Source organism: Methanobrevibacter sp. (assembly GCF_036307625.1).
GTDB lineage: Archaea > Methanobacteriota > Methanobacteria > Methanobacteriales > Methanobacteriaceae > Methanocatella.
In genome coordinates this window covers 1-44,448 of sequence record NZ_JAXJXF010000099.1, presented here as the reverse complement: position 1 = coordinate 44,448, position 44,448 = coordinate 1, and the positions used below count along the sequence as shown (strand labels likewise).

Sequence of the window (44,448 nt, the reverse complement as noted above, 5' to 3'; positions counted from 1 at the left end):
ATGGTACTGTTGTTGTTGAGTTGCCTGAAGATGCTACTGGTAATGTGACTGTTAGTGTTGATGGTAAGTCTTATACTGCTGAGGTTGTTAATGGTACTGCTGTTGTTAGGGTTGGAAACTTGACTGCTGGTCCTAAGACTGTTGTTGTTGAGTATTCCGGTGATGGCAATTACACTTCTGGATATGCTGTCGGTAACTTCACAGTCGAACAGTCCAAAGTAGACCCTGATGTTACTGTAGTTAATCAAGGAAACGGCACAATTGTCGTTGTTGTTCCTAAAGACGCTACTGGAAATGTCACAGTCAAGGTTGGGGACAATACATATAATGCTGCTGTCGTCAATGGTACTGCTACATTAACATTGGACAGCCTAACTCCTGGCGAAAACAGTATTGAAGTAATTTATGGTGGAGATGACAAATACTCCAACGCAACATTCAGTTCCATTGTAACAGGACCTAAATATGATGCTCCGATTGAAATCATAACAGTTCCTGGAGGTGTCGGCGAGGATACTGTCATTACCGTAAAAGTTCCTGAAAATGCAACCGGAAATGCAACAGTCGAAATTGACGGCGTAAAATACACATCAGAAATCATAAACGGAAGTGCAACATTCAGAATCAATAACCTGACTGCAGGCACCAAAACAATTGCTGTCGGATACGATGGTGATGATAACTATGCTGGAAAACACACAGTAACCAATGTGACTGTATCCAAAGTAAAATCAACTGTAAGTGCAACAGTCACTGACATTAATGTTGGCGAAAACGTAACTCTGACAGTATTTGTTCCTGAAGATGCTACTGGTCAAGTACTGATTGATATTGATGGCGTAGGATATTATGTGAATGTGACAAAAGGTATGGGAACTATTCAAATACCTCGCATGCCGAACGGAATCTATCCTGTAAATGTTACATACGTCGGTGACGACAAATACTTGTCAAGCAACAATTGTACAGAATTTGATGTAAATAAGATTCCGTCATATGTGATTCCTAAAGCAACCAATATTATGGTTGGTGAAAACGAAATCATTGTGTTTGATGTTCCGTCAGATGCAACAGGAAATCTCACAGTTGTAATTAATGGTGAGAAGTTCACATTTGACATTGATGAAATTTTGGGCGTTCCATTTTATGATGTCGGCAAATTCTCTGTAGCTGTAAGTGACGGCAAAGGAGTACTGGTGCTTTCAGGTCTTCCAATGGGAATCTATGATGTGGCCGTAACATATAACGGTAATTACAAATACCTTAAATCATCAAATTCAACCAGATTCACAGTAACCGAAAAGGAATCTGAAGTCAATGTTGTTGACCTTGGAAACGGAACAATTAAAGTATTTGTATCAGACAATGCAACAGGAAACGTAACAGTCAAAGTCGCAAACCAGACATACGTTGCAGATGTCATCGACGGAGTTGCAGTAATCAACCTGGACAATGTGCCTGCCGGAGATCATGATGTTGAAGTGATCTACTCTGGTGATAATAAGTATGCTCCTAAAACAGTTGATTCTAAAGTAAGCATTCCTAAAAAACAAACTCCGATAAGTGTTGATACACAGGATATCTTCGTTGGAAACAAAGAACATATTGTCGTAACTGTTTCTAAAGATGCAACAGGTATTGTATCCATTGAAATCGATGCTATACAATATGATGCTACAATAAAAGATGGAAAAGCAGTATTTGATGTAAGTGGACTGACTGCAGGCAGCAAAACTGTGGCAGTAACTTACTGGGGAGATGCAAATCATGATGCAACCTTCACTACTGGACAATTTGAAGTTATAAAACGTACTTCAACTGTTGATGCGGTTTCAAAGGATATTACTGTTGGAAAAGATGAAACTATAAAGATAACATTTCCTAAGGATGCAACAGGCCGTGTAACAGTTACTATTGATGGTGTGGACTATTCAGGTGAAATCATCAACGGTAAGGTTAACATAGTCATTCCAAATCTTCCTGCCGGAAAATATGAGGCCATCATAACCTATGAGGGTGATGACAAATACCTCTCAAGCACTACCAAAACAAAATTTGAGGTAAGAAAAAATTCAGCACCTGTTTCCGCTAATGATGACTATATTAAAATTGGTGATGATGGAACTGTTGTTGTAAATCTTCCAAGTGATGCAACAGGAACCGTAACAATAATCGTCAATGGTCATAAATACACAATGCCTGTCATTGACGGTAAAGCGGAGTTTAAGATTCCTGGATTGAAAAAAGGTGATCATGATGTGATTATCCTTTACTCAGGTGACGATAAATATGCCGCTAATGAAACTGTAACTAAAATTGTTGTATTTGATGATAATAATGAAACTCATAATGAAACTCATGAAAGTGCAGCTCGGGGTTTCAAGGATAAAAATGGCATATCCCTATCAGCTTATCCGACCGCAAATCCGATTTTAGTGCTTATGATTATGATTTTGGCTATGGGTACAATACAATTGAGAAGGTTTAAAAAATAACTTTTCTTAATTTTTTTTATCCTTTTTAAGCTATATTCAATTGTAACCTTTAATTAATCTTTACGAATACTTTTTTTATTTTTAATATTCCTTTCAGTATTTCCAATGAAATTCTATTTCTATCATTTATTTTAATCAAAACTTAATGTAAATTGCCGGAAAAATTCCTCCTGTTTCGTCAAAATTCAAAATTTTTTTCGATAATTTGGTTTCCTGGTTTACTATTTAATAAACTAGTTTACTATTTAATTTACTAGTTTACTAATTGATTAACTGATTAACTATTTGGTGTCTGAGTTAACTAGTTAGTTTCCTCTTTAACTATTAAAAAGTCATTATACTCTTTAATTTTTAAAAAAAGTTCAAAGTTAATCCTTAATTAATGAGAATGTTAATATATAATAATCAATATAAATACTATATTATTTAAAAAAATTTGGTGTTTTCAATGAGATATGGAAAGGTCATGTTGATTGTTTGCATAAGCATGATTGCCTTATTTGGTGTCTCTTGTGTTTTTGCAAATGATGCAATGAATGAAACGATAAGTGTAAATGATTTAGACGTTCGAGAGTTAAGGACAATTGACAACGGAATTAATAATACAAATCAGATAGTCGGTGATTCATTGTCTGCTTCTGTGGTTTATTTTGATGCTTCTGCAAATAGTGATGGTGATGGTTCACAGTCAAATCCGTATAAGTATTATAAATCAGACAGGGTAGATTACGGTACTACCGCTTATTTTGCAAACGGAGTTTATGACATTACCGAAGCAAATAATATATATTCGTCTTCAGCATACAAGACCACATTTATAGGTCAAAGTATTGAAAACACTATTTTTAAATCTAACTTGCCAAATAAATTTGATTTCACTGTCACTGATGATTCATATTTCGTTTTAAGCAATTTGACAATGGTCGGAGTTCACATTAACAATCAGGCTAATTTAATTGCTAACAATGTCATGTTTAAAAATAGCACAGGCTTTGATTCAAATTACGCACCAAGTTTGTCTTATGCATATGTCTCTAAAATATTTGACGCTACCTGTGGTGGAGTAATTATCTGTGACACTCCTTCAAATAAATTTACTACTTTAAACTTAACTGATTGTTATTTTAATGATAATTCCGCTTCATCTGGTGGAGTTATAGCAACATACAATACAATTGCAAATATTCAAAATTGTGTTTTTTACAATTCCTCTGCGAGTCGCTTTGGAGGGGTTATTTATGGTATAAAATCCAGTTTAAATATTAAAACCTCTTCATTTGAGCTTAATCGTGCTAAATATGCGGGTGCAATATATGCAAATTCCAGTACAGTTAATTTAAAGGATTCTTATTTTAGTTTGTCTCAGGCATACAGTTTCGGTGGAGTAATTGCTTCTTTTTCAAGCCAATTAGATATCAATCATGTTGATTTCAAGGATTACGCTTCTTTAGATGATGCGGGTGGTTCAATTTATTCTATTGGAGGAACCTTGGATGTTGTTGATTCCTCATTTAAAAACGGTTCTTCTGATTTTGGTGGTTCAATCTGTACTTTAAAATGTGATTCTAAAATTGCTAATTCTGAATTCACTGACAATGAAGCGGTTTATTACGGCGGTTCAATCTACAATATGTATGGTAAAATTGTTCTCACAGGAAACGGCTTCAAAAACACTCATGCAAGAATCGGCGGAAGCATATTCAACAGATTCTCAAATTCATTCACTTTGAAAAGTAATCGCTTTACAGATTCAACAGCCAACACAGGAGACATCACATTCATCGATGGAGATAATGCTAATGTTGTGGAAAAGAACAATAATTATGATACTTCAAAAGTATTAATAAAATATGGCAATATTTACGATATCGACCACTATGAATCAGTTCCGCTAATAAATTATTCTGCTAAATTACCTGAATCCATGCCTTCATTTTATGATTCTAGAAAATATGGATATGTCACTCCTGCCAAAGACCAAATTCAGGGAGGTAACTGTTGGGCATTTTCAGGTATTGCAACACTGGAAGCATGTCTTAAAAAAGCAACAGGAATTGAATATGATTTTTCTGAAGAAAACGTCAAAAACTTAATGTCTGAGTATTCATTATTTGATTTGGACACAGGTGTGAACAGTGGTGGAAACTTATACATGTTTATAGCTTACCTTGCCGGATGGTTTGGTCCGACATATGATGAAAATGATGTTTATGATGATTATTCTGCATTGTCTGTAATATATGATTCATTAATCCATGTTCAAAACGTTTACATTTTGCCCGAAAGGGAAAGCTTCGTTGACAATGACCATATTAAAAAGGCAGTATTGCAATATGGTGCTGTTTCAATCGGTATAGATTTATCAGAAAATCAAGGTCACGCAGTCACTATTGTTGGTTGGGATGATGAATTCGTCAGCAACGACTTTTTAGGTAACAAGGCAGTTGGTGCTTGGATAATTAAAAACAGTTGGGGTCCAAATTGGGAATCTGATGGTTTTGGATACTTATCTTACTTGCAGCCTATTGGTTATGGGTATACATTTATCTTCAACGATGATAGGAAATATAGTGATGTATATCAGTATGATTTTGCAGGAAAAAGCGGTTACCATAATATTAAAGGTAAAGAGGCTCATATAAAAAATAAATTTACCGCTAAAAAAGATGAAATCCTATCTGCATTTTCAACTTATTTTGATGCGCCTTCAAATTTCACAGTTTCAGTATATCAAAATGGAAATTTAGTTACAAGCCAAAATGGATTCCATGAAAGAGGGTATTATACAATACCATTTGAAAAGGAGGTTTCCTTGAAAAAAGGGGATTCATTTGAAATTGCAGTCAAATTTTTCAATGATGGTCCAATAGTTTATATTCCGCTCTGTGATGCCGATGGAATAAATAAGATGAGTACTAAGGGTATTTCATTTTACAGTGGTGATGGTAAAACTTGGACAGATTTACAAGACTCATATTCTGCTGTAGCATGTATAAAAGCATTTACTCGTTCAATCACTTTAACTGATGTGTCAATTGATGTTGATGAAACTGGGGGATCTTCATTTGACAATGTTAATGTTGGTGATTTAATTAATATTCAATTGGATCTTCCTGAATATTATGTTGAGGATGGAATTCAGCGTTCATTGGATGGGCTGGTGACATTTACAATCAATGGCCAAAATTATTTCGCAACAGTTAACAATGGAAAAGCTTGTTTGAACTTTACATTTGATAAAGAAGGAAAATACGATGTCAAAGCTCAATTTAAATCCAGCAGAGTTATTTCAAATATCATTGAATTCACTGTTAATGTGGTTAAATCTCCTCAGTCTGATTTAGTTATTTATGCCAATGATGTATCTAAATTCTATGGTGGCCCTGAAAATTATGTTGTCACATTATATAATGGGGATAATGCTTTAAGTGGGGCTAATGTTAATATTTCATTGAATGGAAAATTTTACGGTTACAAGAGAACAGACAGTAATGGACAAATTGTTCTTGATTTTTCAGAGTTGCCTGTTGGAGTTTATGACGTATCTGCACAATATGGTGGAAAAGTTCGTTCATCCAAATTCATTGTTTTATCAACAATTATTGCTAATGATGCAGTTTATGACTTTTTAGATTCTTATATTTCAGCGTCCTTTGTAAATACTGATGGGGAAATGCTTGTAGACCAGAAAATTTCATTCAGCGTTACTCTTTATGGAAGAAATTCTAATCCTGTACTATTTAATGCTACAACAGACAAATTGGGTATAGCTAATTCTAAAGTCAATTTAGTTGCTGATAAATATTTAATTTCTGTTATTAACCCTGTTAATGGTGAGGAAAAACAATTTACATTGGAAATATCTCAAATAGATTCTAAAACTTCAATTACAGTTTCCCAATCCAAATCAAATGTAACTATAATTAATGCAACTTTAAACTCTGCTTATGCCTCAGGTCATGTTAATTTCATTGTTTCAGACAAAGTCTATAAGGTAAACGTTCAACGTGTATATGATGAAGGTGCTGGAACTATTGCTCGTGCTAGTTTAACCCTTCAAAATTTAGCTGTAGGGGATTATAGCGTATCTGCTGTTTATTCTGGTGATAATAATTTCAGAGTTTCATCAAGTAGTAGGGATTTTTCAGTTACTGAAAAGCCATATAGGTTAACTTCTGAAAATTATTGGAGTTATTATGGTCGTTCAGGAACTATTGCTCAGTTAAAGGATGATGATGGTAATCCTGTAAAAGGAGAAACTGTAACTGCAACAATATTGAATACAACTTATACTGGCACAACTGATGAAGATGGGCTTGCCACTTTCAGATTCAATTTAGATGCCGGCACTTATACTGTGTTATTCAGGCAGGGCGGTCAATCACTTTTAAAACAGGTCTTTATCTATTCAACAATTGGTGAAGTTACCTCCGCCAGCGAATATTTAAATTCAAAAATAGGTGCATACTTTATTGATTCAGATGGTGGAAAACCTGGCAGTTCGGATGTTACATATCTTGTTGGTAAGCAAGTTAAATTTATAGCAAATGGAACAGAATACCTTGCAACTACTGATGGTAAGGGATATGCAAGTGCAAACGTTGATTTGCCTGTTGGAACTCATACGATTACTGTCGTTAATTTAGAAAATGGTGAGAAAAAACAATCAAAAGTAACAATATATAAAGCCACTCCTACTGTTACACTTACACCAACTAAACGGGGCAATTTTATGGTTTTCACTGCTAGTTTAACACAAACTTCGGCGATTGGTAATGTTGTATTCACATTGAATTCAAATAAATACACTAGCCCTATTATCGATGGAAAGGCAGTACTTGCGCTAAATAGTATTGATGAGGGATCTTATTCCATATATGCAAATTATATTGGTGACAGCAATTTCAACAATATTGTTTCATCAACCATTCGGTTTAATTATACTTATACAAATTATACGTTGTCTGCTCCAAAAGTATCAAAATACTATGGCGGTCCTGAAAAATTCACAGTAACATTAACTGACTTCAATAAACCTGTAGTCAATGTGATTATCAATGTCTTCATTGGCGATAAGGTATATGGTTTGAAAACCGATAGCAAAGGAGTAGCTTCATTCGATGGGGAATTGGCTTCCGGAACTCATGTTGTGCGCTGTGAATATGATGAGGAAACTGTATTTTCCGAAATTGCCGTTAAGCCAACAATTAATGACGGAGGAGATGTTTCATATTCAAAAATAACTGCAGAATTCAGGAATGGTTATGGTGATTTGATTAAAAATACAGGCGTCACATTCAAAATAGGCTCTAGTGAATTCAAGAAAACAACAAATGATTTCGGTGTTGCAACTCTAGAAGTTAATCTTGATAAAGGAAACTACACTGTAGCAATTGTCAATACAATCACCGGCGAAATTAAATATTCCACTTTGATTACTACAAAATCAACTCCAAATCTTAGTTTGACAGCGGTTAAAGAAAACGGTTTTGATGTTTTAAATGCAGTTTTACCGAAAACCGCAACCGGTGAGGTCAATTTTGTTTTGGATAATGGTGATATATATTCAGTTCCAATCACTAATGGTGTTTCCCGTCTTGAAGGTCTTGATCCTGGAGAATATAATGTTGTTGTGACTTATGATGGTAATGATGAGTTCAATCCGGTTTCAAAATCCATCAAATTCAGTGTTTCTGATGAGGCATCTTCAAAAGGAATTCTGATTTCTTCAAATGTAAAAACTACCTATGGTACAAGTAAAAATATTGTCGTAACATTGAAGGATTCAAAAGGCAACATTTTGGCTGGAAGAAAAGTGGTCGTTAACCTAAACAAGAAAAATGATGTTAGAGTTATGCCTACTGACGGTAAGGCAATAGTTACAGTTCCATCATCCTTGCCTGCAAAGACTTATACCGCAACAATAACATATGCTGGTGAAACAGATATTTCAGTAAGTCCTATTAAGATTAAGGTTGTAGTAAATAAGGCAGCTCCAAAATTGGCTGCATCAAAAAAGACCTTTAAAGTGAAAGATAAGACCAAGAAATATGTTGTGACTTTAAAGACGAATAAGAATAAGCCTTATAAAAAACAAAAAATCACTATTAAAGTCAATGGCAAAACATATTCCGCTAAAACCAATTCTAAAGGTCAGGCAATATTCAAACTCACTAAATTGACCAAAAAAGGAACTTTCAAAGCCGCAGTTAAATACGCTGGAAGCTCCAACTTCAAGGCAGTGGGCAAAACTGTAAAAATTACTGTTAGGTAAGTGATATATTTCACTTATTTCTATTATTTTTATTAAAATTTTGAGAAAATTGGCAGACATGTATCTATTGTGAGTTATTTTTCATATTTTTAAAATACATTATCGATTTATTTTAAATTACGCTTAATGATTTTGATGGTTTTGGTTTTATAATCTATTTAATTAATCATTGTTTCATTTTTTTGTGCTGAAAAATTATTGGAGATTTTCGTTTTATGGCTTGGTCTATGTGTCATAAACAGGAAAAAATGTAATTTTTTCTATCTAAATGTTTTTATATAATTTTAAACAAATATTTATAAAAAGTTTATGTGGTAATTATGGTTGAGGGGTATATGATAAATTGGGTGTATGTATTTCTCCTGTTTATTTTGGGGTTCATTACATATTACAGAAAGTCACTGGATTTATTCGGTACTGCAGTCATGATTATCATGGGCGTTGTTATTATTTTTTCAGCAGGAGCCAACTGGCTGGTGCTGATTGTTCTGTTTTTAATAATGTCTCTTCTTGCAACAAAATACTCTAAAAAATATAAGATGTCTTTAGGTGAGTTTGAGGGAAGAAGAACTTCCAAAAATGTTATTTCTAATGGGGTTGTGGCCTGTTTTATGGCGGCATTCGGAGGATATTACTCTCCGCTTGTAGGTGGTTTCATTGGTGCAATCGCAACAGCAACCGCTGACACATTAGCTTCCGAAATTGGGGTATTGGACCAACACCCACGTTTGATTACAACCTTTCAAAAGGTAGATCCGGGTACAAATGGTGCAGTTTCTCCTTTGGGTACTGGAATTGCAATTGTAGGTGCTGCAATAATTGGTATTGCTTCATTCTTGTTAGCAATTGTGCCAAATCCATGGTCTGCAATTTTAGTTGCAATTGTTTCAGGAACTGTTGGTTGTTTCTTTGACAGCATATTGGGTGCGCTTTTTGAAAATCAGGGCTGGCTGACCAATGAGCATGTTAATTTGTTTGCAACAATTGTAGGGGCTCTTGTTGGAATATGTTTGATGAACATGATTTAATTTCTAAAATTGTTTTTTTCACAAATCAATTTCTACTTTTTTAAAGTTAAAATTAAATAAATTATTTTAACTATTAATCATAAAAATTATATTAGTATATTTTATTAGGTGATATTTATGAAAGGTCTTATTTTAATTATGGATGGTATGGGTGACCGTCCAATTAAAGAATTAGGAAATAAAACTCCTCTTGAAGCTGCAAATACTCCAAATATGGATAAGATGGCTGAAGAAGGAATTACTGGAATCATGGACTCAATAGCTCCAGGAATTATTCCGGGAAGTGACACTGCACACTTGTCTATTTTAGGTTATGATCCTTATGAGGTATATACTGGCAGAGGTCCGTTTGAGGCAAATGGTGTTGGTGTTGATGTCCTGCCTGGAGACATTGCATTCAGATGCAATTTCTCAACTGTCGATGAGGATTTGATTGTTACCGATAGGCGTGCTGGAAGAATCAAGAGTGGAACTAAAGACATTGTTAATGTGTTGAATACCATGGTTTTGGAGGACTATCCTGATGTAAAAATCATTTTCAAGGAATCAACCGGCCACAGGGCAGTTCTGGTCTTGAGGGGTGAAGGACTTTCAGGTAAGGTAAGTGATGCAGACCCTAAAGTTGAAGGTAATAAGCCTAAGCAAGTAAAAGCTTTGGATGATACGCCTGAAGCTGCAAAAACTGCAGACATCTTAAACAAACTGGTTGTAAAAACTTATGAAATGGTTAAGGATCATCCGGTCAACTTAAAAAGAATCGAAGAAGGATTGCCTCCAGCAAACATTGTAATTCCTCGTGGTGCAGGAGAAGTGCCTGTTGTAGATTCATTAAATGAAAAATATGAAGTAAACTCAGCATGTATTGCAGAAACAGGTCTTATTATGGGTATTGGACGATTTGCCGGAATGGACATTATTGAAATGGAAGATGTCACTGGCGGAATCGATACCAACTTGGACAATATTCGAGATACCATAATCGATCAGGTAAAAAATTCCGACCATGACTTTTTCCTCATAAACATTGACGGCGCTGACGAAGCGGGCCATGATGGTCAAATAAAGGAGAAAAAGGAATTCATCGAAAAGGTCGATGAGGTTGTAATGAGTGAACTCATAAAGCTTGAAGATGTTTATATTTACCTGACAGCTGACCATTCAACTCCAATTTCCGTTAAAAATCACTCAGGAGATCCTGTACCTGTCTTGATAAGGGGTCCTGAAGTCAGAACTGATGATGTATGTGAATTCTCAGAACGTGCATGCGCAAAAGGAGGACTTAACAGAATCAGAGGTGCTGACGTGATGAATATCATGATGGATTTAATGAACTATGCTCATAAATTCGGAGCTTAGGTGATATGATGGTGGCTAAAAAACTCTTCGGAACTTCTGGAATTCGTGGAAAAATAGGCTCTGAAGTAACTTGTGAACTTGCACTGAATGTCGGTAAATCTTTAGCTTATTATCTTGGTAACGAAGGTCGTGTTGTACTCGGATATGACACAAGAAATACCAATCAGATGTTGGACCAGGCAATCTGTGCGGGATTGCTTGAAAGCGGAGTCGATGTAATTAAAATTGGTATGGTTCCAACTCCATTGGTTGGTTATGCTACTGAAAAATTAGATGCTGATGCTGGAATAATGCTTACAGCATCCCATAATCCTTCCCAGTATAATGGAATCAAGTTATGGAATAAAAACGGAATGGCTTATACTTCAGAGCAGGAAGAAAAAATCGAAAAAATTTATGCAAATAAGCAATATTGCTCTGTAAGCTGGGATAAAGTAGGTAATCTAAGTTTCAATGAAGAAATTAAAGGTCAATATATTGATGATTTGGTAGCGATGGTGGACATTGAGAAAGGCTTGAAAGTTGTTGTTGACTGTGCATCCGGTGCCGGAAGCGAAATATCACCTTTAGTATTTAGAAAAGCAGGATGTGAAGTGACAACCCTTAATTCACAGCCGGACGGATTTTTCCCAGGAAGAAACCCTGAACCAAATGCCGAAAACCTGCAGACATTAATGAAAACCGTTGTTGCTATTGGAGCGGACCTTGGAATAGCTCATGATGGTGATGCAGATAGGATGATTACAGTTGATGAAAACGGTGAAATATCTCCTTTCGATTCTCTTTTAGCATTGATTTCAAAGGAATTTGATGGAGATGTCGTAACAACCGTCGATGCAGGACTATGTATGGATGAATCCGTAAAAGGTGAAGTATTCAGAACTCCTGTTGGTGACGTGAATGTGGCTGAAGTGATTATTGAAAAGGATGCTGCATTCGGTGGGGAGCCTTCAGGAACATGGCTGCACCCTGACTTTTGTATGTGTCCAGACGGAATTTTGTCAGGTTTGAGAATGGCTGAATTGGTATCTAAAAAGGGCAAATTGTCTGATCTTTTGGCCGAAATTCCATCTTATCCGAACATTCGTGAAAAGATAACCTGCTCAAAGGAAGCTAAAATTAATGTCATGGAAAATATGGAAGAGCTGCTTAAGGATGCCTTTGATGACATTGCTGATGTGAATTCACTTGATGGTGTCAGATTAACTTTTGCTGATGACAGTTGGGTATTGGTAAGGCCTTCCGGAACAGAAGACTATATTAGAATAACTTTGGAATCTCGTGATGCTCAAAGGGCAGATGAGATTAAGGAAATTTGTGTAAAAATAATTAATGAAAATTTATAGATGATTTTTTTCATCTAACTCTTTTTTTCTTCTTCTTTCAGTGATTTTTCAAGCTCCTCAGTTGAGGATTTCGGTGAGATTTTTTCTAAAATGGATGATCCGTAATGAGGTAAAATCACAAGACCTATGATTGTTGGCATCCAAAATGAAATTACCCTTTCAATAACTGTCACAGGAGCTGTTATTGCAGTTGTAATTCCTGAAGTTGAGTATAGATAAATCATTGTTCCGTCAACCGCTCCAAGACCTCCTGGAAGCAGAGGTATCATTCCAATAAGAGAGGCTACGATGAATACTTCTCCAATGAGGCCATAGCTGGCTACGGCTCCAAAGGCTAAAAATACGAAATATACTCTTGAAATCTCTACAAACCAAACCAAAAAGGACAACGGAATTGTTGTGAATAGTATTTTTTTATTGGACATTAAGTTGGTCATAGTATTTTGAAAACCAACAATATTTTCATGAATAGCTTCTTCCAAACCATCGGAATCTTTTTTAAATCGTTGGACTATTTTTAAAATCAATCTTTCAATTTTGCTTCCGAAATTCAAGTTAATGCACATATAAATGAGAATGACCAGTATTGCGACGATTGCTACTGCCGCTATAATCATGATGACAATCATCCAGCGAGGAATATTTGGCTGGAAACTTAATGAAAGTACTGTAATGACGGTTAAAACTATGAATGGGAATGTATCCAAAACTCTGTCTGCCACTACTGTAGCGAAAGTTTCTTTTATGGTATGATCGTGCTCTTTTGCAAGGATATATGCCCTTACAGGTTCTCCTCCCCCACGGCCTGATGGGGTTATGTTGTTGATTGCAAGCCCTACCATTGTGATTGGGAGCAATTTTTTAAAACCAATGTCTATGTTGGCCTGCTTGTTGAGAAGTTGCCAACGTAGGTTGTACAAAAGAAAAGTAATTAATTGAAGAGCGATAGCTACCACTATGTATCTTAAATCAGCGGTTTTTAAAGCATCAAATATCTTGTCGACTCCAATTATTGCAAGCATTGCTAAAAAAATAAGAATACTTATAGATAGAAATATCAATGTTCTTTTGTCCATTGTTATTAATTTTATTTTCATGTTAAAAATATGTTTGGTAGTTAATATATTCTGATAATGTGTTGAGACATATGATATTTTTGACATGAATCATGAAAAATAGTTTATTGAATTTCAAAGAAATGTTTAAAAAAAAGTATTGTAAAATAAAAATTGTAGAAGAAATTTTATTCTTCTTCTACGATAAATGCGTCCACTCCAAGAGCTGCGCATTCTGGGCAAACCCAGTCATCTGGCATGTCTGCAGGAGTTTTTCCAGCAGGAATGTTGTATGCAGGGTCACCTTTTTCTGTATCAAATCTGTATTCGCAGTGTAAACATACATATACGGTCATTTTTACAATCTCCTTTTAAGTTTCACTATTAATGATTTAGTATAATAGCTAATTATATTTTGACTCTATTTTAACTCATATTTAAAATTACTTATTTTTTTAGGAAAGTTAATTAATAAGTAATGAGTTAAACATATATCATTATAAGATAATTTTATAAAGGGGATAGAAAATGAAAGCAATAATTTTAAGTGCTGGTGAAGGGTCTAGAATGAGGCCGTTAACACTTACTAAGCCTAAGACCATGTTACCAGTCGCTGGAAAGCCAATTATCCAGTATAATATCGAATCATTAAGAAACAATGGAATTACGGACATTTTATTAATTGTACGTTATAAGGAAGAAATGGTTCGAGACTACTTTGGTGACGGCAGTGATTTCGGCGTTAACATTACTTATAAAACTCAAAAAGATTTCCTGGGAACTGCTAATGCAATTTCCTATGGTGAGGATTTCATTGAAGATAGCATGATTGTTTTAAATGGAGATATCATTTTGGATGATGAGATTATCAATGAAATCATCAAGAAATATAACTATATGAGTCCTGACACTCTGATGGTTTTGACTGAAGTGGAGGACCCTTCAGCTTTCGGTGTTGTTGAGATTGATGACGGCAATGTTAAAAACATTGTTGAAAAACCTAAAAAGGGTGAAGCACCAAGCAACCTCGTAAACACTGGTATTTACATTTTTAACAAGGACATATTTGATAAGATTAAAAAGACAGAACTCTCCGAAAGGGGGGAGTATGAGATTACAGACTCATTGTCAATGCAGATTGAAGACGGCAAAAAGGTAATCGGCCATAAGACAAACAAAGATTGGATTGACGTAGGCCGTCCTTGGGAACTGATTGAAGTAAATGAAGAATTGATTGGCCAATTGAAAACAGAAATAAAGGGCACTGTCGAAGAGGGAGCCCGTATTCATGGTGAAATCTTTTTGGATGAAGGAAGTATCATCCGTTCCGGAGTATACATTGAAGGAAACGTGTACATTGGCAAAAACTGTGACATAGGTCCTAATTCTTATATTCGTGGCAATTCCTACTTTGGGGATAATGTTCATGTTGGAAATGCCGTTGAAATCAAGAATTCAATTGTCATGGAAAACACCAATGTCAGCCACTTGAGTTATGTTGGGGATTCTGTAATTGGATCCAATTGTAATATAGCGGCGGGAACCAACATCGCTAACCTCCGTTTCGACAACAGGTCAGTTAAAACAAAAATAAAAAATCAGATGATTGACAGCGGAAGGCGTAAATTAGGTTCCATTATTGGGGATTCTGTAAAGACAGGTATTAATTCCAGTTTCTCCCCGGGTGTAAAGGTGGGACATAATTCCACTATCGGTTCAGGGGTTTTGTTATATGATGATGTACCCTCCGATACACGTGTATTGGTAAAACAAAATCATATCATACAAGATAAAAATAGTAAAAAATAGATGGCGATATTATGGAAAATAAAAAAGACTCTATTGTAATATGCCCTGGCGCACAAGTATTGGGTGATGTTGAATTAGGTGAAGATGTATCCGTATGGCATGGTGCCGTAATTAGGGGAGATACAGATTCAATAACTATAGATGATAATTCCAATGTCCAGGATAATTGTGTTGTCCATTGTACCAAAGGATTTCCGGTGGAAATTGGTAAAAACGTTTCTATTGGGCATGGTGCAGTTGTACATGGTTGTAAATTGGAAGACAATGTATTGATTGGAATGAATGCTACCGTTTTGAATGGTGCACACATAGGAAAAAATTCTATTGTGGGTGCAGGTGCTGTTGTAAGTGAAGGAAAGGACTTTCCCGAAGGCAGCCTGATTTTAGGCGTTCCAGCAAAAGTTGTCAAACAATTAAATGAAAGTCAAGTTAAACTCATTCAGGATAATGCTGACAATTATGTAAAACTTTCTAAACAATATAAGGAAGATTAAAATATGAAACCAAGACAAATTGTGGATGAAATGGATTCTTATGTTCCTGGAAGATCCCAGGATGAAATTGCAGAAGAATTCAATTTGAATAAGGATGAAATTATTAAATTGGGATCCAATGAAAATCCATGGGGTCCCTCTCCACTGGCTATGGAAGCTATTGAACGGGAAATCCAGTCAATCAACAGATATCCTGAATCTCAATTGAAAGAGCTTGTAGCCGAAGTTGCAAAATACAGTGATGTAGATGAATCTCAAGTTATTATGGGTGGGGACGGTGCTGATGAAATCATAGACGTTCTGGCAAAAACATTCATTGATGAAGGGGATGAATTCATTGTTCCTTTGCCGTCCTACATGTACTATGAGTATCTGTTGCAACAGTATGGGGCTCATCCTGTCTATGCAAGATGGGATTTGGACAAAAATGAACTGGATGTCGATTCAATTTTTGAATGCATCAGCGATAAAACCAAGATGATTTTCCTGTGCAGCCCTAACAATCCTACCGGAACTTTGATTGAAAAGGATGTCCTGGCAGATATCGCATCCAAAAATCCAGATATTCTGATTGTTGTTGATGAGGCCTACTTTGAATATTCCGAAGTTACCAACAAGGATTTGATTAATGAATATGATAATATTTTCATCATCCGTACAATGTCTAAAGTTTTAGGTCTTGCCGGAATGAGAATAGGATATGGTCTGGCATGTGCTGAAATAATAGAATATATGCACAGAATCAAACCGGTATTTTCACTTACAAGATTGTCCTTTGTTGCAGCTCTTAATACCTTTAAAGATAAACGCTACATTGCCGAATCAATCGAAAAGGGAATTGAATCAAGACAATATCTATATGATGAATTATCAAAAATCGATTCACTTAATGTATTTCCGTCCAAATCCAATTTCATGCTAATTGGCGTTAAAGACACTGGTTTTACCGCATCAGAATTAGCTTTGGAACTTATGAAACGTGGAATAATTGTGAGAGATTGTACTTCGTTTAAGGGATTGGATGAATACTGGATTAGAATCAGTATATGTACTCTTGAGGATGATGAGAAATTTATTAATATAATCAAAGAGGTCCTAAACTAAATGTATATTGGTGGAACTGTCATATCTTCGGTGGAATTTCATGGAAATATGTCTCTGGTTATTTTCATGTCAAAATGCCCGCTTGCATGCAGATATTGTCATAATGTGGAACTGTTGGAAGATAATACCGAATGGTCTTTGGATAAGATAAAATTCGAAATTGATTCCTCAGCTGACTTTTTAGATGCTGTTGTCGTTTCGGGAGGGGAACCTCTGGTTCAAACCGATGGAGTTATTGAAATATTTAAGCATGTTCGTGAAATCGGTCTTAAAACAAAACTGGACACCAGTGGAATTTATCCGGATAAAATACAGGAACTTCTTGACCTTAATCTTATTGATTATGTTTCACTTGATGTAAAAACTACTTTTTCCAAATACAGAAAGATTACCGGTGCAAATGTAGGATTCAATGTTAAAAAATCAATGGAACTGATTAACAGTGATCCGAATGTTCATTTGGAGCTGAGAACAACATATGTTCCAACATTGCATACTAAAAAGGATATTTATAATCTTGTTGATGAAATTGAAGGTGATGTTTACACCATTCAGCAATTCAGAAATAAAAATGTTCTTGACCCAGCTTTGGAAAGTGTTGAGGTTCCAAATCCTCATGACCTGAGAAAATTGGCTGAGGAGATAAAACCTTATTTTGACGGTCAGGTAAAAGTGAAAAGCGCAGAATTCGGAGAGCAAATAATTTAAATCATGATGGGGGTGTCATAAATGCCAATTTTATCTTTTTCAAGTAATGATATTGATGTCATTACTGGTAAGAAAACCAGAACCATTCGTAAAACTTGGAAGACTCCTCTTAAAAAAGGTGACAGATTATACTGCTACTGGAATTTGGTTTCCAAAGAGAAAATGAAAATTTTTGAAGCTATTGTTACTGATGTGGAAGACATACCATTTAGTGAAATCGAAGGCAATGATGATTTGGCCATACAGGAAGGCTTTAAGGATGCTAAGGATATGCTTAGGGAATTTAAAAAAATGTATGGTGGCCGTATTGACAAGTCAGAGAAATTCCAGATAATCTATTTTGAAAAGCTTCACATTGACGATTGGAAGGGTGACAAGATAGATGAAAAGGCAATGATAATGAAACGGGCTGATATTCTTTTTGACAGCGGTAAATTCGATAAGTCCACAATGTGTTATGATGCTGCCCTAAGGCTTGACCCTGATGACGTATACCTTCTCAACAAGCAGGGTGATAATCTATCAAGATTGGGAAGGTTTATCGATGCAATTGAATGCTATGACAAGGCATTGGAACTTGAACCCGACAATGAATATATTTTAAATAACAAGGCTATTGCACTTCTAAACTCAGGAAATATTAACGAAGCCTATAAGGCAAGCACTATAGCTTACAATTTTGCTCCAAGCAATCCCATAGTCCTTTACTGGAGAGGATTTATTTTAGAGATGCTTGGAAGATATGATCAGGCATTACGAGTTTATGATAAGCTGATTGTCATTGACGGTGAAAATCCGGAAGTTTGGAACTCTCGGGGAAACCTTCTGACAGATATGGGCAGACTGGAAGAGGCTATTGAATCATTTGACAAGGCTGTTGAAGTATGTCTGGATGATTCTGAAATGGATGCTTCAGCAATCAACAGGATGGGCAATGCTTTCATTGATCTTGGAAAATTTGATGAAGCATTGGACTGTTTTAACAAAGCTATTTCTCTTGAAAAATATAATATTGACTTTTTGCTCAATAAAGGTGTTGTTTTGATGGAATTGGGCAAATTTGAAGAGGCTGTTGATAGTTTCAATCAGGTATTGCTTAGAAATCCTGACAATGAGGATGCATTTTTCTTAAAAGAAGAGTGTTTGGAAAACTTTTGATTATTTGTGTTTCATGATGTAGATTGCCGTCATGGATTTTGTTGATTGAATTATTTTCTTTTTTTATTTTAAAATATAATGTAATTAAAATTAGGTTTTGGTATTGATTAGGTATTTTACATTATCAAGTATTTCATTTATTGAAAAGAAAAATTGGTGATGGTGGGGTTCAATTATTTTTTGTATTTTTTAATTAAACCTATTCCCCATTCGGTCATTTCATCTGCTTTTTCCTGTGAGTCAGACTCGGCAAAGCATCTGAATATTGGTTCTGTACCTGATGGTCTAATGATTACCCAACCATCTTCTTTAAGGATTTTAACGCCGTCTGTCAAGTCAAGTTCGAAATCGGTTGTGGTTTTAATCTCTTCAGCAATGCCTGCCATCACTTCTTGTTTTTGATCGTCACTGCATTCGATTTTCATTTTGCTTGAATAATAAACCGGAAGTTCGGACACTAATGTGGACAGTGTCTTTTTCTCTTTAGCTATTGTTTCTAGAATTTTAGCAACTGTCATTACAGCATCTCTTCCGTAAACGAAATCAGGGAAAATCAAACCTCCGTTTTCTTCTCCACCGAACAATCCATTTTCATCTTTAAGTTTACGTGCTACAAGCAGGTCTCCAACGGCAGTAGCAATTACCTTTCCGTTAAATTCATCTGCAACATCATAAATAGCCTGTGAGGTTGCAACGGTTGTGACGATGGTTCCGCCATTGTTCTCCTTAAGCATCTGTTTTTCAACGAGAGTGAAAGTCTTATCTCCTAAAACGAAGTTTCCATTTTCATCGATACAGATGGTTCTGTCAGCATCTCCGTCGTGTGCAAGACCTATGTCTGCATTAAGTTCTTTAACAACACTTATCAATTCCTGTAAGTTTTCTTCAATCGGTTCTGGGTCACGGCCTGGGAAAAATCCATCTGCTTGACAGTTGAGTGTTGTCACATCACAGCCGAGCTTTCTTATAAGGTACGGTGCAGTATATGATCCGGCTCCGGACCCGCAGTCTACAACCACTTTTAAATTGGCATCTTTGATTGCCTGAGCGTCAACTTTGGAAATTGCCTCATCGATATATTCGTCAATGATTTTGTCATTTTGATAAATCTGTCCGATTTCAGACCAGTGAGCTCTTTTAGGCTCTTCATCAAAGTACAATTTTTCAATTGCAATATCCATTTCATCAGGAATTCCTATACCGAATTCATCTAAAAATTTAAGTCCGTTATATTTAGGTGGATTGTGTGAAGCGGTAACCATTACTCCACCGTCATAATATTTGCGCACAGCGTATTGAACGGCCGGTGTTGGCAAGATTCCTAAATCTACAACGTCACATCCGGAAGATAAAAGTCCAGCTTTAACGGCTTCCATTAGCATGGGACTGGAAGTTCTTGTATCTCCACCAACGGCTACAGTTCCTTGAATTTGAGTTCCATAACAAGCAGCAAGTCTTGATGCAAACTCAGGAGTTAAAACATCATTTGCAGTTCTTCTAACTCCAAATGTTCCAAATAATCGTTTTTTATCAGACATTATATTAAATCCTTTAAGTTTATTCATTATTATCTTTGGATTTTGACAAATAAATATATATTCATTTTCTAGTTATTTTCAGGCTGTCTCCCGAGGACAGTATCATCTCCATTTGGGAATTGTATTCGGTTATTTTTCCAACGGCTTCCACTTTCTTATCTTTAAAATCCTTAATGTCCATGTTGTTTGACTGAATTTCGGCTGCCTGACTTTCAAAGATGATTAGTTGCATTTGGCCTGTCCCGTCATTGACGGTTAAAAAATAGCTGCTTTTGGATTTTGACTGAGCAACATCCTGAACAACACAATCGATTTTCACCTCTTCATCTATCATTCCACGGTTAATGTCCTTAATCTGGATTTCCTTAACTTCAATTGTTGGTGTAAATATGATTAAACCTATTATTCCAATAAGTGAAGTTATTAAAGCTATTCTCAATAATTTGTCATCTGTAATTTCCATAGCTTTCTATTATTATTTTAAAGTAAAAATAGCTGATAGGATTTCAAATTGAAAAATTTATTTAGTAAATTAAAAATATACTATGAATATGTTTGAAAATTTAACCAAGACGGAATTGTATGCGGTACTGACAGGGATTTTTACTGCAAGTTTGATAATTTCAAATATAATTGCAGGCAAAACTTTTGTTTTTTTCCAAGTTGCATTGCCTTGCGGTGTTGTCATATTTCCAGTTATTTATATTGTAAATGACATTTTGGCAGAAGTTTACGGTTATAAAAAAGCCAGAAATGTGATTATTCTGGGTTTTTTCATGAATCTTGTTGCAGTAGTATGCTATACTGTTACAATGCTGCTTCCGGCACCTGCGTTTTTTGAAAATTCACAGGCTTTCAGCATTGTTTTGGGAAGCACTCCAAGATTGCTTCTGGCCAGCTTTTCAGCTTATCTGCTGGGTTCATTAGTCAATGCCAAGCTGATGGTGTATCTGAAAAGTTGGGATGAGAACAAGCTCTTTTTCAGATGTATTGCATCAACATTTTTTGGTGAAGGGTTGGATGCAGTGGTGTTTATCCTCATAGGATTTTTTGGAACAATGCCTATGGAAGCGCTTCTTTTGATGATTGTGGCACAGGCACTCTTTAAGACAGTATATGAAATTATTGTCTATCCTGTTACAAGAATTGTAATCTTTAAAGTGAAAGAGCTGCCTGAAGTTTAGTTTCCTGTATTGTACATTGAAAGCAGTCTTTCAACTGTATCGGCATCCATGGGACTTTTGTCCTTTCTTATGTTTTTAACAACCGGAAATCTTAAGGAATAACCTGTTTCGTATTCTGGAGACTCGACGATTTCTGAAAATGCAATTTCCAGAACTATTTTCGGTTCCACTTTTATTTCCCTTCCCTTTGTTGAAATCTCAATTTCTTTCATTTTTTCGGTCAGGTATTCAAGTGTGGCATCGTCAAGGCCTGTTGCGGCATAGGCAACTGTCTTGAAGTCATCGTTTTCATCCCTTAGCGCTACAAGGTATGATCCGACAAAATCTCCCCGCTTTCCGATTCCATATGTTCCTCCGACAATGACCATGTCCAGGGTTTCAGGCTCTGCCTTGTATTTAAGCATCTTCTTGCCTCTGAGTCCGGGAATGTATGGTGCTTCAGCATCCTTGATCATTATTCCCTCATGGCCTTCGTTGATGGATGTTTCGAATAGTCCCTGTATTTCATCAATGTTGTCTGGAGTTCCGACAATCATTGTGCTCAGGTTCATTTCATCGATTGAAGTATCCACAATGTTTTCTAAGATTTCTCTTCTTGCCTTCAGAGGTTCGTCAATCATCGGAACTTTATAGTACATCACGTCAAACAGGAATACCTTTAGGGGAACATTTTCCATAGCCTCTTCCACGTTGTGCTTTCTTCTAACTCTGTGAAGGACATTCTGGAAAGGCAGCGGCTTTCCATTGCGTGTAGCTATCACTTCCCCTTCCACAATGTAGTTTTCATGTGGGAGGTTTTCATCGAACAGTTCGACAATTTCTGGAAGTGCATGTGTGATGTTTTCAAGTCTTCGGGTGAATATCTTTATTTCGGAATCATTTCTGTGCACCTGCAGTCTTATTCCGTCATATTTTGTATCGCAGATTGCTTCACCCATTTCAGGTATGATTTCATCAAGGGGAGGTGCCAGCTGTGCAAGCATAGGCTTGACCGGGGTTCCTGGAGTCAGGTTAAGCTTTTCCAAACCTTCGCTTCCCTCTTCCTTGGCTGTCCTTGCAACCACTGAAAAATCGTTTGTAAGCATCTGTGCCCTTTCAACAATTGCCTTGTCGATGTCGAATGCCTGAGCTATTGCATCCCTGACCACACCATCTCCTACGCCTATTCTCAATTCTTCAGTAATTGTACGGGTGAGATATTTGGCCTCGGTTGCACTTGCCTGACTTAGAAGCTCAAGGATTATTGCAATTTTACGGTTGGTTGACCTGGAACCGCTTATCTGGGATAATTTTCGCAGGCTATTGAAAACAAAATCGATTGTCAGAGGCTGTGAGAAGAATGTCATTTGGGATTTTTTTGCATAAAGCTTGATGCATGCAAGTCCAATGTCTCCTTCATCACGAACAGCATCTTCCACAGCTGCCTGTGTTGTTCCAACAGCTTCAGCCACGGCTCTTTCAACTAGCTTTCCGCCAATTCCAATTTCTTCAGAGCTCCATGCAGGGAATACAACTCCTAAAATTAAAAGCCCTACCTTCTCAATGGTGTCTGAATCCAGTTTTTTCAGGTATTCTGATATGATTTCAGTTTTTTCGAGTCTTTTTGTAGTCGCTTCCAAACTTGAGTAAACGTCTACCAATTCTTGATATTTCATTAGAAATCGCCTTTAGCTATTTTTACTGCACAATATTCACCGCACATTGCACACATTTCATTGTCGTCAAGTTCACATTTGTCCCTGTATTTTCTAGGTTTTGACTTATCCAGCGCCAAGTCAAATTGGGCTTCCCAGTCGAATTCCTTACGGGCTTTTGCCATTGCACGCTCTCTTTGCCATGCAGAGTCAAGTCCTTTTGCAACGTCTGCTGCTTCTGCAGCAATTTTTGATGCAATGACTCCCTCCTTTACATCCTCTAAACTTGGAAGGGACAAATGCTCTGCAGGGGTCACATAGCATAGGAAGTTTGCCCCGGCGGAAGCTGCAATTGCCCCTCCGATTGCTCCGGTAATGTGATCATAGCCTGGGGCTATGTCTGTTACAAGGGGTCCTAAAACATAAAATGGTGCTCCGTGACATATTGTCTTTTGGATTTCCATATTTGCCTTGATTTGGTTCAATGGCATATGTCCCGGCCCTTCAACCATCACCTGGACGTTTGCGTCCTGGGCTCTTTTGACAAGACCTCCCAAGTTTACAAGTTCTTGAATTTGAGGGATATCGCTTGCATCTGATAGGCATCCTGGTCTTAAACCGTCACCCAAGGATAGTGTAATGTCGTATTCGTAAGATAATTCAAGTAAATAATCGTAATTTTCATATAATGGGTTTTCAAGGGCGTTGTGATTGATCCATGAGGCCATGAATGTCCCTCCACGGCTGACAATTCCCATCATTCTGTTTGCAGCTTTCAGCTTTTGGACAAGGTCTTTTGTAATTCCGCAGTGGAGGGTCATGAAGTCCACGCCCTCTTTTGCCTGATTTTCAATTGCCTTAAAGATGTCGTCAGGGTCCATGTCTATAATCTCCTTGTCCTTGCCCAGTGTCACAACACCTGCCTCATAAATCGGAACTGTTCCGATACATATGTCTACAGCATCCATGATTTTTCTTCTGAATAATTTTAAATCAGAGCCTGTTGACAAATCCATCAATGCGTCAGCACCGTACTCCTGTGCCAGTTTTGCCTTGTTGATTTCAAGTTCAATATCATCAATCTTTGATGATGAGCCGATGTTTGCATTGATTTTGGTTTTTAGGCCTTCTCCAATTCCGCATGCTTTGGAATGTCCATTAACGTTTTTAGGAATTACGACTAATCCCTTGTCAATTAATTTAGCTAGTTTATTAACATCTATATTTTCCTGTTTTGCAACAAACTCCATTTCTGGAGTGATATTGCCTTTTTGAGCTTCACTTTTTTGAGTCAAATTTATCCCTCATTGTTGACTAATCATAAGTAATTCTGTTTTTTCAAGTATATAGATTTATATAGCAATGTGCAAAATTATTAATTAGTTGGTGGTTATATGGTTAAGGATAGACATGTAATTGAAACATTAGGCAAAGTGAAAGTTGTTATTGAAGACGGTGAAATTACAAGTGTAGGTTCATCTGAAATGAAGTATTGCCCTATGTTTCATGCAATGCATGGAGTAGAAGAATTGAATGAGGAATTCATACGCAAAAACATTAATTTCAGAATTGAAGACTTCGGTATGTGCACTCCAAATCGTGTAATTGAAATGGATGATGCGGTAACCGTAGGAATTTCAGAAATACTAAAGACAAATATCGAAAAGGGAAATATAGACTGTGTTGTTGGAGCATGTGACGGCGCCGGAACACTTTTGATGACCAATCCTCGTGTTGTTCAGGGTGTTGGAGGAAGAGTGTCAGGTCTTATAAGCACAACTCCAATTGATGAGGTCATTGAAAACCTGGAGGAAAAGGACTGTGTTATCTTGAACCCACAAACCGCTGAGCTCAATCAGCTTGAAGGCTTGAAATTGGCTTTGGATAAGGGATATAAAAATATTGCAATTACAATACTGCCATCCCCTATGGTTGAAGAAATCAGAAATTATCCTGTTGATGATGACGTTAACGTTTATATCTTTGTTGCCCACACAACAGGGGTTGAACCTCAGGAAGTAAAGATGCTTTTTGACAATGCGGATATCGTAACAGCATGTGCATCTAAAGCCATTTCAGAATATGCTGATAAATATGAACCTTATTACTATGGGGTCAAGGTTCCTATTTTCTGCGCAAGTGAGGATGGGCGTAAATTGCTTGATGTCCGTCTTAAAAAGATTGGAAAGCCTTTGTCAACTAATGATTATCCTAGGGACAAAAGTGACGCTCCATACAAATTGATTTAGGATGTAAAATATGAAAGTAATATATTTTGATACCGAAACAACAGGTTTGGATTGTGCCTGCTGTAAAATTATAGAACTTGCAATGCTCACTGTTGTTGATGGTGAAATTGTTGAAACCTATGATGAATTCATCAACATCGGCTGTGAACTGCCTCCAAAAATTACTAAAATCACGGGAATCACTGATGAGATGTTAATTGATGAGGGTGTTAGTGAAGAACGCATAGCAAGGGATTTAAAAGAGAGGTTAACTCCAGATACTATTATGATTGCTCACAATTGCCAATTTGATTTGTCATTTGTCTATTCTTTGCTTAATAGATATTATCCTGATGAAGCTTATGATATTGTTTCAAGTTTGGATTGGATTGATACGGTATCTGTTTTAAAAGATCGTAAGGATTATCCTCATAAATTAGTAGATGCTGTGGAGTTTTATGGTATTGAAAAGGTTAATTTTCACAGAGCTATTGATGATACTAAAGCATTATATCATGTTACTCAGGCAATGAGAAAAGACCGTGATGATTTAAAAGAATATCTTAATGTTTTTGGTTATAATCCAAAATGGGGTATTAGTGGCATTGAATTCAAATTTATACGCTATGAGGCTCAACCTTACCATAATATGGGTGAAAAATTGCCTTATAGTGAAATTTTACCAAACAAAATAAGTAAAAATTAAAGCGGAGGTTAAGGGAGGATTCCATACCCTCCCCAAATTATTGTAGAGAATTCAATCAATGTAATCGAGGTTGTGTGGGAAGGGTCTGTTCTTCCCACTAAATATGGTTAGAAAGTTTTTCAATATTATATTTTGGAGGAAAAAGGAAGAAACCTGTTGTTTCTTCCTTACATATACTGAACTAACTGTTCGTCTTCTTTATTTCCAGGCTTCACTTTTTCACTTGCTTCTTTAAAGTATTTGTTTGAGATTTCGGTGGTTTCTAAGTTATCTCTCAATGCAAGCATTGCCGCTTCACGACATACTGACTCGATATCTGCCCCGACATATCCTTCGGTGTGTTTTGCTAATTTTTTAAGATCAACGTCGTCTGCTAGAGGCATATCTTTTGTGTGCACTTTAAAGATTGCAAGTCTTGCTTCTTCATCAGGTTCTTTTACTTGTATGTGTCTGTCGAATCTTCCAGGTCTCATTAAACCAGCATCCAAAATGTCTGGTCTGTTGGTTGCAGCAATAATTGCCACGTCCTCTAATTCTTCCAAACCATCCATTTCAGTCAACAGTTGATTAACGACTCTTTTTGTGACACCACTATCTCCATCGTTGCCGCTGCGGGTACTAGCTATTGCATCGATTTCATCGAAAAAGATCACGGTAGGGGATGCCTGTTTTGCTTTCCTGAATACTTCACGTACTCCTTTTTCGGATTCACCAACCCATTTTGATAAAAGTTCAGGTCCTTTCACTGAAATGAAGTTAGCTTCACTTTCACTTGCTACCGCTTTTGCCAATAGGGTTTTACCGGTTCCAGGAATTCCATAAAGCAATGTTCCTTTAGGAGGTCTTATTCCTAAGCGTTGGAATGTTTCAGGATGTTTCAATGGCCATTCGACCGCTTCTTTCAATTCTTGTTTCACGTCTTCAAGTCCACCTACATCGTCCCATTTGATGTCTGGGATTTGTACAAGAACCTCTCTTAAGGCTGAAGGTTGGATTTCTTTTTGAGCGTTTTTGAAGTCATCTCCGGTAACGACAATCTTTTTCATTACCTCTTCAGGGATCTCTTCATCATTTTGTATTTCAGGTAGGATTCTTCTTACTACTCTCATAGCAGCTTCTTTACATAATGATTCAAGATCAGCTCCTACAAATCCGTGTGTTGTGCTTGAGATTTTATCCAAATCAACGTCTTCAGCAAGAGGCATGTTTCTTGTGTGGATTTCTAATACTTCTTTTCTTTCTTCAGTATCAGGCACTCCAATTTCAATTTCACGGTCAAACCTTCCAGGTCTTCTGAGTGCAGGATCAAGGGAGTCAGGCCTGTTGGTTGCACCGATAACGACTACTTGTCCTCTGGATTTAAGTCCATCCATCAAAGTTAGAAGTTGAGCAACGGTTCTTCTTTCGGCTTCACCATTGGTTTCTTCTCTTTTTGGAGCGATTGCATCGAGTTCATCTATAAATATGATTGAAGGTGAATTTTCTTCTGCTTCTTCGAAGTATTCCCTTAGGTTTTCTTCAGATCCGCCAACATATTTGCTCATAATTTCGGGCCCATTTATTGCAATGAAATGAGCGTCACTTTCACTGGCTACAGCTTTTGCCAGTAATGTTTTACCGGTTCCTGGAGGACCATGCATCAATACACCTTTTGGAGGTGCAATACCTAATTTTTCAAAGAGTTCTGGTCTTTTAAGAGGAATTTCAATCATTTCTCTTACTTTTTTAACCTCTTCTTTGAGCCCGCCAACGTCTTCATAGCTTACGTCAACAAGGTTTCCGACACCTTCGATTTTGCTCACGTCAACAGGGGTCTCATGTAGTTGCACTTCGGTATTTGGACCAACAATGACAATGTCTTTTGGACTTGTAGAGACTACTGCAAATTTGATTTCTTTCATTGCAGGGGTAAAGTCCATCAGTTCATCAAATAAGCTGTTAAAGCCCATTCCCATACTTGGTCTTGATGACCTGATTTGTGATCCTATAATGTCTCCTTGAACCATTACTTTTCCGGCAAATAACCCTCGCACATCTCCTTGTACGCGAATGTTGTTTTCGATTGGTGCTAAAACAACCTTTTTAGCTTCAGTAGCTTGAGTCTTTTTGATTGTTACTTCTCCGCCGATTGTAGCTCCTGAGTTTTTACGTACTAACCCATCAATTCTTATAACTCCAAGACCGATATCGGTTTGTGAAGGAAGAGCAATAGCCGCAGTTCGTTTATCACCAATAATTTCGATTAAATCTCTTTCATGAATGCCTAAATCATCCATGACGTTTGGATCAAGTCTTGCCACGCCTTGACCAACATCTTTTTGTGAAATTGCTTCTGCAACTTTTAGTGTAATTTCGTTTGCCATTTTATCATCTCCTTTTATGGCTGTAATGTAAATAATTTTAATGTGTCAAAATCTTTTTGTTACTTTTTGTAACTTTATTGACAAACATATCTGTATATGTTTTACTATATAAAGGTTTCGGTTTTGTGAAAATTCATAAATTAATTTTAAGGGGAGTATATTAATTATACAAATGTATATATTTGGGATATTTAAAAAAATAGGATACATGTTTTTATTTATAAAAAATAAGTAATATTGTGGTGTTATGTATTGATTGAAAATTTAATTACTTTTTGACAGTTTAATATTTGTTCGTATTTGTTAAAACAAATCATCTTATTGTTCCACCAAAACCCGTGAACAATTTTTTGACATTTTCAAGGTCTTCATTTGACAGTGCGGTAACTTCAAAGGTTAGGCTGATTGAATTATCAGCTATCTGCGGACCGTCATAGGCATCTTTTAGTTTGATGTCAACTATGTTGTCCATGTTCAGCACTGTCTTTTGAATGGTTTCAACATGAGCTGTTTTTGGGAATATGCAGCTGATTGACATGGTTTTTTTATCCAGATTATCGAGTTTCCACTGGTAAAGCTCTTTATCAAGCAATATTCTGATGTTGGCTATGCGCAACTTTTTGGTCTTTGTTCCGTTTTTCAACACAGCAGTCTTGCCGTCCACACTTTCCAGAATTCCAGTATGGATTTTTCCGGAGTAAATGTGTTTCAATCCAACTTCCTTGCCAATGGATTCAGACAGTATTGTGTATTCATAATTCAGGGCACCTATTGCCTTGTCACTTCTACCCAAAGCGTTTTTAATGTCTCCCATATGTTTTGTTGCAGTTATTGCAATGTCCATGAATTTCTCATCATCTTTATTGTTGATGGCATCTCGCAGTTCAATTACTGCATCTGCAAATGTATTCCTGACTTTAGGGCCGTTGCTGTTCATGGATTGGATGTAATATGTCAGATATGGATTTTGTGAAACGATACGTGCAATCATATCAATCATCAGATTATAGATTGGACTTTCATAATCTTCAGTTTCGGACAAATCCACTTTCAGCTTTTCGATTGCTGAAGCGGTTGAAATAAATGAAAAATGAGTTAAAACCTGCACGATACTCATCATGAAATCGTGTTTTTCGGCAGTGGTTTCAATCACTCTCATATTCTTGCCTTCAAGGTATCTGTAAACTTTATCATACCATTTGCCCTTTCTAGTTGGTGTCAATACTATGACCTGATTGTCGAGCCTTGTGGTTCTTGGACCGAAAATTGGGTGTGTTGGAATATATTCTATGGTGTCTGGCAGGACATCCTCCATTGTTTTGGAAGGTCCTTCCTTAACCGAAGTCACATCGACCATGACTGACCCTTCTTTCATATATGGGGCAACTTCACGGATGACGTTACAGGTATGCTGTATTGGAACTGAGATGACTAGAATATCGCTGATATTGGCCAAACCAGCATTGGATTCAATGTAATTTACATTTGCTTCATCGGCAATAGCTCTGCCTTTATTGTGATCTCTTCCAGTTATATATACATTAAATTCGTCTCTAAAGTAGTAGATGAGGGTTTTACCTAAACCGTCAGTTCCACCTATTATTCCAACATTCATAAAGAATATTTTGTTTTGGGATATATAATTATTTTTTTGTAAAAAATTTTTTTAATTGATATGTGATTTCAGATGGATATGTTAACATTTTATATTGGGGTTAATTTCATTAACAAGTAACAATATATTATCTTTGAAAGCATGAAAATTATAAATCAAGATACTAAAGAGGGAATTATTGAAGTTGTTCCGGAAACGTTGGATGATTTATGGCATTTGTCGCATATTGTTGAAGTCGGTGACAATGCATCCTCCAAAACAACACGCCGTATACAGGACAATACTGGTGATAAGTTAAGAAGTGATAGGGGAGTTAAAAAAACTTTTTATTTGGGACTTGACATTGAAAATATCAGTTTTCATCTCTTTACTGGAAAATTGAGATTGACTGGAGTTATTACAAGGGGTCCTGAAGATTTGATACCTCTCGGATCTCACCACACTCTTGAGGTGAAGCTCAATGTTCCTCTCACCATTAAAAAGGAAAGATGGCCAAAATGGGCTATCAAAAGACTCAATCAGGCTATTGATGCTTCCAAAAAATTATCTGCAATAATTGTAGTTCTTGAAGATGATACTGCAACATTGGGACTGATGAGACAGTTTGGCATAGAGTACTATGGTCCTATTAAGGGGCATGTTTCAGGCAAGAGAATACTTGACAAGAACAGGCAAAAGAACATCACTCAGTTTTATGAAAAGGTTATTGAATCAATTGTCAAATTTGATTCAATACAGAACATTGTACTGGCAGGACCAGGTTTTGTCAAAAACGATTTTTACGATTACATTAAAGAAAAGCATAAGGATTTGGCTCAAATTTCAATTATCGAAAGCACAGGTGCTGGAGGAAGAGTGGGCATAAGTGAAGTTTTAAAGAAAGGCACTGTTGAAAAGTTAACCTCCGAAAACAGAGTGGCTCTGGAAATGATGGCTATAAATAATCTGCTTTCAGAAATAGCTAAAAATTCATCCAAAATAGCTTACGGATTGAATGAAACTAAAAACGCCATTAACTTGGGTGCCGTTAGTGAACTTCTGGTATTGGATACTAAAGTCGCCAGTGAGAATATGGGCGATTTAATGGACATGGTTGAAAACATGAAAGGAGAAGTCATGGTTATCAGTAGTGAGCATGATGGTGGAAAGCAATTGGAAAGTTTGGGCGGCATGGCTGCAATTTTAAGGTATGAAATTGCGTAAATAAGGTTTAAAAATCTGGTATTAAATTTTATATAGAATAAACTATTATAACTTATAATGTATAATAATTTTTTTAATAGTGATGCCTATGATGTATACGTCAGTGATTTTTGCGATGGTTTTTGTTTTTATTCTGTCGGCGGTTGGAACTGCTGTGCTGAATATAATTTTTAATTTTTTAGGAAAACAAGGCTTTTTGGGCAATTTGTATCCTAATGTTCGTGGTGGAATTCCTAGAGGAATTGGTTTAGTTCCATTCATTATTCTGTCTTTTTACATGTTGCCGAAATTCAATAATCTTGTTTTAATCATAGGTATTTTTGCTTTTATTGACGATATTCTGGGAAGAAAAAAATTTGTTCCATTGGGCATTGAATGGGGTCAGCTGTCCAGAGGCATAGGCATAATTTTAGTCATGATTGTTGGAATCATGGAAGGATTGGGCGTTTCTGCAATCCTTATAGCATTGATGGTTCAGCCTCTTAATATTTCAGATATGCAGCCAGGATCAACTTGTATTGTAACTATCATAATGTGTATTGTATCCATGATTATCATGGTATTAATAGGTTCTGCACCTGTCAGTGAATTATTGGCCATTTACACACCGTTATTAGTATTGGTTGTATGTTTAGGATATTGTCCTTTGGACTTTTCCGGAAAAATCATGTTGGGCGAAGTCGGAAACCACACATTCGGTGTAGCACTGGGTGTTGCATTTTACATCGTTGGCGGATTATGGTGGTTATTGCTCTTATTCCTAGTCACTACCGCTTTAATAGCATTTGTAAGACGAAATACATTGAAAGTATTCTTTAGACAAAGGCTTGGATTGGTAAATCCTACCTTTGGAGACTATTTCATGGATGTTTTGACCGGCGGAGGTTTGGGCGATTTGATAAGGAAATTGGTTTTAAAAGAAAAGCAATATCCGGTTACCAGTCCCCTATTGGTTTCATTAGGTTTCAGAAGGTTATTGTATAATCCTTATGCCAGACGCTCTCCAGATTATCCTAATGATGACATTAAACCAAGAATAAACTTGCGGAGATAAATTATGAAGGCATTATTTATTGTCACTGGTAGAGGATTGGGCGGAGATGCAATGGTTGCTCTTAATACAATGAGAGCTCTTGAAAAAAGAGGAGTAACCTGTGAAATTGCTTTGGATGCATCTGCTCACGGAACATTATTTGAAAACAATGGATATGTGTGGCATAAAATTTCTGTTCCTCATGCTGGAGGCCATTCTGCAACAAAACTGTCTGCTGCAAAAGGTGGAGCCAAATTGCTTGCTGCAACATTCAAGGCCAGAAATCTTATTAAAAAGTTAAAAGTTGATTTTGTTGTTGGAGTTTTGGGCGGAGGAGCTATTGTGGCATCACTGGGTGGTAAATTTGCTCGCAAACCAACATTCTCTTTGATATCAACACCTCTTGACTCAAAATTTTGTCCAAAATTTAATCAGTGTTATATATTGCCAGAATTAGACATGTTCAGGTGGGACAATCTTCCTGCAAACATGGAAAAGGCATTTTATCCATTATCTAAGGAAGTGGATGAAGGGGATGCTAAAGTAGCATTTGAAAAACTGAAAGAATTCCCAAATTTTGATGAAAACAAAAAAACTATTCTCTTTTCTTCAGGATCCTCAATTTTTAAGGGAACCATTGATGCAATAAATCTAACTTTGGATGAGTATGGCGACAAATATAATCTGGTTTTGGTAGGATTGCCTCTTCACGATGAATATTATGATTTAATTGACGAGGAAAAGGTTATCTATGTAGGTTATATTAATTGGATTAATGATTTATTCAGATATGCTGATTTGTCCGTTTTGACTGATGACGGAGTTTCTCTTGAGGAGGCGTTAGTTGCAAAAACTCCTATAATTGCATTAACCAAGGTTAAATGGGGAAGATATCAGAACATGGCTGGTGTTTTTAAGGGAGCAATTATTGAATCTGAAGTTTCAGATGTCTGTAAAAGTATTGAAGAGGCATTTGAAAATATGGATTCCTTAAAAGAAAATGCCGTTAAATATGGTAAGCTTTGTTCCGATGCCGCCGATGATTTGGCGGACAGAATATTAAAAAAAGTAGAATAGTGGTATTATAACCACATATATTTTATTACTCTAAAATTAGCATCTGTTGTTGGATGAACTTCCAGGAAATCCTCATAGTCATCTAGATCGTAGTCCTCTCTCATTAAATATGAGAGGTATGCAATATCACTTGGTGCTGATGGGGATACTGAGTTGATTTTGTTGATTTTATTGTTCTTTTTGTCAAATTCAACTTCGGTGTATCCGGTATCTCCAGTCAGGATATTCCAAAAGGCACCTGGTCCTGCAATTCCGGGTATTTTAATTGTGGCCTTGTCATCTTCGCTGCATTCACTTTTTTCATTTTCAACAAAACCCACTTCCATGTTCAAACTTAAGGTTTGAGGAATGCAATGGTAGCTTACTTTATTCGCATAGTTGGCCATATTCCTTGCAGCTGTGATGCCCTCCATTCTTGCTACTGGTGTTAACTTGTATCCTCCAGTAACATCACCTGCAGCATATACATTATCCGCACTGGTCTGCATCATTTCATTAACTTTGATTGATTTGTCATCATTTAACTCTACAAATCCTTCGGCTATTTCACTGTTTGGAGTTCTGCCTGTTGCAAAAAATGCAATACCCTCCAGTTCATCGTCATTTTCTGTGATGACTTTATTTTCGAAAACTTCTTTCACATTGGTATTTTCACAAACATTAACTTCGGGAATAACATTCTTCAAAACATATTCTTTTGTTGTTTGATTAATCTCTTTTAAGAATTCGCTTCTTGCAAGAACATTGACTTCACTTCCAAGAGTTGAATAAATATTTGCTATTTCGCAGGCAATTATTCCTCCACCGATGATATTTAATTTTTCAGGAACATCATCCAGTTTTAAAATGTCTTTGTTGGTTAATCCGTATTCACTGCCTTTAATATCTGGAATGAAAGGACGTGCTCCTGTTGCAATTAACAGGTTGTCATATTCGAAGCTTTCATTATTCACTTTAATTTCATTTCCATCAATACTTGCTTCGCCGAAAATAACCTTGTTTCCCACACTTTCGTTTTCCATCTGCTCTATCTTTCTGAGAGTTTCTTGGGTTTTGGTAATTTTTTCAACTATTTTTTCATAAGAGATTTCAATTTGACTTTTTAAAAATCCGTGATTGTTAAATCTTTTATTTGTATCTATGAATTTTGTAATGTCTGTCAATGCACAGATAACCATACATCCTTCATTCAAGCAAGTTCCAGCTATATGGTTCTTTTCAATTAAAGTAACTTCTTCTCCAAGTTTTCCAAGCTGCATGGAAGCTAATCTTCCTGCAGGACCGGAACCAATAACGATATTTTTCATTAAATCACCCGTTTAGATAGTTTTATATAATACTAACTTTTAATAATAATAATATATTAAAATTTTGGAGATGGAATTATGTGTATTGCAGCACCGGCTCTTGTTGTCGAAATTAATAAGAAAGATAATGTTTTATTTGCTGACTTTGGTGGAGCAAGACAACCTGCTAAAATGGATCTTTTGCCTGATGTTGAAGTAGGGGAATATGTTTTAATCCACGCTGGTTTTGCTATTGAAAAATTAAGTGAAGAAGCTGCTAAAGAATCTTTAGAAGCTTGGGAAGAATTATTGGAAATTCTTGAAGAAGAAGATGAAGAAATGGAAAAAGCAAGAATGGCTGATTTAGAAAATCAGTAAATTGACACTCTTGTTACTCCTTTTATTTTTAAAAATTCATTTATTAAATCTCCATTCACTGGTTTTTCAGTTATGATGGTTAATGACGGAGCTTCTTGAAGTTCTGTGTCTTCTGCATAGGCTTGCCTTATGCCGATTCCTTTTTTTGTTATCAGATTTGTTGTTGCTGCTAGTATTCCTTCGTTTTCAGATCCTACTTCTATTTCAACAACTCCCAATTCCAGATTTTTTGCAATATTTTTTAAAAGGGTTCCAGCAGGGATGATGTTGCTGAATAGGTTGTATAAATCTTCATCGGTTTTAATAATTTCTATGGTTGATTTAATAACTCTTCTATCTACATCTGCAGCTGTTGCCAATGCTTTGTCGCTTATTTTTAAATTTCCACAATAGATTTTACCGTCTTCATTTAAAGACAGTCCAAGTTCAATCATTTTTTCAGCAACTCTTATTCTTGCAGGGTATTTTTTGAATTTATCATTGATTTTTTCCCACATAAATATCATTATTCCAACTTTTTGTACATTTATGTTATATTATGTTGATGTTATATAAAATTAGCTATGTTGAAAAATGTGAGAAAATTAAAGAAAAAGTTGTCATGTAAATGAAAAAATCTTAAAAATTAGTTAGAAGTAGGCTAGATGGGATTCGAACCCATGACCTCCCGGTTATCAGCCGAGCGCGCTAACCAAGCTGTGCCACTAGCCTATAAAAATTGTGTAATGACAGTTAACTGTCAACACTTATACTTATATTAATAGCTATATATAATCTTTTCGGTTTTTTAAGATTATATATAGAATTATATAAGATTTAAAAAAATTATCTGTTAATCATTTCGTTAATGGAGTCTGCCATAGCATGTCCTTCAACGATAATTTTTGCTTTTTCAATGCCTTCAACGTTTTCAGCTCTTATTTTGGCATCAGCTGCAATACGAGTGATACTCATACAGCCAGGATTGGTTGGTTTGAGTGTAATTTCTGCTTGATCACCGTCTACGGTAATATTTTGTACAATTCCCATTTCTACAATACTGATTCCCATATGTGGGTCATTAATTACAGAAACAGCGTCTTTAATATCATTCACTAAATCTTCTGACATATAATTTAGTCTCCTATAATTTGTATTTATAATTATTAATTATGATGTTTATATATGTTTTGTTTATATTCATTTAGATGAATTAAAATCTATTTAACTCGATGTTTGATTTTCACACCGATACCATTTTTGCATTCTTCCATTTCACGACCTGTCATTACGGCTTTGCCAACACCGACCACATCATCATCTTTAACCACAACAACCTCGTCGTTTGGAATGATTTTATGGTCTGCTTTTTGAATTCCTGGTGCAAATACTGTATTGGTTTCCAAATCAAAATCAATATTCACGATATTTATGCCCAAATCTTTTAATATTTCTCCACCCGGTAAATTCAATCTGTACAATCCATGATCTTTGTTAAGCAATGCCAATTGTTTTCCATTGGAAAGAATTCTTTTGTGATACATTCCTTTGGTCTTAACATTATCGGGAATAAAATCATAAGCAGCTTCGCCGAATTGATACATTGCAATGGAGCGAAGTTCATGCAAAGTCTTTTCTCTCCTGTTCACTCTTTGATGTTTTTTAAGTTCCATCCTTAATTTATAAAGTGAATCAGGTGAAGTTGGCCTTTCGTCTACACATACATTTACAAAATCATCCAAGTACTGCTCGCAGGATTCCAGATATCCTCCGGCCAAATTTGCAATCACTGTTTTTCCTTCACAATATCTCTTGATTAATTTTCCGCTTTCATCAATTTCATCTTGTGACCAGGAACCTGTGGTGCTTACGTCATAGGACTGGATTGGAAATGTATTTTCAAGTTCCCTTGGACATATTCCAAATGGTGATGTGACAATGAGTTCCTGAAAGGACCTTGTGATTTTCCTGAATTTTTGGTGTGATTTTGAATTAGAATAAGGTTTTTTCATACTGCATGGCAATAAAACAACTGTGTCACCAAGAGGTTTCATCATTTCCATTCTTTGTCTCCATCTTACCGCTTCCGGGCGGTATAGGGACTCTTCACTTGAACATATTACTTTCATATTCATTCCTCAAAGTGTTTTATTAATTCTTCATCTAATTTGAGTAGTCTTTCAATGTTGTCGTCACTGTCTTTGATTCTTCTTTTCCATTTTGCGATTACAAAATCAATGTCGACTTCCTCGCTGCCGCTGACCAAATTATCTGCATGGGCAACGATTTTTTCCTCAAGGGTTTCAGGCAAATATGATTTGACCGGAAGTCCAAGATCTGCCGCTTCATTTTCAGTTATTCCGGCACCGATATGTCTTTCAATGATATTTAAAACATCCTCGTCATAACCATATTTTTTTGCAATTTTAACTCCTTCAACTGCGTGGTTTATGCCGTGGGTTTTGGATCTTCCAATGTCATGCAATAAAGCACCCTTGCGGATAAGGTCATAATCTACATTGTCAAAATTAGCAGCTATTTTCATAGCTTTTTTATAAACGGCTTGTGAATGTTCAATAACATTTTCAGGAGTGTTTTCCTGTTTAAGTAATTTAATTTCCATTTTATCTTTATTTTTTGACTTTATCATTAAAGGAATTAAAATTACTTTCTACCATTTTAATGTCTTCTTTGATTTGCTTAATGTTTGCTTCGTTGTCTTGGAATTCTAATTCTTCGCCACATGCTGGGCATAAGAATTCATAATCTGAAGCATTGTCAAAATCAAGTCGTACATGTCCTTGAGGACATATGAAGAACATGTTATTCTCTTCACGTTCTAGTTCATCATTAAGCATTTGTAAATATTTTTCTGAATCTTTAATGATTCTTGAAATTACTTCTTCAGTTTCAAATTTCCATGAATATGTGAACCATTGAGTTTCAGGGTCTTTACTTCTTTTATAACTAGCCAATCCCATATCATAAAGTCTGTAAAGTATTTTTCTAACGATATTTAATTTAATTCCAGTTTCTTTAGCTATTTCTTCATCGGTTTCTATGCCGTCGTTTAGTGCTTTAACAATCGGTAAATTGCTTTCGTCTTCAACAACATTGGTTAATAAGGTCTTTACTAATGGATCGTCTATCATTTAATTTCCCCTAAATCTCATTATCATATTTCATCTGAACTGAAAATCTAAAAATTAAACTAAAAATTATGATAACTTATAAAAATTAATGTTTAGTTATATCTTTTTTATTATAAAAATATAACTAATTTTCAATGTCAATATTTTGAAATCTAATAATCTTGTAAAACTTCCAATAAGTTTTCAGTAATATAATCAACTTCTTCATCAGTTAATTTTGAATAAATCGGTAAACTTATTTCGTTTTTAAATAGATTATGTGCATTAGGATAGTCTTTTATGTCAAATCCCAAGTTTTTGTATGCTGTTAATAATGGAAGTGGTTTATAATGGACATTGGTGCTTATTCCTCTTTCTTCCATTTTAATGATGATTTCATTTCTTTGTTCCGGGGTGATATCTTTTATTCTTGCAAGATACAGGTGTCCGGATGATTTGCTTGATTTGGTTTTATGCTGTGGAATGATGACTTTTGAATCTTTAAATGCAGCATCATACTTGTCTATGATTTCATGTCTTCTGGCAAGCATGGAGTCATATCTTTCTATTTGCCCAAGGCCTATTCCTGCCTGAATGTCAGTCATATTGCATTTATATGCTGGAAGCAAAATGTCATATTCCCAGGATCCCTTTTGGGTTTTTTCCAAAGCATCCTTGGTTTGTCCATGCAATGAAAGAATCTGATACTGTTTGTATATTTTTTCATTATCCAATCCTTCATGGTTTTTCCAGGTAACTGCTCCTCCTTCTGCTGTTGTTAAATTTTTAACGGCATGGAATGAGAAACATGTAAAGTCTGCTATACTTCCTGCTTTTTTACCATCTTTTATTGCTCCAAAACCATGTGCGCAGTCTGCTACAACAATGATTCTATTAAATGCTTCTTGAAGTTCATTGTCTGCTTTGAATAGTTCTTTTTTGTTTTCGATTATTTCGAATATCCTGTCATAGTCACACAATATTCCGGCAATGTCAACGGGGATGATGACTTTTGTCTTGTCTGTAATCGCTTCGGCCATCAAATCATAATCCATTTCTTGTCTATCTTTTTGACTGTCAACCATTACTGGTGTTGCTCCAACATGGCAGACAACGCTGCATGTTGCGGTATATGTGTATGCAGGGACGATTACTTCATCGCCTTTTCCAATGCCCAATAATCTTAAGGTCATCTCAAGGGCGGTTGTTGCAGCACTCAAACCGACGGTTTTTTCAGTGTTGCAGTATTCACTTATTTTCCTTTCAAATTCTTTTGTTTTCGGACCGGTTGTAATCCAGCCTGATTTCAATGCGGCTACAACTTCTTCAATTTCTTTATCTGATATGTCTGGTGGTGAAAATGGTATATTCATGCTTTCTCTCCGTTAAATTCTTCAGGACTTGTATAAGTAGGAACACATTCCTTCAATGTGTCTTTAATTTGGGTTTTATCTGTAATGTCATCGTCTATTAAAACTCTCAGTGAATCTAATTTTTCCTCAATGTCATTCATTGTGAAATTCATAGGCTCTGTAATAAATATCTTTTCGTGGCTGGTCTTTTGAAGGTTTTCTTCATCCATCAACAGCTCTTCATAAATTTTTTCTCCAGGTCTCAATCCTGTAATTTCAATGTCGATATCTTCGCCCAGTTTGAGGCCGGATAATTCAATAAGGCTTTTTGCCAAGTCATAAATTTTAACAGGCTCTCCCATATTCAATACGAAGATTTCTCCTCCTTTTGCATAGGTGATTGACTGTAAAACCAGTGCCACAGCTTCAGGAATAGTCATGAAAAATCTTGTAATGTCCTTGTGGGTTACGGTCACAGGGCCTCCTTCCTGTATCTGTTTTTTAAATAACGGTACGACAGAACCATTACTTCCCAATACATTTCCAAAACGAACGGCAACGTATTCGGTCTCGCTTTCCTTGTCTTTTGCTTGGATAATCATTTCACACATTCTTTTGGTAGCACCCATAACGTTTGTCGGATTAACTGCTTTATCTGTGGAAATCAGGATAAATCGTTTAGTTTTATATTTGTCACAGGCATTAACAAGATTGTATGTTCCAAATACATTGTTTTTAACAGCTTCTGAAGGATTGTTCTCCATTAATGGCACGTGCTTGTGTGCTGCAGCATGGAAAACAACTTCTGGTGAAAATTCCTCAAATAAATCAAACATTCTCTGTTCGTCACGGATATTTGCAATAATGGCTTTTATGTCGCTGTTAGGATATTTTGATTTCAGTTCCAGCTCGATGTCGTATAGGCTGTTTTCATAAATGTCCAACATTAACAATTGTTTTGGATCGTGAAGCATAATCTGCCTGCAGAGTTCTTCACCAATTGATCCCCCTCCACCTGTCACCAGAACGACCTTATCTTGAATTAAACTTTTAATGTTGTTGTTGTCAAGTTCAACAGGGTCTCTTCCAAGCAAATCTTCAATTTCAACATCTCTTAAGCTATTGAATAAGTTCTCTTTGGTGATTATTTCTGTTAGGCTTGGAAGCACTTTGATTTCAGCACCTGTTTTACTGCATTTTTCAAGAATTTCCTTTTTGTTTTTATTGTCAATGTTGACTATTGTAAAGAAAATTGAATCAATGTCATATTTATTACAAATTCTTTCAATATCGTTTCTGTTACCTATAATTCTTACTCCAGCAACAGAATATCCTCTACGTTTTTTGTTATCATCAATAATTCCTATAATTTCATATCTTCCTTTTAAGGTAGTATTAATTGTTTTAATAATGTCGTTGGCGGAATATCCTCCTCCGATTATTAACAATTTCTTTTTCTTTTCAGGGGAGTAATCTGTTCCGTTATCTCCCATTTCTGATAATAAAATATATTTTATGCTTAAACGTATTGCAATTATTATAATACCAATTATTATCCCAACTGCTAAATTATATTTGATTGAAGGGTTTTTCATATTCAATAGAAGCTCTTCAATTACAGATACTATGAGGATTGAAATGATTGAAAGGAGTATGTAAATTATGTAGTCTTGATTGTTTTCATATCTGACAATGTTTGAGTATCTTTTTGTAATTCTAAATACGATTTGAAAAATAATGATTGCCAATATTATGCTTATTACAAGTTCATTTCTTGTTACTGCACTTGTAGGATTCATTAGAAATGAATCAGTAATCAATACTGATGCGAAATAATATCCTAAAATGATTGCAATACAATCTGATAATGGCAGTAAGAAATTCCTATATTTACCAAGTGTATCAATTTCCATCAAGACCAATCCTCTACATTTTACTCTTAAATTATAATTATCAGTTTAAGCATTTCTATTTATATAAACTCATAAATATAAAATTTTGTCTTGATGTGTTATTTTGCTGAAATTCGGTTTTTTTACCAAATTTATTTTTTCAATGGTGATGTTTCAATGGACTCATTTGCGTCTGATGATGACGGCTGGAGTATGGGTTATTGAATCAAGTGCTTCGACTGTGACCTCACTCATTTCAGTTCCTAAAACTGATTTGACGCTATGTATGGTTTTCATTTCTGTTGAAAGTGATTTTTGATAATCTTCGGCAATATTTGCAAATTTCAAACCGTCTTCAACACTAATGTCTTCACTGCATCCCAGTGGTGTTGATCCCATGTTTTCGGATAATTGTCCTTTGAAGTAACCGAAAAATCCCTTGTCTGCTTCAATTCCTTCTATCGCTATTGGGAGACCTGTAAAGTACTTTCCGTTTTTCATATATGTTGCATCAGTATCGATTATTATCACACATACTTCTTTCCCGATTTCCTTTTTAATTTCTTTTGCAACTTTTTGCGGATTTTCAGGAAGTAATGAAACATAAGTTCCCGGAGCGTTACTCAGGTCTATTCCTGCTTCGGATGCCGGTTTTAAAGCATGTTTTAGTCCATATAATTGGAGAACTACTTCCTTGTGAGCTTTTGTTTCTTCAGGTAATCTTCTAAGGTTTTTGATGGTTCTTTTTTTAATTCCAAGGGCGGGTCCCAAAACATATCCCCATAAATATTTGCTCCACACGGTTGTTAGGAATTTGGCAGTTAGTGATGGGGTGTATTTTGATTCATCAATTAGTCTATTTTGTGATACTGAAATTGGAGTTTCTGCTATTACCAAATAATCGCCGTCTTGCATCAATTCTTTTGCAGGATTTATTATTGAGTTTAGATTTTCGTTTGGTTTAATATATCCGGTTTCAATTGGAATTACAATATAATCTCCATTAATAACATGTTTTATATTTTTCAATTCATCACTTGTCATAAAAATCTTTTTAAAATTAGTTGTTTAATATAATAATATAGTAAGTTATTAAATTTATATATTTTAGAGGATGTGTAATTATGGCAAGAAAATTCATAACTTATTTTGATAATGAGGGAACTGATTATACCGATGAATTGATTTCAGCTGTTAAAGATAAACTGGACATGGCTGATCATATTAAACATGTGGTTATTGCTTCAGCATCAGGCAAATCTGCATTGAAACTTGCAGATGCTGTTGGGGATAAAGTAAAAATTATTAATGTCACCCACCACTGCGGTTTCAGTGGTCCTAATGAATCTGATATCTCTGAAGAAATGATTAAAGAATTGGAATCAGAAGGTATTACAACTTACTTTGGATTGCATGCATTTAGTGGCGCTGCAAGAGGAGTCACTAATAAATATGGTGGTTTTTCCCCATTAGATATTGTTGCAGATACTTTCAGGATGTTTTCTCATGGAATAAAAGTAGCTGCTGAAATTTCAATTATGGCCACAGATGCAGGTTTGATTCCGGTAGGTGAAGAGATTATAGCTATCGGCGGAAGGGGCCATGGTGTGGATAGTGCAGTTATTTTGACTCCGGCAAATGCAAAAAACCTATTTGATTTAAAGTTTCATGAAATTATTGCCATGCCGAGGGATTAACTTAATATATTATTAGTGCATAATATATTTTTTTCATATTATTTCTAAAAAGTAGTTGCATTTAAATATTAGTTACAATAGAAATATTTAACAATTAATTTTAATAGCAGAGTATGTGGGGTTAATTTGTGAAATTTATAGATGATGCAATCAAGGAATCTGAACAGAGAATGGAAGAGAAAACACCAGAAAAGCTCTCTTCTGATATTGATGATGAGCTTATAACTATAATGGATGGTGTTAAAACTAAAATATTTGTTGTTGGTGCTGGTGGAGCAGGAAACAACACTATTTCAAGATTAAATGAGATGGGTATTGAAGGAGCAACAACTATTGCAGTAAATACTGATGCTCAAGATTTATTTTATTGTCAATCTGGTAAAAAAATATTATTGGGTAGACAAACTTCAAAAGGATTAGGTGCAGGTGGAGAACCATCTGTCGGTGAAGAATGTGCCGAAGAAAGTGAAGATGAAATCAGAGAAGAATTAGTGGGTGCAGATATGGTATTTGTTACCTGCGGTCTTGGTGGCGGAACAGGTACTGGTTCAGCCCCAATCATTTCAAAATTATCTAAAAAATTAGGCGCATTAACTGTTGCTGTTGCAACATTACCATTTTCTGCTGAAGGAATTAAAAGAAGAGAAAATGCAGAACAAGGTTTAGAAAAACTCCAAGAGTCTGCAGATACTGTTATTGTTATACCTAATGATAAATTATTAGAAGTTGCACCTAACTTGCCTTTAAATAAAGCTTTCATGGTATCTGATGAAATTTTAGGAAGAGCAGTTAAAGGAATTACTGAACTAATCACTAAAAGAGGTCTTGTAAGTTTAGACTTCGCAGACATCAGAAGTATTATGGGTGGCTCAGGAATGGCAATGATTGGTATGGGTGAATCCGATTCTGGTGACAGAGCTTTAGAATCTGTACATGAAGCATTAAGCAGCCCATTACTTGATATTGATATTTCAAATGCTACTGGTGCATTGGTTAACATTTCAGGTAGTTCTGACTTGACTTTACATGAAGCTGAAAAAATTGTTCAAGTTGTTGCCGACAAATTGGATCCTGAAGCTAACATTATTTGGGGTACTCAAATTGACGAAAGCCTTCAAAATATTGTTAGGACCACTGTGGTCGTTTCAGGCATTAAAACCAATTATGATTCTGATGATGATTCAGATAATACTTATGTTGAAGACAATTCAGAATCTGAAGTATCTAACGATCAATTAGATGATTTCATTGATGGAATCTTCTAATTTTATTTTCTTATTTTTTTCCAATAATGCAAACATTTATTAATGTTTAAAATATAAATT

Annotated in this window: 36 protein-coding genes and 1 tRNA gene; 19 read left to right on the top strand and 18 right to left on the bottom strand. The window is 35.8% G+C overall.

The features are described from left to right. From UIB65_RS06330 to glmM (UIB65_RS06310), 5 genes are all read left to right on the top strand, one after another. A partial coding sequence (locus UIB65_RS06330; RefSeq protein ID WP_330040333.1) for an Ig-like domain-containing protein occupies positions 1–2,495 on the top strand: 2,495 nt, incomplete at its 5' end. A 448-nt stretch (positions 2,496–2,943) separates the two neighbouring features. Next, positions 2,944–8,769, top strand: coding sequence for an Ig-like domain repeat protein (locus tag UIB65_RS06325; RefSeq protein WP_330040332.1), 5,826 nt, complete (start codon positions 2,944–2,946; stop codon positions 8,767–8,769). A gap of 320 nt (positions 8,770–9,089) precedes the next feature. After that, a complete protein-coding gene (locus tag UIB65_RS06320) occupies positions 9,090–9,797 on the top strand; it encodes a TIGR00297 family protein (protein ID WP_330040330.1) in 708 nt (235 codons plus the stop codon). 117 nt (positions 9,798–9,914) lie between these two features. Next, positions 9,915–11,153 (top strand): 2,3-bisphosphoglycerate-independent phosphoglycerate mutase, encoded by a 1,239-nt coding sequence (locus tag UIB65_RS06315; RefSeq protein WP_330040329.1) that lies wholly within the window; start codon positions 9,915–9,917, stop codon positions 11,151–11,153. An 8-nt stretch (positions 11,154–11,161) separates the two neighbouring features. Beyond that, on the top strand, positions 11,162–12,499 hold the full coding sequence (gene glmM / locus UIB65_RS06310) for a phosphoglucosamine mutase (protein ID WP_330040327.1): 1,338 nt from the start codon (positions 11,162–11,164) through the stop codon (positions 12,497–12,499). Between the two features lie 14 nt (positions 12,500–12,513). Here glmM (UIB65_RS06310) and UIB65_RS06305 read toward each other — a convergent pair whose 3' ends face one another. Beyond that, positions 12,514–13,596, bottom strand: a complete 1,083-nt coding sequence (locus UIB65_RS06305) for a UPF0104 family protein (protein ID WP_330040326.1) — start codon at positions 13,594–13,596, stop codon at positions 12,514–12,516. Positions 13,597–13,742: 146 nt separating this feature from the next. After that, positions 13,743–13,910, bottom strand: a complete 168-nt coding sequence (locus tag UIB65_RS06300; RefSeq protein WP_292608758.1) for a rubredoxin — start codon at positions 13,908–13,910, stop codon at positions 13,743–13,745. Between the two features lie 172 nt (positions 13,911–14,082). Here UIB65_RS06300 and glmU point away from each other — a divergent pair, with 172 nt between their 5' ends. Genes glmU through UIB65_RS06275 form a run of 5 tightly spaced genes read left to right on the top strand, consistent with a single transcriptional unit; the run spans position 14,083 to position 18,827 of the window. Continuing rightward, positions 14,083–15,363, top strand: a complete 1,281-nt coding sequence (gene glmU / locus UIB65_RS06295; RefSeq protein ID WP_330040323.1) for a bifunctional sugar-1-phosphate nucleotidylyltransferase/acetyltransferase — start codon at positions 14,083–14,085, stop codon at positions 15,361–15,363. An 11-nt stretch (positions 15,364–15,374) separates the two neighbouring features. Beyond that, a complete protein-coding gene (locus UIB65_RS06290) occupies positions 15,375–15,857 on the top strand; it encodes a gamma carbonic anhydrase family protein (protein ID WP_330040321.1) in 483 nt (160 codons plus the stop codon). A gap of 3 nt (positions 15,858–15,860) precedes the next feature. After that, positions 15,861–16,961: a histidinol-phosphate transaminase gene (gene hisC, locus UIB65_RS06285; RefSeq protein ID WP_330040319.1), complete on the top strand. Its 1,101-nt coding sequence runs from the start codon at positions 15,861–15,863 to the stop codon at positions 16,959–16,961. Then, the gene (locus tag UIB65_RS06280; RefSeq protein ID WP_330040317.1) at positions 16,962–17,669 is read left to right on the top strand and encodes an anaerobic ribonucleoside-triphosphate reductase activating protein; all 708 of its coding nucleotides are present in this window, start codon (positions 16,962–16,964) and stop codon (positions 17,667–17,669) included. A gap of 21 nt (positions 17,670–17,690) precedes the next feature. Beyond that, complete coding sequence (locus tag UIB65_RS06275; RefSeq protein WP_330040315.1) at positions 17,691–18,827, top strand: tetratricopeptide repeat protein; 1,137 nt, start codon at positions 17,691–17,693, stop codon at positions 18,825–18,827. Between the two features lie 173 nt (positions 18,828–19,000). Here the strand turns inward: UIB65_RS06275 and glmM (UIB65_RS06270) are convergent, their stop codons facing one another. Together glmM (UIB65_RS06270) and UIB65_RS06265 are read right to left on the bottom strand one after the other, a co-directional pair. Next, entirely contained in the window at positions 19,001–20,392 is a 1,392-nt protein-coding gene (glmM, locus tag UIB65_RS06270; RefSeq protein ID WP_330040314.1) for a phosphoglucosamine mutase, read from the bottom strand. A 34-nt stretch (positions 20,393–20,426) separates the two neighbouring features. Further along, a complete protein-coding gene (locus UIB65_RS06265) occupies positions 20,427–20,828 on the bottom strand; it encodes an RNA-binding protein (RefSeq protein WP_330040313.1) in 402 nt (133 codons plus the stop codon). Between the two features lie 82 nt (positions 20,829–20,910). Here UIB65_RS06265 and UIB65_RS06260 point away from each other — a divergent pair, with 82 nt between their 5' ends. Then, positions 20,911–21,549, top strand: a complete 639-nt coding sequence (locus UIB65_RS06260; protein ID WP_330040311.1) for a queuosine precursor transporter — start codon at positions 20,911–20,913, stop codon at positions 21,547–21,549. Here UIB65_RS06260 and UIB65_RS06255 read toward each other — a convergent pair. Continuing rightward, the gene (locus tag UIB65_RS06255; protein WP_330040310.1) at positions 21,546–23,204 is read right to left on the bottom strand and encodes an ATP-dependent DNA ligase; all 1,659 of its coding nucleotides are present in this window, start codon (positions 23,202–23,204) and stop codon (positions 21,546–21,548) included. The two genes, UIB65_RS06260 and UIB65_RS06255, sit on opposite strands and share 4 nt — an antisense overlap. Next, the gene (gene thiC / locus UIB65_RS06250; protein ID WP_330040308.1) at positions 23,204–24,478 is read right to left on the bottom strand and encodes a phosphomethylpyrimidine synthase; all 1,275 of its coding nucleotides are present in this window, start codon (positions 24,476–24,478) and stop codon (positions 23,204–23,206) included. The genes UIB65_RS06255 and thiC overlap by 1 nt, the downstream gene beginning before the upstream one ends. Positions 24,479–24,577: 99 nt before the next feature. Here thiC and UIB65_RS06245 point away from each other — a divergent pair, with 99 nt between their 5' ends. Together UIB65_RS06245 and UIB65_RS06240 are read left to right on the top strand one after the other, a co-directional pair. Next, positions 24,578–25,432 (top strand): methanogenesis marker 8 protein, encoded by an 855-nt coding sequence (locus tag UIB65_RS06245; protein WP_330040307.1) that lies wholly within the window; start codon positions 24,578–24,580, stop codon positions 25,430–25,432. 10 nt (positions 25,433–25,442) lie between these two features. Then, on the top strand, positions 25,443–26,117 hold the full coding sequence (locus UIB65_RS06240) for a 3'-5' exonuclease (protein WP_330040306.1): 675 nt from the start codon (positions 25,443–25,445) through the stop codon (positions 26,115–26,117). Between the two features lie 167 nt (positions 26,118–26,284). Here UIB65_RS06240 and UIB65_RS06235 read toward each other — a convergent pair whose 3' ends face one another. Together UIB65_RS06235 and UIB65_RS06230 are read right to left on the bottom strand one after the other, a co-directional pair. Next, entirely contained in the window at positions 26,285–28,480 is a 2,196-nt protein-coding gene (locus UIB65_RS06235) for a CDC48 family AAA ATPase (protein WP_330040305.1), read from the bottom strand. A 313-nt stretch (positions 28,481–28,793) separates the two neighbouring features. Further along, positions 28,794–30,104, bottom strand: a complete 1,311-nt coding sequence (locus tag UIB65_RS06230; RefSeq protein WP_330040335.1) for a prephenate dehydrogenase — start codon at positions 30,102–30,104, stop codon at positions 28,794–28,796. 132 nt (positions 30,105–30,236) lie between these two features. On the opposite strand from UIB65_RS06230, the gene UIB65_RS06225 reads away from it, so the two are divergent. The 3 genes from UIB65_RS06225 to UIB65_RS06215 all read left to right on the top strand — a co-directional run bounded on the left by UIB65_RS06225 (position 30,237) and on the right by UIB65_RS06215 (position 33,408). Next, complete coding sequence (locus UIB65_RS06225) at positions 30,237–31,298, top strand: mRNA surveillance protein pelota (protein WP_330040304.1); 1,062 nt, start codon at positions 30,237–30,239, stop codon at positions 31,296–31,298. Between the two features lie 88 nt (positions 31,299–31,386). Then, positions 31,387–32,352, top strand: a complete 966-nt coding sequence (locus UIB65_RS06220; protein WP_330040303.1) for a cell wall biosynthesis protein — start codon at positions 31,387–31,389, stop codon at positions 32,350–32,352. A gap of 3 nt (positions 32,353–32,355) precedes the next feature. Further along, positions 32,356–33,408: a glycosyltransferase gene (locus UIB65_RS06215; RefSeq protein WP_330040302.1), complete on the top strand. Its 1,053-nt coding sequence runs from the start codon at positions 32,356–32,358 to the stop codon at positions 33,406–33,408. Between the two features lie 5 nt (positions 33,409–33,413). Here UIB65_RS06215 and UIB65_RS06210 read toward each other — a convergent pair whose 3' ends face one another. Further along, positions 33,414–34,715: an NAD(P)/FAD-dependent oxidoreductase gene (locus UIB65_RS06210; protein WP_330040300.1), complete on the bottom strand. Its 1,302-nt coding sequence runs from the start codon at positions 34,713–34,715 to the stop codon at positions 33,414–33,416. 78 nt (positions 34,716–34,793) lie between these two features. Here UIB65_RS06210 and UIB65_RS06205 point away from each other — a divergent pair, with 78 nt between their 5' ends. Beyond that, on the top strand, positions 34,794–35,072 hold the full coding sequence (locus tag UIB65_RS06205; RefSeq protein WP_330040298.1) for a HypC/HybG/HupF family hydrogenase formation chaperone: 279 nt from the start codon (positions 34,794–34,796) through the stop codon (positions 35,070–35,072). Here the strand turns inward: UIB65_RS06205 and UIB65_RS06200 are convergent. From UIB65_RS06200 to UIB65_RS06160, 9 genes are all read right to left on the bottom strand, one after another. Beyond that, positions 35,066–35,581: an amino acid-binding protein gene (locus tag UIB65_RS06200; RefSeq protein ID WP_330040334.1), complete on the bottom strand. Its 516-nt coding sequence runs from the start codon at positions 35,579–35,581 to the stop codon at positions 35,066–35,068. The genes UIB65_RS06205 and UIB65_RS06200 overlap by 7 nt on opposite strands. 127 nt (positions 35,582–35,708) lie before the next feature. Further along, positions 35,709–35,783 (bottom strand) — tRNA-Ile (locus UIB65_RS06195). Positions 35,784–35,897: 114 nt separating this feature from the next. Next, positions 35,898–36,182 carry an iron-sulfur cluster assembly protein gene (locus UIB65_RS06190; protein WP_330040296.1) on the bottom strand — a complete coding sequence of 95 codons (285 nt, stop codon included), beginning with the start codon at positions 36,180–36,182 and terminating at the stop codon, positions 35,898–35,900. An 89-nt stretch (positions 36,183–36,271) separates the two neighbouring features. After that, a complete protein-coding gene (locus UIB65_RS06185) occupies positions 36,272–37,180 on the bottom strand; it encodes a DUF5591 domain-containing protein (RefSeq protein ID WP_330040295.1) in 909 nt (302 codons plus the stop codon). Between the two features lie 2 nt (positions 37,181–37,182). Continuing rightward, positions 37,183–37,674, bottom strand: a complete 492-nt coding sequence (locus tag UIB65_RS06180) for a TIGR00295 family protein (protein ID WP_330040293.1) — start codon at positions 37,672–37,674, stop codon at positions 37,183–37,185. A 7-nt stretch (positions 37,675–37,681) separates the two neighbouring features. After that, positions 37,682–38,203: a transcription factor E gene (gene tfe / locus UIB65_RS06175; protein ID WP_330040292.1), complete on the bottom strand. Its 522-nt coding sequence runs from the start codon at positions 38,201–38,203 to the stop codon at positions 37,682–37,684. 152 nt (positions 38,204–38,355) lie between these two features. Beyond that, on the bottom strand, positions 38,356–39,555 hold the full coding sequence (locus UIB65_RS06170; protein ID WP_330040290.1) for a DegT/DnrJ/EryC1/StrS family aminotransferase: 1,200 nt from the start codon (positions 39,553–39,555) through the stop codon (positions 38,356–38,358). Further along, complete coding sequence (locus tag UIB65_RS06165) at positions 39,552–41,447, bottom strand: nucleoside-diphosphate sugar epimerase/dehydratase (protein WP_330040289.1); 1,896 nt, start codon at positions 41,445–41,447, stop codon at positions 39,552–39,554. Before UIB65_RS06165 ends, UIB65_RS06170 begins: the two co-directional genes overlap by 4 nt. 162 nt (positions 41,448–41,609) lie before the next feature. Beyond that, positions 41,610–42,470, bottom strand: coding sequence for a coenzyme F420-0:L-glutamate ligase (locus tag UIB65_RS06160; RefSeq protein ID WP_330040287.1), 861 nt, complete (start codon positions 42,468–42,470; stop codon positions 41,610–41,612). An 80-nt stretch (positions 42,471–42,550) separates the two neighbouring features. Here UIB65_RS06160 and UIB65_RS06155 point away from each other — a divergent pair, with 80 nt between their 5' ends. Together UIB65_RS06155 and ftsZ are read left to right on the top strand one after the other, a co-directional pair. Beyond that, the gene (locus UIB65_RS06155) at positions 42,551–43,123 is read left to right on the top strand and encodes a pyruvate kinase alpha/beta domain-containing protein (RefSeq protein WP_330040285.1); all 573 of its coding nucleotides are present in this window, start codon (positions 42,551–42,553) and stop codon (positions 43,121–43,123) included. A gap of 128 nt (positions 43,124–43,251) precedes the next feature. Then, on the top strand, positions 43,252–44,388 hold the full coding sequence (gene ftsZ, locus UIB65_RS06150) for a cell division protein FtsZ (protein WP_330040284.1): 1,137 nt from the start codon (positions 43,252–43,254) through the stop codon (positions 44,386–44,388). Positions 44,389–44,448: the final 60 nt, after the last annotated feature.

Coding starts and splice junctions, on each gene's coding strand:
- UIB65_RS06325 (WP_330040332.1), top strand. CDS start 2,944: ATGAGATATGGAAAGGTCATGTTGATTGTTTGCATAAGCATGATTGCC.
- tfe (WP_330040292.1), bottom strand. CDS start 38,203: ATGATAGACGATCCATTAGTAAAGACCTTATTAACCAATGTTGTTGAA.
- UIB65_RS06210 (WP_330040300.1), bottom strand. CDS start 34,715: ATGAAAAATATCGTTATTGGTTCCGGTCCTGCAGGAAGATTAGCTTCC.
- UIB65_RS06155 (WP_330040285.1), top strand. CDS start 42,551: ATGGCAAGAAAATTCATAACTTATTTTGATAATGAGGGAACTGATTAT.
- UIB65_RS06240 (WP_330040306.1), top strand. CDS start 25,443: ATGAAAGTAATATATTTTGATACCGAAACAACAGGTTTGGATTGTGCC.
- glmM (WP_330040314.1), bottom strand. CDS start 20,392: ATGAATAAACTTAAAGGATTTAATATAATGTCTGATAAAAAACGATTA.
- UIB65_RS06225 (WP_330040304.1), top strand. CDS start 30,237: ATGAAAATTATAAATCAAGATACTAAAGAGGGAATTATTGAAGTTGTT.
- UIB65_RS06255 (WP_330040310.1), bottom strand. CDS start 23,204: ATGAAATATCAAGAATTGGTAGACGTTTACTCAAGTTTGGAAGCGACT.
- UIB65_RS06165 (WP_330040289.1), bottom strand. CDS start 41,447: ATGGAAATTGATACACTTGGTAAATATAGGAATTTCTTACTGCCATTA.
- UIB65_RS06215 (WP_330040302.1), top strand. CDS start 32,356: ATGAAGGCATTATTTATTGTCACTGGTAGAGGATTGGGCGGAGATGCA.
- hisC (WP_330040319.1), top strand. CDS start 15,861: ATGAAACCAAGACAAATTGTGGATGAAATGGATTCTTATGTTCCTGGA.
- UIB65_RS06320 (WP_330040330.1), top strand. CDS start 9,090: ATGGTTGAGGGGTATATGATAAATTGGGTGTATGTATTTCTCCTGTTT.
- UIB65_RS06160 (WP_330040287.1), bottom strand. CDS start 42,470: ATGACAAGTGATGAATTGAAAAATATAAAACATGTTATTAATGGAGAT.
- UIB65_RS06280 (WP_330040317.1), top strand. CDS start 16,962: ATGTATATTGGTGGAACTGTCATATCTTCGGTGGAATTTCATGGAAAT.
- UIB65_RS06275 (WP_330040315.1), top strand. CDS start 17,691: ATGCCAATTTTATCTTTTTCAAGTAATGATATTGATGTCATTACTGGT.
- UIB65_RS06300 (WP_292608758.1), bottom strand. CDS start 13,910: ATGACCGTATATGTATGTTTACACTGCGAATACAGATTTGATACAGAA.
- UIB65_RS06305 (WP_330040326.1), bottom strand. CDS start 13,596: ATGAAAATAAAATTAATAACAATGGACAAAAGAACATTGATATTTCTA.
- UIB65_RS06205 (WP_330040298.1), top strand. CDS start 34,794: ATGTGTATTGCAGCACCGGCTCTTGTTGTCGAAATTAATAAGAAAGAT.
- UIB65_RS06170 (WP_330040290.1), bottom strand. CDS start 39,555: ATGAATATACCATTTTCACCACCAGACATATCAGATAAAGAAATTGAA.
- UIB65_RS06265 (WP_330040313.1), bottom strand. CDS start 20,828: ATGGAAATTACAGATGACAAATTATTGAGAATAGCTTTAATAACTTCA.
- UIB65_RS06190 (WP_330040296.1), bottom strand. CDS start 36,182: ATGTCAGAAGATTTAGTGAATGATATTAAAGACGCTGTTTCTGTAATT.
- UIB65_RS06245 (WP_330040307.1), top strand. CDS start 24,578: ATGGTTAAGGATAGACATGTAATTGAAACATTAGGCAAAGTGAAAGTT.
- glmU (WP_330040323.1), top strand. CDS start 14,083: ATGAAAGCAATAATTTTAAGTGCTGGTGAAGGGTCTAGAATGAGGCCG.
- UIB65_RS06290 (WP_330040321.1), top strand. CDS start 15,375: ATGGAAAATAAAAAAGACTCTATTGTAATATGCCCTGGCGCACAAGTA.
- glmM (WP_330040327.1), top strand. CDS start 11,162: ATGGTGGCTAAAAAACTCTTCGGAACTTCTGGAATTCGTGGAAAAATA.
- UIB65_RS06315 (WP_330040329.1), top strand. CDS start 9,915: ATGAAAGGTCTTATTTTAATTATGGATGGTATGGGTGACCGTCCAATT.
- UIB65_RS06260 (WP_330040311.1), top strand. CDS start 20,911: ATGAATATGTTTGAAAATTTAACCAAGACGGAATTGTATGCGGTACTG.
- UIB65_RS06180 (WP_330040293.1), bottom strand. CDS start 37,674: ATGGAAATTAAATTACTTAAACAGGAAAACACTCCTGAAAATGTTATT.
- UIB65_RS06185 (WP_330040295.1), bottom strand. CDS start 37,180: ATGAAAGTAATATGTTCAAGTGAAGAGTCCCTATACCGCCCGGAAGCG.
- UIB65_RS06220 (WP_330040303.1), top strand. CDS start 31,387: ATGATGTATACGTCAGTGATTTTTGCGATGGTTTTTGTTTTTATTCTG.
- UIB65_RS06235 (WP_330040305.1), bottom strand. CDS start 28,480: ATGGCAAACGAAATTACACTAAAAGTTGCAGAAGCAATTTCACAAAAA.